This is a genomic window from Streptomyces sp. yr375, from assembly GCF_900110755.1.
Lineage (GTDB): Bacteria > Actinomycetota > Actinomycetes > Streptomycetales > Streptomycetaceae > Streptomyces.
In genome coordinates this window covers 229811-286716 of sequence record NZ_FOFF01000001.1, presented here as the reverse complement: position 1 = coordinate 286716, position 56906 = coordinate 229811, and the positions used below count along the sequence as shown (strand labels likewise).

Annotated in this window: 48 protein-coding genes and 1 pseudogene (2 of these 49 running past the window's edge); 21 read left to right on the top strand and 28 right to left on the bottom strand. The window is 73.0% G+C overall.

All coding sequences use genetic code 11. From position 1 onward, the window contains the following. Positions 1-19 carry the 5' end (the start) of a polysaccharide deacetylase family protein gene (locus BMZ82_RS01060; RefSeq protein WP_093770601.1) on the bottom strand. 821 nt of this gene lie to the left of the window's left edge, so 19 of the gene's 840 nt are visible here — the first part of the coding sequence; the start codon lies at positions 17-19; the stop codon falls past the left edge of the window. Positions 20-148: 129 nt separating this feature from the next. Next, positions 149-3439 carry a bifunctional lysylphosphatidylglycerol synthetase/lysine--tRNA ligase LysX gene (lysX, locus tag BMZ82_RS01055; protein ID WP_093770599.1) on the bottom strand — a complete coding sequence of 1097 codons (3291 nt, stop codon included), beginning with the start codon at positions 3437-3439 and terminating at the stop codon, positions 149-151. A gap of 314 nt (positions 3440-3753) precedes the next feature. Between lysX and BMZ82_RS01050 the strand changes: the two genes are divergently transcribed. Then, positions 3754-4236, top strand: coding sequence for a universal stress protein (locus BMZ82_RS01050; protein ID WP_093770597.1), 483 nt, complete (start codon positions 3754-3756; stop codon positions 4234-4236). A 49-nt stretch (positions 4237-4285) separates the two neighbouring features. Here BMZ82_RS01050 and BMZ82_RS01045 read toward each other — a convergent pair whose 3' ends face one another. After that, complete coding sequence (locus BMZ82_RS01045; protein WP_093771091.1) at positions 4286-5491, bottom strand: CapA family protein; 1206 nt, start codon at positions 5489-5491, stop codon at positions 4286-4288. A gap of 222 nt (positions 5492-5713) precedes the next feature. Here BMZ82_RS01045 and BMZ82_RS01040 point away from each other — a divergent pair, with 222 nt between their 5' ends. From BMZ82_RS01040 to BMZ82_RS01030, 3 genes are all read left to right on the top strand, one after another. Beyond that, on the top strand, positions 5714-6289 hold the full coding sequence (locus BMZ82_RS01040) for a sigma-70 family RNA polymerase sigma factor (protein WP_093770595.1): 576 nt from the start codon (positions 5714-5716) through the stop codon (positions 6287-6289). A 148-nt stretch (positions 6290-6437) separates the two neighbouring features. Next, positions 6438-6953, top strand: coding sequence for a hypothetical protein (locus BMZ82_RS01035; RefSeq protein WP_093770593.1), 516 nt, complete (start codon positions 6438-6440; stop codon positions 6951-6953). Between the two features lie 141 nt (positions 6954-7094). Continuing rightward, entirely contained in the window at positions 7095-7760 is a 666-nt protein-coding gene (locus BMZ82_RS01030) for a zf-HC2 domain-containing protein (RefSeq protein ID WP_093770591.1), read from the top strand. A gap of 82 nt (positions 7761-7842) precedes the next feature. Here the strand turns inward: BMZ82_RS01030 and BMZ82_RS01025 are convergent, their stop codons facing one another. Both BMZ82_RS01025 and BMZ82_RS01020 read right to left on the bottom strand, forming a co-directional pair. Then, positions 7843-8706: an Fpg/Nei family DNA glycosylase gene (locus BMZ82_RS01025; RefSeq protein ID WP_093770589.1), complete on the bottom strand. Its 864-nt coding sequence runs from the start codon at positions 8704-8706 to the stop codon at positions 7843-7845. A gap of 67 nt (positions 8707-8773) precedes the next feature. Beyond that, positions 8774-10888 carry a SpoIIE family protein phosphatase gene (locus BMZ82_RS01020; RefSeq protein WP_093770587.1) on the bottom strand — a complete coding sequence of 705 codons (2115 nt, stop codon included), beginning with the start codon at positions 10886-10888 and terminating at the stop codon, positions 8774-8776. A 135-nt stretch (positions 10889-11023) separates the two neighbouring features. On the opposite strand from BMZ82_RS01020, the gene BMZ82_RS01015 reads away from it, so the two are divergent. After that, entirely contained in the window at positions 11024-12448 is a 1425-nt protein-coding gene (locus BMZ82_RS01015) for a lipase maturation factor family protein (RefSeq protein WP_093770585.1), read from the top strand. Here BMZ82_RS01015 and BMZ82_RS01010 read toward each other — a convergent pair. The 5 genes and pseudogenes from BMZ82_RS01010 to BMZ82_RS00990 all read right to left on the bottom strand — a co-directional run. Then, the gene (locus BMZ82_RS01010) at positions 12436-13263 is read right to left on the bottom strand and encodes an amidohydrolase family protein (protein WP_093770583.1); all 828 of its coding nucleotides are present in this window, start codon (positions 13261-13263) and stop codon (positions 12436-12438) included. The genes BMZ82_RS01015 and BMZ82_RS01010 overlap by 13 nt on opposite strands. Further along, positions 13260-13574: an L-rhamnose mutarotase gene (locus tag BMZ82_RS01005; protein ID WP_093770581.1), complete on the bottom strand. Its 315-nt coding sequence runs from the start codon at positions 13572-13574 to the stop codon at positions 13260-13262. Before BMZ82_RS01005 ends, BMZ82_RS01010 begins: the two co-directional genes overlap by 4 nt. Beyond that, the gene (locus BMZ82_RS01000) at positions 13571-14542 is read right to left on the bottom strand and encodes an aldo/keto reductase (protein ID WP_093770579.1); all 972 of its coding nucleotides are present in this window, start codon (positions 14540-14542) and stop codon (positions 13571-13573) included. Before BMZ82_RS01000 ends, BMZ82_RS01005 begins: the two co-directional genes overlap by 4 nt. After that, on the bottom strand, positions 14539-15297 hold the full coding sequence (locus tag BMZ82_RS00995; RefSeq protein WP_093770577.1) for an SDR family NAD(P)-dependent oxidoreductase: 759 nt from the start codon (positions 15295-15297) through the stop codon (positions 14539-14541). The genes BMZ82_RS01000 and BMZ82_RS00995 overlap by 4 nt, the downstream gene beginning before the upstream one ends. Then, positions 15294-15494: pseudogene (locus BMZ82_RS00990) on the bottom strand (fuconate dehydratase); the annotation flags it as partial. The pseudogene BMZ82_RS00990 and the gene BMZ82_RS00995, both read right to left, overlap by 4 nt. Before the next feature lie 189 nt (positions 15495-15683). On the opposite strand from BMZ82_RS00990, the gene BMZ82_RS00985 reads away from it, so the two are divergent. Both BMZ82_RS00985 and BMZ82_RS00980 read left to right on the top strand, forming a co-directional pair. Continuing rightward, the gene (locus BMZ82_RS00985; protein ID WP_177244322.1) at positions 15684-16403 is read left to right on the top strand and encodes a FadR/GntR family transcriptional regulator; all 720 of its coding nucleotides are present in this window, start codon (positions 15684-15686) and stop codon (positions 16401-16403) included. A gap of 126 nt (positions 16404-16529) precedes the next feature. After that, complete coding sequence (locus BMZ82_RS00980) at positions 16530-17897, top strand: amidase (protein ID WP_093770575.1); 1368 nt, start codon at positions 16530-16532, stop codon at positions 17895-17897. 62 nt (positions 17898-17959) lie between these two features. Here the strand turns inward: BMZ82_RS00980 and BMZ82_RS39150 are convergent, their stop codons facing one another. Then, positions 17960-18133 (bottom strand): hypothetical protein, encoded by a 174-nt coding sequence (locus BMZ82_RS39150; protein ID WP_107487626.1) that lies wholly within the window; start codon positions 18131-18133, stop codon positions 17960-17962. A 365-nt stretch (positions 18134-18498) separates the two neighbouring features. On the opposite strand from BMZ82_RS39150, the gene BMZ82_RS00975 reads away from it, so the two are divergent. Both BMZ82_RS00975 and BMZ82_RS00970 read left to right on the top strand, forming a co-directional pair. Next, positions 18499-18951: an inositol oxygenase family protein gene (locus BMZ82_RS00975; protein ID WP_093770573.1), complete on the top strand. Its 453-nt coding sequence runs from the start codon at positions 18499-18501 to the stop codon at positions 18949-18951. Between the two features lie 25 nt (positions 18952-18976). After that, a complete protein-coding gene (locus BMZ82_RS00970; RefSeq protein WP_093770571.1) occupies positions 18977-19735 on the top strand; it encodes an SDR family oxidoreductase in 759 nt (252 codons plus the stop codon). A 31-nt stretch (positions 19736-19766) separates the two neighbouring features. Here BMZ82_RS00970 and BMZ82_RS00965 read toward each other — a convergent pair whose 3' ends face one another. From BMZ82_RS00965 to BMZ82_RS00945, 5 genes are all read right to left on the bottom strand, one after another. After that, the gene (locus BMZ82_RS00965) at positions 19767-21299 is read right to left on the bottom strand and encodes an SDR family NAD(P)-dependent oxidoreductase (protein ID WP_093770569.1); all 1533 of its coding nucleotides are present in this window, start codon (positions 21297-21299) and stop codon (positions 19767-19769) included. Between the two features lie 102 nt (positions 21300-21401). Next, positions 21402-22760, bottom strand: coding sequence for a wax ester/triacylglycerol synthase family O-acyltransferase (locus BMZ82_RS00960; protein ID WP_093770567.1), 1359 nt, complete (start codon positions 22758-22760; stop codon positions 21402-21404). Between the two features lie 115 nt (positions 22761-22875). Further along, positions 22876-24096 carry a glucose-1-phosphate adenylyltransferase gene (gene glgC, locus BMZ82_RS00955; RefSeq protein WP_093770565.1) on the bottom strand — a complete coding sequence of 407 codons (1221 nt, stop codon included), beginning with the start codon at positions 24094-24096 and terminating at the stop codon, positions 22876-22878. A gap of 53 nt (positions 24097-24149) precedes the next feature. Continuing rightward, positions 24150-25301, bottom strand: coding sequence for a glycogen synthase (glgA, locus tag BMZ82_RS00950; protein ID WP_093771087.1), 1152 nt, complete (start codon positions 25299-25301; stop codon positions 24150-24152). A 47-nt stretch (positions 25302-25348) separates the two neighbouring features. Further along, the gene (locus BMZ82_RS00945; protein ID WP_256251700.1) at positions 25349-26164 is read right to left on the bottom strand and encodes a (2Fe-2S)-binding protein; all 816 of its coding nucleotides are present in this window, start codon (positions 26162-26164) and stop codon (positions 25349-25351) included. 208 nt (positions 26165-26372) lie between these two features. Between BMZ82_RS00945 and BMZ82_RS00940 the strand changes: the two genes are divergently transcribed. Next, positions 26373-27479 (top strand): DMT family transporter, encoded by a 1107-nt coding sequence (locus BMZ82_RS00940; RefSeq protein WP_177244321.1) that lies wholly within the window; start codon positions 26373-26375, stop codon positions 27477-27479. On the opposite strand, the gene BMZ82_RS00935 is transcribed toward BMZ82_RS00940, so the two are convergent. From BMZ82_RS00935 to BMZ82_RS00910, 5 genes are all read right to left on the bottom strand, one after another. Then, positions 27469-28653: a transglycosylase family protein gene (locus tag BMZ82_RS00935; RefSeq protein ID WP_093770559.1), complete on the bottom strand. Its 1185-nt coding sequence runs from the start codon at positions 28651-28653 to the stop codon at positions 27469-27471. The genes BMZ82_RS00940 and BMZ82_RS00935 overlap by 11 nt on opposite strands. Before the next feature lie 448 nt (positions 28654-29101). After that, complete coding sequence (locus BMZ82_RS00925) at positions 29102-29761, bottom strand: aspartate/glutamate racemase family protein (protein ID WP_093770555.1); 660 nt, start codon at positions 29759-29761, stop codon at positions 29102-29104. A 3-nt stretch (positions 29762-29764) separates the two neighbouring features. Beyond that, entirely contained in the window at positions 29765-30112 is a 348-nt protein-coding gene (locus BMZ82_RS00920; RefSeq protein ID WP_093770553.1) for a GNAT family N-acetyltransferase, read from the bottom strand. A gap of 15 nt (positions 30113-30127) precedes the next feature. Further along, complete coding sequence (gene panD, locus BMZ82_RS00915; protein ID WP_093770551.1) at positions 30128-30547, bottom strand: aspartate 1-decarboxylase; 420 nt, start codon at positions 30545-30547, stop codon at positions 30128-30130. Positions 30548-30629: 82 nt separating this feature from the next. Then, entirely contained in the window at positions 30630-32624 is a 1995-nt protein-coding gene (locus BMZ82_RS00910; protein WP_143098809.1) for a WD40 repeat domain-containing protein, read from the bottom strand. On the opposite strand from BMZ82_RS00910, the gene BMZ82_RS00905 reads away from it, so the two are divergent. Then, positions 32623-33516: a DUF6585 family protein gene (locus BMZ82_RS00905; RefSeq protein WP_093770547.1), complete on the top strand. Its 894-nt coding sequence runs from the start codon at positions 32623-32625 to the stop codon at positions 33514-33516. The two genes, BMZ82_RS00910 and BMZ82_RS00905, sit on opposite strands and share 2 nt — an antisense overlap. A 143-nt stretch (positions 33517-33659) precedes the next feature. Beyond that, the gene (locus tag BMZ82_RS00900) at positions 33660-34409 is read left to right on the top strand and encodes an SDR family NAD(P)-dependent oxidoreductase (RefSeq protein WP_093770545.1); all 750 of its coding nucleotides are present in this window, start codon (positions 33660-33662) and stop codon (positions 34407-34409) included. Positions 34410-34459: 50 nt separating this feature from the next. On the opposite strand, the gene BMZ82_RS00895 is transcribed toward BMZ82_RS00900, so the two are convergent. Both BMZ82_RS00895 and BMZ82_RS00890 read right to left on the bottom strand, forming a co-directional pair. After that, positions 34460-35260, bottom strand: coding sequence for a LysR family transcriptional regulator (locus BMZ82_RS00895; protein WP_093771085.1), 801 nt, complete (start codon positions 35258-35260; stop codon positions 34460-34462). Positions 35261-35303: 43 nt separating this feature from the next. Further along, on the bottom strand, positions 35304-37232 hold the full coding sequence (locus BMZ82_RS00890) for an ABC transporter ATP-binding protein (protein ID WP_093771083.1): 1929 nt from the start codon (positions 37230-37232) through the stop codon (positions 35304-35306). A 140-nt stretch (positions 37233-37372) separates the two neighbouring features. On the opposite strand from BMZ82_RS00890, the gene BMZ82_RS00885 reads away from it, so the two are divergent. Beyond that, a complete protein-coding gene (locus tag BMZ82_RS00885) occupies positions 37373-38338 on the top strand; it encodes a lysylphosphatidylglycerol synthase transmembrane domain-containing protein (protein WP_177244320.1) in 966 nt (321 codons plus the stop codon). A 237-nt stretch (positions 38339-38575) separates the two neighbouring features. Further along, positions 38576-39679 (top strand): mechanosensitive ion channel family protein, encoded by a 1104-nt coding sequence (locus BMZ82_RS00880; RefSeq protein WP_093770541.1) that lies wholly within the window; start codon positions 38576-38578, stop codon positions 39677-39679. Positions 39680-39687: 8 nt separating this feature from the next. Here the strand turns inward: BMZ82_RS00880 and BMZ82_RS00875 are convergent, their stop codons facing one another. After that, a complete protein-coding gene (locus tag BMZ82_RS00875) occupies positions 39688-41274 on the bottom strand; it encodes a M1 family metallopeptidase (protein WP_093770539.1) in 1587 nt (528 codons plus the stop codon). A 222-nt stretch (positions 41275-41496) separates the two neighbouring features. Here BMZ82_RS00875 and BMZ82_RS00870 point away from each other — a divergent pair, with 222 nt between their 5' ends. From BMZ82_RS00870 to BMZ82_RS00850, 5 genes are all read left to right on the top strand, one after another. Continuing rightward, the gene (locus BMZ82_RS00870) at positions 41497-43716 is read left to right on the top strand and encodes an NADP-dependent isocitrate dehydrogenase (RefSeq protein ID WP_093770537.1); all 2220 of its coding nucleotides are present in this window, start codon (positions 41497-41499) and stop codon (positions 43714-43716) included. A gap of 381 nt (positions 43717-44097) precedes the next feature. Next, positions 44098-44901: an N-formylglutamate amidohydrolase gene (locus BMZ82_RS00865; RefSeq protein WP_093770535.1), complete on the top strand. Its 804-nt coding sequence runs from the start codon at positions 44098-44100 to the stop codon at positions 44899-44901. A gap of 147 nt (positions 44902-45048) precedes the next feature. Next, positions 45049-47544, top strand: a complete 2496-nt coding sequence (locus tag BMZ82_RS00860) for a SpoIIE family protein phosphatase (RefSeq protein WP_093770533.1) — start codon at positions 45049-45051, stop codon at positions 47542-47544. Between the two features lie 145 nt (positions 47545-47689). Then, positions 47690-48706 (top strand): zinc-dependent alcohol dehydrogenase, encoded by a 1017-nt coding sequence (locus BMZ82_RS00855; protein WP_093770531.1) that lies wholly within the window; start codon positions 47690-47692, stop codon positions 48704-48706. Positions 48707-48742: 36 nt separating this feature from the next. Next, positions 48743-49114: an antibiotic biosynthesis monooxygenase family protein gene (locus BMZ82_RS00850; protein ID WP_093770529.1), complete on the top strand. Its 372-nt coding sequence runs from the start codon at positions 48743-48745 to the stop codon at positions 49112-49114. Between the two features lie 6 nt (positions 49115-49120). Here BMZ82_RS00850 and BMZ82_RS00845 read toward each other — a convergent pair whose 3' ends face one another. The 3 genes from BMZ82_RS00845 to BMZ82_RS00835 form a co-directional block, all read right to left on the bottom strand. Next, the gene (locus tag BMZ82_RS00845; protein WP_093771081.1) at positions 49121-49609 is read right to left on the bottom strand and encodes a hypothetical protein; all 489 of its coding nucleotides are present in this window, start codon (positions 49607-49609) and stop codon (positions 49121-49123) included. Positions 49610-49650: 41 nt separating this feature from the next. Continuing rightward, positions 49651-50226, bottom strand: coding sequence for an RNA polymerase sigma factor (locus tag BMZ82_RS00840; protein WP_093771079.1), 576 nt, complete (start codon positions 50224-50226; stop codon positions 49651-49653). 70 nt (positions 50227-50296) lie between these two features. Beyond that, on the bottom strand, positions 50297-51724 hold the full coding sequence (locus BMZ82_RS00835) for a S8/S53 family peptidase (RefSeq protein ID WP_093770527.1): 1428 nt from the start codon (positions 51722-51724) through the stop codon (positions 50297-50299). Positions 51725-52002: 278 nt separating this feature from the next. Between BMZ82_RS00835 and BMZ82_RS00830 the strand changes: the two genes are divergently transcribed. Next, positions 52003-54627, top strand: coding sequence for a CHAT domain-containing protein (locus BMZ82_RS00830; protein ID WP_177244318.1), 2625 nt, complete (start codon positions 52003-52005; stop codon positions 54625-54627). A 22-nt stretch (positions 54628-54649) separates the two neighbouring features. Here the strand turns inward: BMZ82_RS00830 and BMZ82_RS00825 are convergent, their stop codons facing one another. Further along, entirely contained in the window at positions 54650-56524 is a 1875-nt protein-coding gene (locus BMZ82_RS00825; RefSeq protein ID WP_093770525.1) for a LuxR family transcriptional regulator AbsR2, read from the bottom strand. Between the two features lie 78 nt (positions 56525-56602). Between BMZ82_RS00825 and BMZ82_RS00820 the strand changes: the two genes are divergently transcribed. After that, positions 56603-56906, top strand: partial view of a beta-glucuronidase AbsR1 gene (locus tag BMZ82_RS00820; RefSeq protein WP_093770523.1) — the 5' portion only. Its footprint extends 782 nt past the window's final position; only the first 304 of its 1086 coding nucleotides appear in the window; the start codon lies at positions 56603-56605; its stop codon lies off the right edge, out of view.

Sequence of the window (56906 nt, the reverse complement as noted above, 5' to 3'; positions counted from 1 at the left end):
ACAACTGATCCTTCTTCATGCAGTCATGAGTCGCCCGGCAGAGCCCCGACGCACCACACCGGCACCGTTGTGGCGGCACGTTTCCACCCGGGCGGCGCAACTACGGCCCCGGACGGGCGACCGGGGCGCGTCGGGGGTGTCGTACCGGTCAGCGGTGTCGGACCAGGGGGAAGGGGAGGGTCTCGCGGATGGTGAGGCCGGTGAGGAACATGACGAGGCGGTCGACGCCGAGGCCGAGGCCTCCGGTCGGGGGCATCGCGTATTCGAGGGCGTCGAGGAAGTCCTCGTCGAGTTCCATCGCCTCGGGGTCGCCGCCGGCGGCCCGCATGGACTGCTCGGTGAGACGGCGGCGTTGTTCGACGGGGTCGGTCAACTCCGAGTAGGCGGTGCCCAGTTCGGTGCCGAAGGCGACGAGGTCCCAGCGTTCGGCCAGCCGGGGGTCGGTGCGGTGCTGTCGGGTCAGCGGTGAGACGTCCGTGGGGAAGTCCTTGTAGAAAGTGGGGAGTTGGGTCTTCTCCTCGACGAGGCGTTCGTACATCTCCAGGATGACGTCGCCGCGCCCGTCGTCGGCTGTGTAGGGGATTTTGGCGCGGTCGCAGTGCCGGTGCAGGACCGTCAGGTGGGTGTCGGCGTCGATCTCCTCGCCGAGGGCCGCCGAGATCGCGCCGTGGACCGTACGGACCGGCCACGGCCCGGAGATGTCGTACTCCCGCCCGTCCCTGCGGGCGAGCGGCGCGCCGAAGGCGGCCGTGGCCGCGCCCTGGATCAGTTCGCGGGCCAGGTCGAGCATCACGTCGTAGTCGGCGTACGCCTGGTAGGCCTCCAGCATCGTGAACTCGGGGTTGTGCTTGTGGGAGACGCCTTCGTTGCGGAAGGTGCGGCCCATCTCGAAGACCTTCTCCAGGCCGCCGACGCACAGCCGTTTCAGGTACAGCTCGGGGGCGATGCGCAGGTGGAGGTCGAGGTCGTAGGCGTTGATGTGGGTGGTGAAGGGGCGGGCGTTGGCGCCGCCGTGGATCTGCTGGAGGATCGGCGTCTCGACCTCGAGGTAGCCGCGCGCCAACAGGCCCTGGCGCAGGGCCTGTACGGCGGTGGAGCGGGCCCGGACGACGTCGCGGGCGGCGGGGCTCGCGACCAGGTCGAGGGAGCGCAGCCGGACCTTGGCCTCCGGGTCGGTGAGGCCGCGGCGTTTGTCGGGCAGGGGGCGCAGGCACTTGCCGGTGAGCTGCCAGGACGTCACGAAGACGGTCGGTTCGCCCCGGTCGCTGACGCCCGTCCGGCCGGTCGCGCAGAGGTGGTCGCCGAGGTCGGTGTCGGTCCGGAAGGAGCCGAGGGCCTCGCGGGTGAAAGCCTCGCGAGTGAGGGCGAGTTGGTGGTCGCCGGACCAGTCGCGCAGGGTCACGAAGACGATGCCGCCGAAGTCGCGGACGCGCATGATCCGGCCGGCGACGGTGACCGGCTCGCCGGTGGGGAGCCCGGCGAGGGCGGCGAGGGTGTGGGTTCGGGGCGGGACGCCGACCGGGTAGGGGTCGGTGCCCGCGGCGCGCAGCCGGTCGAGTGTGCGGTGCCGGACACGGACCTGTTCGGGCGGGCCCGCGCCCGGCCCGCCGGCCCCGGCCTCGTCCTCTCCGTCGGGGCCGAGCGCCGCGGGGGACGGCAGGGCTTCGGTGGCGGCGGGGCGCGGCCCGCTCTTCGCCAGCCGCTTGCCCCACAGTTTGCGCAGGGAGGGTACGGAGACGAAGCCTTCGGCGATGCCGGAGGCGAGGCCGACCCGGGCGAGGGAGCCGGCGTCGCCGTAGCAGAGGAAGCGGGGGTACCACGCGGGGCGGTACTTGGCGTTGGAGCGGTAGAGGGCCTCCAGTTGCCACCACCGCGAGAAGAACAGCAGCAGGCGGCGCCAGAGCCGCAGGACCGGTCCGGCGCCGATGCGGGCGCCCTCCTCGAAGGCCGAGCGGAAGACGGCGAAGTTCAGGGAGATCCGGTGGACGCCGAGCTTGGGGGCGGCGGCGCACAGGTCGGCGACCATGAACTCCATGACGCCGTTGGGGGCGGAGCGGTCGCGGCGCATCAGGTCCAGGGAGATGCCGTCCGTGCCCCAGGGGACGAAGGAGAGCAGGGCGAGCAGGCGGCCGTCCTCGTCCAGGGCCTCGACGAGGAGGCAGTCGCCGTCGGCGGGGTCGCCGAGGCGGTCCAGGGCCATGGAGAAGCCGCGTTCGGTCTCGGTGTCGCGCCAGGCGTCGGCGCGGTCGACGATCTCCTCCATCTCCTGGTCGGTGAGGGTGGAGTGGCGGCGGACCCGGCAGGTGGCGCCGGTGCGGCGGACCCGGTTCACGGCCTGCCGGGTGACCCGCATCTCGCGTCCGGCGAGCTCGAAGGCGGCGACGTGCAGGATGGCCTCGTCGCCGAGTTGCAGTGCGCCGAGGCCGGCCCGGGCGAAGGCCTTCGCGCCGTCCTCCGAGGCGCCCATGACGGCGGGCGCCCAGGCGTGCCGGCGGGCCGTGTCCAGCCAGGCGGCGATGGCGTGCGGCCAGGCCTCGCGGTCGCCGACGGGGTCGCCGCTGGCGAGGCAGACACCGGCCTCGACGCGGTAGGTGACGGCGGCTTTGGCGCTGGGCGAGAAGACGACGGCCTTGTCGCGCCGGGTGGCGAAGTAGCCGAGGGAGTCCTGGTCGCCGTAGGCCTTCAGCAGGGCGCGGATACGGGACTCCTCGTCGCCGTGCAGGGCGGCTTCCAGGCGCTGGGAGCGGAAGAGGGTGGCGGCGGCGTTGAGCAGGGCGAGCGCGCCGAACAGGCCGAGCAGGAAGAACAGGGCGTGCGGGGGGCGGCCGTCGAAGGAGCGGGACGAGACCAGGCCGCCGAGGACACGGCTCGCGGCCCAGCCGAAGCGTTGGCCTCGCGGCAGGGTGCCGGGGAACAGTTCCACCAGGCCCCAGCCCGCGAGGATCGCCAGGACGAGCCCGGCGCACAGCACGGCGAGCGCCCGCCGCAGGGCCGCGCGGCGGGAGGCGGCGTAGAACTCCGCGCGGGCGACGACCAGAAGAACCAGCGCGAGCGCGCACACCACGAGGGACGGCACGGACTCCGCGTACAGCCCGAGGGCCACGCCGAGGACGTCGGTAAGCACGAGCAGGCCCAAATAGACGACGACCAACCACCATGCGACCTTCTTACGGGCGGCGGTGGCGGCGGCGAGCAGAAAGAGAAAGACGGCGTAGGCGAGGTTGGCACTGACCGGCACGACGGTGAGATCCAGAACCCGGACGACCGGCCGCAGCAGCCGACGCAACGGCGGCACGAGCGCAAGCAGCACACAGAGCAGACCGAGCGCCCCGAAAAACCCGGCAAACCCTTCGGGCACCCGACCGACATGACGCCCCGCGCGCCGCGGTGGCGACCCCGGGGTGTCCTTGGCCGCGGCTCTCTCCACGGTGGCACTCATGCTCCGACTGTAGGAACACGGACGCCGGGCCGCCCGTCGAGCGGGCTGCGCAGGGGGACCGCTCAACGGGCGGCCGATCGGGTCGATTGGCTTTGAGCAGCTCGGTCACGTCGGTCACGTCGGTCACGTCGGTCACCTCGATCGGAGCGATCAGGTCCATCGGGGCGCAGGACGGCGACGGCACCGGGTCACCCCGCGTTTGTGCCGTGAACCCCCGGGTCGGGCCAGGGCGGTGCTGGCCGATGCTCGCCGGTGCTGGCCAGTGCTGGTCGGCTCTGGTCGGACCTGGGGGTTCCGATAGCCTCTGGGCCGTGATGGAACAGGATGCGCAGCAGCCCTCGCGGGAGCCCTCGGGTCGGTTCGAGCGGGGGACGGACGGGCCCAAGGTCATCCTTGTCGGTGTGGACGGCTCCGACTCCTCGCTGCGGGCCGCGGCCTACGCGGGCGGGCTGGCCCGGCGTCAGCACGCGCTGCTCGCCGTGGTGTACGTGCAGCCGGTGCCGGCGGCGGGCGCGGCGCTCGGGGTGCCGGTCGCGGAGGCGACCGACGCGGTCGCCGAGGACCTGATCGCGCAGATCCGGGAGGCCACCGAGCGGACCCGGGGGATATTCGACGTGCGCTGGGAGTTCCACACCCTCCGCGGCGACCCGTACCACGGCCTGGCGGACGCGGCGGACCAACTGAAGGCGGACGCGGTCGTCGTCGGCGCCTCCGAACAGGCCGGCCACCGCATCGTGGGCTCCGTCGCGGTACGGCTGGTGAAGGCGGGGCGCTGGCCGGTGACGGTGGTGCCGTAGCCACCTGCCGTAGCCCCCCGCACCGGCCGCCCCCGCACTCCTCGGTGACCTACTCCCCCATCACCAGCCCGTCCTTCGCCGCGCCCCGGCTCAGGACCACGTCCCGGATGCGGTCGCGGACGCCCTCGACGCCGGCGCCCTGGGTCAGGGCCTGGTTGAGGTTGATGACGCGGCCGGCGTCGATGTCGAACATCTGGGGGACGAACTCGGCCTTGCGGACCTCCCAGCGGGCGCCGTGGCGGGTGGGCGGGGCGAAGGTGAAGCGGGCGATGGTGGACTGGTTGCCGCGGGGGTCCTGGACGCCCTGGTAGTTGGACATCTCGCCGGCGATCTGGTCGCCCATGCCGTAGACGACCCAGGTGCCGTTGACCTTCTCGTAGGCCTGCGGGACGTGTGCGTGGGTGCCCAGGATCAGGTCGATGTCGGGGCGGCCGTCGGTGCGGGAGGCGGTGAGCGTGCGGGCCAGGGTGAGCTGGCGGTCGTCCGGGGCGTCCTGCCATTCGGTGCCCCAGTGCAGGGAGACGACGACCACGTCGGCGCCCGCTTTCCGGGCCGCCCTGGCGTCGGCGACGATCCGGTTCTCGTCGATGAGGTTGACGGTCCAGGGCTGGCCCGGCGGGAACGGGTAGCCGTTGGTGTCGTAGGTGTAGGCGAGGTGGGCGACCCTCGCCGGGCCCGCGCGCAGGAGCGTGACCGCGGTGGCCTCGGCCTGGGTGCGCGCCGTGCCCGCGTGCCGCACGCCGGCGCCGTCGAGCGCGTCGAGGGTGCGCTGTACGCCGGCGGCGCCGTCGTCGAGGCTGTGGTTGGAGGCGGTGGAGCAGCCGTCGTAGCCGGTGGCGGCGAGGGCCTGGGCGATCTCGGGCGGGGACTTGAAGGCGGGGTAGCCGGTGTAGTCGCCGTTCGCGCCGTAGACGGTCTCCATGTGGCACAGGGCCAGATCGGCGCGGGAGACGACGGGTTCGATGCCCGAGAGCATCGGGCGGAAGTCGTAGCCGGTGCTGCCCGTACTGCCCATACCTCCGGTACTGCCGGTACTGGCGATACCGGTTGTGTCGGCCGCGTCGAAGCGGGCGCGGTCGATGACGCTGGTGTGCGGGAGGATGTCGCCGGAGGCCACGAGGGTGAACCCGCGGGCGGCGGACGGCGCCGGGCGGCCGGGCCGCTCGGCCGACTGATGCTCTCGGGCCTGGCAGGCGGCGGCCGACGTGAGGACGACCGTCAGGGCCAGGGCCACTTGGTGTCTGCGTGCGATCACCTGGTCACCCCACTTCACAATAATTGTCATATTTACGCACGTATCACTACTAATCCATGAGCGGCGGCGGACCGCTCCGCCGCTCCCTTCGGCCGGCCCCGATGCCCGCGATCGGCGTAGCCCGGACCGTTCGTCGAACCGTTCGCCGACGCGATCGACCGTCCGCCGCAGATCCCGGTGCGCACCCTGTCCCGAACCGGCGCACTGCGGTGCCATACGCCCATGACCGCCGGAACCACCCTCGCCGCGACCGAGCCGACCACCAGGTCGACGACCGGTTCGACCACCGCCGAGCATGAGCTCGCCGCGCTTCAGCGCGAGCACGGCCGGTCGCTCTTCGCGCTGCTGCTGAGGCTGTCCGACGGCGACCGCCAGCGCGCCGAGGACCTCGTCCAGGAGACCCTGGTGCGTGCCTGGCAGCACCCCGAGGCGCTGCGCGCCGGTGCCTTCGACTCCGTACGGCCCTGGCTGCTCACCGTGGGCCGGCGGCTCGCCATCGACGCGCGGCGGGCCCGGCAGGCGCGTCCGGCCGAGGTCGGGGACGCGGTGCTGGAGAACGCGCCGGTGTACGCCGACCACGCCGAGCGGGCGGCCGCCGCCCTCGACGTGCGCGAGGCTGTGAAGACACTCACTCCGCAGCACCGTGAAGTCCTGGTGCTGGTGTATTTCCGAGGGGCGAGTGTGGCGGAGGCCGCCGAGGCCCTCGGGATTCCGCCGGGTACCGTGAAGTCCCGCGCGTATTACGGGCTGCGCGCCCTGCGCCGGGTGCTTCCGGGCTATGCGGCCGACCTGCGCTGAAACCCACGGCTGAGTAAAGCCTCCGTAAAGCGCCTTGCCGAGGACCCCCTTTGAGTAATCGGGTGTCCTTATCCGTGTTCCGGTTGGGGTCCCGGCCAGGGATCCCGGCATCGGGCGACGCGCACGCACCGGAGGAAGGCAGGAAGGGATGCTGCACAGAGGTCACCAGGACACGGACGGCACCGGCGGCGGGGAACTCACCGTCCCCATGGCCTGGTTGTACGCCGAGTACATCGCCGACGAACTGCTGCGGACCGGCGATCTCATGCCGCCGACGTCTTTCGAGTTCCGCGCCGGGCGCGACGCCCTGGCGCTGACGATCTTCCTGTCCGACACCGACGGCGAACTGCCCGGCATCCGGGTCGTGACCCAGTTGGAGACCTGGCTTTCGCTCACGGCGTACGACCAGCCGTGGCAGGACTGGGTCGGTGAACGTATGTCCCAACTGACGGCTGAAGCCGCCGAGTCCGACGGTCCGGTTCCGGATCTCGAACTGGCGGCCGCGGCCTGGCGCTGGCTGGAGGAGACGGAGCTGCTGGCTCCCGACCTCAACGCCGTGCCGGGCGGTGCGCCGGTGGTCGGCGAGGACGACGGACCGAAGGTCTGGACACCCGCCTGGCAGCTCGGACTGCCCCTCGGCCACCTCGCGATCCATCTTTTTTAGATTCGCACCAATCCGCGGGCCGGTCCGCTCCGAACATCTGGGTCACGATTCGGTACGTGGCTTGAGTGATTCGCCGTCCGAGTGCGTACCGATGGGAGCAAGGAGTAACCCCACTGGCACTCAACGGCACGAGGTTTCGGCATGAGGTCCCTGGAAAGGCATCGCGACGTCGGCGCGTACGCGCTCGGCGTGCTGGACGAGACGGAAGCCTTCCGCTTCGAGGATCACCTCATGGAGTGTCCTCAATGCGCGGTGCAGGTCACCGAGTTCGGCCCCACCGCCCGGCAGATGATGCTCTACCGGCGCGCCACCCCGCGCGCCGTGCACCCCTTCGCCGGGCCCGGCCCGCAACTGCTGGACCGGCTGCTCGGCGAGGTGGCGGCCCGTCACCGGGCCGTGCGCCGACGGGTGTTGTACGCGGTTGCCGCCTCGGTGGTGGTCGCCCTGGCCGGTCCGGTGCTCGCGATGACGATGGGCGCCGGCGGCGGCGACGGCGGCGAGGACCCCGTACGGGTCACCGCGACGGACGAGAAGTCCGGGGTGTGGGCGCAGGTCACCACCGAGAACGAGACGTGGGGCAGCCACGTGGAGCTGAAGGTCAAGGACGGGGCCGGCCCCCGCTCCTGCCGCCTGATCGCCATCGGCGTCGACGGCTCCGAGCAGACGGTCACCAGTTGGACCGTCCCCGAGCACGACGCCCGCCCCAACACCGTGCAGGGCGCCGCGGCCTGGAACACCGACGAGATCGACCACTACGAGCTGCGCACGGCGGCCGGCGAGCACCTGGTGACCCTCCCGGCCCACTGACGTCGGCCCGAAGTGAGTTCAGGTCACTTCGTGCCTACCTCAGCAGTCGGATACGTCAGCAGTCGCGTACATCGACAGTCGGTTATTTCAGCAGTCTGGACAGTCGGCGGTCCGCCAGCGGCTTGCCGCCCGTCTGGCAGGTGGGGCAGTACTGGAGCGAGGAATCGCTGAAGGAGACCTCGCGGACGGTGTCGCCGCAGACCGGGCAGGGTTCGCCGGTGCGGCCGTGGACCCGCAGGCCGCTCTTCTTCTCGGCCTTGAGCCGCCCCGCCGCCAGACCCCGTGAGCGCTCGACCGCCTCCGTGAGCGTCGTGCGCAGGGCCTCGTACAGGGTGTGGGTCTCCTCGGGTGTCAGGGACGCGGCGAGCTTGAAGGGGGACATGCGCGCCGCGTGCAGGATCTCGTCGCTGTACGCGTTGCCGACGCCCGCGATCAGGCTCTGGTCGCGCAGGGCGCCCTTGAGCTGACGCCGCTCCTCGGCGAGGAGCGCGGCGAAGCGGGCCTCGTCGAAGTCGGCGGCGAGCGGGTCGGGGCCGAGCCGGGCGACGCCGGGGACCTGCCGCGGGTCGTGGACGACGTACACGGCGAGCCGCTTCTGGGTGCCGGCCTCCGTGAGGTCGAAGCCCTCGCCCGTCTCCAGGGCGACCCGCAGGGCGAGGGGGCCCTTGCCGGGGCGGGGCGGGCCGTCGGGGAGGCGGTCCTTCCAGTGCAGCCAGCCCGCGCGGGCCAGGTGCGTCACGAGGTGCGGGCCGTCGCCGGTCGCCAGGTCGAGGAACTTGCCGTGCCGGTGCACGGCGGTGACCTCGCGGCCCTCCACGGCGGTCACGGGCGGGTCGTACGTCTTCAGCACGCTGATCGCGACGGGCAGCACGCGCACGATCTCGTGGCCGACGACATGCTCGGCCAGGAAGTCCTTCAGCGCTTCGACCTCGGGAAGCTCGGGCATACGTCCAGAGTGCCACGAGGGGTCACCGGCCTCCCGTCCACACATCCACACGTCACCGGTCCCCGCGTCACGAGCCCTCGCGTCGTCGGGTGTCGCGTACGACGAACTCGCACCACACGCACTTGCCGCCGCCGCGCGCCTCCACGCCCCACGCGTCCGCGAGCAGGTCGACCAGGAGCAGGCCCCGCCCGGAGACGCCCGACTCGCCCGCCTCGCGGCGGCGCGGCAGGGCGCTGGAAGAGTCCTCGACCTCGACGCGCAGCCGGCGGTCGCCGCCGGTGAGCGCCCGCAGGGTGACGATCGCGGCGCCCTCGGTGTGCATGAGGGCGTTGGTGATCAGTTCGTCGGCGACCAGCTCGATCTCGTCGGAGCGGTCCCGGGCGCCCCAGGCGCGGACGGCGGCGAGGATCATGTGCCGGGCCACGGCGAGGGCCTCCGGGTCGCCGGGCGCCACATGCTGCTGGAGCCGGTTGCCGGCCTGCGGGGCGTCCGGGCTGCGGCGGCGCAGCAGGAGCAGGGCCACGTCGTCGTCGCCGCCGCGTTCCTCGGCGACCTCGATCAGCAGGTCGGCGAGCTTGCGGACGTCCGCGGGGCCGGCGGCGATCATGGCGGCGAGGGCCCGCATGCCGTCGTCGAGGTCGGCGCCGGGCTGCTCGACCAGGCCGTCGGTGCACAGCAGCAGGGTGTGGCCGGGGTCGAGTTCGACGGTGCCGACCGGGTAGTCGAGGCTGCCGAACTCGGCGGACAGGCCGAGCGGCAGCCCGCCGGCCACGGAGACGCGCCGGCAGGTGCCGTCGGGGGCGCGCAGCAGGGGGTCGATGTGCCCGGCGCGGACCACCTGGACGACGCCGGTGGAGAGGTCGGCCTCCGCGTACAGGCAGGTCGCGAAGCGGTCGGTGTCGAGTTCGTGCAGGAAGACGGAGGCGCGGGCCATCACGGTGGCCGGGGGGTGCCCCTCGGCGGCGTAGGCCCGCAGGACGATCCGCAACTGGCCCATGACGGCGGCGGCATGCGTGTCGTGGCCCTGGACGTCGCCGATGACGGCGCCGACCCGGCCGCCGGGCAGCGGGATCAGGTCGTACCAGTCGCCGCCGATGTCGCGGCCGAGGGAGCCGCCGATGGTGGCGGCGCGGTAGCGGACGGCGACGTCGGCGCCGGGCACGCTGGGGATGGTGCGCGGCAGCATGGCCTGCTGGAGGCCCTGGGCGATGTCCTTCTCCTGCTCGTAGAACATGGCCCGCTGCAGGCTCTGCGCGATGCTGCTGCCGAGCGCGACGAGGATGTTGCGCTCCTCCGGGGTGAAGCCGCGGCGGTCGCTGTAGAGCAGGCCCATCGCGCCGATCGGGTGGGCCTGCACGATGAGCGGCAGATAGGCGGCCGAGGTGATCCGCAGGTCGGTGAGGTGCGGCCACAGCATGGGATAGCCGCCGGCGAACTCCTCCGGCGACTCGATGAAGCGGGGGGTGAGGGTGCGCACGACCTCGCTCATCGGGTACGGCTCGTCGATCCCGGTGACGAGCGTGCCGGGTACGAAGCTGCCCTCCGGTCCCTCGGCGATCAGCCGGATCCGGCCGGCCTCGACCAGGCCCATGACGAGGCTGGTCGCGCCCAGGTGGGTGAGGCCGTGGGTGTCCTTGAGGACGTCGATGACGTCCTGCACGGTCCGGGCGTGGGCCAGGGCGGCGGTGGTGAGCTGGACGACGTTGGTCTGTTCGTTGGTCTGGGCGCGGCGGGCGTCGTCGAGGGCGGCCTCGTCGTCGCGGGCGGCGAGGTCGCTGAGCTCGTCGGTGGCGTCGCGGATGATGCCGACGATGCGGCGCGGGCGGCCGGTGTCGTCGCGCCGGATGTAGCCCTGGGTGTGCGTCCAGCGGGGCGTGCCGTCGCGCAGCCGCAGGCGGAAGTAGGCGCCGTAGTTCTCGCTGCCGTCCTTGATGGCCTGGGCGACCAGCTCGTCCAGCCGGATGCCCTCGACCGGCGGGACCCGGACGGCGAGGGAGGCGGGGTTGCCGTCGTACTCGTCGGGCCGCAGGTCGAAGATCTCGTGCGCGCGGGCGTCCATGTGGAACTGCCCGGTGTCGAGGTCCCAGTCGAAGCTGCCCATGCGGTTGAGCGCCAGGATCGGATCCGGGTGGGCGGGCCGGTCGTCCGGGAGTGACAGGGCGCTCGCTCCCCGATCAACCATGGGGCCACTTTGTCAGGGTTTGGCCGATTATTCGACCGGGGGCGGCTCAGGGTCGGCGCCCGGTCGCCGCACGTGACCGGGGCCAGAATGGAGAACCGGAGAACCGGAGAAGCAGGAGAACAGGAGCGCACGGCCGTGGACTGGTTCACCGCACCCGGGTACGAGCTGAGCCGGCTGGTCTTCCAGCGGGCCCTGGCCGGCGTGTACCTGGTCGCGTTCCTCACGGCGGCCCTTCAGTTCCGGGCGCTGCTGGGTGAGCGCGGGATGCTGCCCATCCCCCGGTTCGTCGAGCGGGTGCCGCTGCGGACCGCCCCGAGCCTGTTCCACCTGCGCTACTCCGACCGTCTCTTCGCCGCCGTCGCCTGGACCGGCTGCGCGGTGTCGGCGGCGCTGCTGGCGGGGCTGGACGGCCTGCTGCCGCTGGGGGCGGGGATGGCGCTGTGGCTGGTGCCGTGGGCGCTGTATCTGTCGATCGTCAACGTCGGCCAGACGTGGTACGCGTTCGGCTGGGAGTCCCTGCTGCTGGAGACCGGCTTCCTCGCCGTGTTCCTCGGCAACGACGAGGTGGCCCCGCCGGTCCTCGTGCTCTTCCTGCTGCGCTGGATCCTGTTCCGGGTCGAGTTCGGCGCGGGTCTGATCAAGCTGCGCGGCGACCCCTGCTGGCGGAAACTGACCTGCCTCTACCACCACCACGAGACGCAGCCCATGCCCGGCCCGCTGAGCTGGTACTTCCACCATCTGCCGAGGCCGCTGCACCGCGTGGAGGTCGCCGCCAACCATGTCACCCAACTCGTCGTGCCGTTCCTGCTGTTCACCCCGCAGCCGGTCGCGACGGCGGCCGCGGCGCTGATGATCCTGACCCAGTTGTGGCTGGTGCTGTCGGGCAACTTCGCCTGGCTGAACTGGATCACCGTCGTCCTGGCCGTGCCCGCGCTCGAACTCCCCTCCGACCACCGCCCGTCGGCCCCCGCCACGCCGCTCTGGTTCGAGGTCGTGGTCCTCGCCGTGGCCGCGCTCCTGCTGTTCCTCAGCCACCGCCCGGTGGTCAACATGCTCTCCCGCCGCCAGGTGATGAACCGCTCCTTCGATCCGCTGCACCTGGTCAACACCTACGGCGCGTTCGGCACCGTGAGCCGGATCCGCTACGAGGTGGTGGTCGAGGGCACGCTCGACGACGTGCCGCGCGAGCAGTCCGACTGGCGGGAGTACGAGTTCAAGGGCAAGCCGGGCGATCCCCTGCGCCGGCCACGCCAGTTCGCCCCGTACCATCTGCGCCTGGACTGGCTGATGTGGTTCGCCGCGCTCTCCCCCGACTACGCCGGGCCCTGGTTCGGCGCCCTGGTGGAACGGCTGCTGGAGAACGACCGCGACACCCTCAGACTGCTGCGCCGCTCCCCGTTCCCGCCCGACGAGCCGCCGCGCCACATCCGCGCCCGCCTCTTCCGCTACCGCTACACGACGTGGCGTGAGCTGCGGGAGACGGGCGCGTACTGGCAGCGGACGTACGTGCGGGAGTACCTGCCGCCGACCCGGCTGGGGCAGGTGTCTCAGAGGCCGTAGACGCGGACGGCGGTGGCCTCGAAGAGCTGGGCGTGGTCGCCCGGGTCGGTCAACTGCCGTGCCATGTCGAGGACTTCGCCGTAGGAGGCGGCGAGCGTGCACACCGGCCAGTCCGAGCCGAACATCAGCCGGGCCGGCCCGAAGGCCTCCAGGACGGTGTCCGCGTACGGGCGCAGGTCGTCGACCGTGCCGGACGCGGGGTCGGCCTCGGTGACCATCCCGGAGAGCTTGCACACCGTGTTGGGCAGCGCGGCCAGCTCCCTGACGTCGGACGCCCAGGGCTCCAGCGCCCCGGAGGCGATCGGCGGCTTTCCCAAGTGGTCGAGCACGAAGGTGAGTTCGGGCAGCGAGGCAGCCGCCTTGGCGCAGGCCGGGAGCTGGTGTGGCACGACCACCAGGTCGTAGACCAGGCCCGCGGCGGCGACTGCGGCCAGCCCTCGCCGTACGTCCGCGCGCAGCAGCCACTCCGGGTCCGGCTCGCTCTGGACCTGGTGCCTGACCCCCTTGAGGTACCGGCCGCCGGGGAGTTCCCGCAGCCGGGCCAGTTCGTCGGCGACGTCCGGGCGGGTGAGGTCGGTCCAGCCGACGACGCCCGCGATCAGCTCGTGCTCGGCCGCGAGGGCGAGGAACTCGGGGGTCTCCTCGGCCACGGTGACCGTTTGGACGAGGACGGTCCGGTCGACCCCGGCCGCGCGGGCTTCCGGCAGCAGGTCCCCGGCGGTGAAGTCCCGCCGGAGCGGGCTGCCTCGGCCGATCCAGTCCTGGTCCCGTACGGACAGGTCCCAGAGGTGGTGGTGGGCGTCGACGACGGTCATGGCAGCTCCCAGACGACCGGCAGACCGGCGCCCGCGCCCGCGTCGGAGTAGTCGTGCGCCACGTCGAGCAGCTCGGCCATCCGGGTCTGCCAGGCCACGTTGACCGGCAGCTTCTCCAACTCGGCGAGAAGCCGGGCGTAGTCCTCGCACTCCAGGACGTGGAAGAGGTCGACGCCGCTGCGCCAGATGGTCCACGAGGTCGCCCCGGCGGCGGTGATGGCGTCGGTCAGCTCCCCGGGGACCTCGCGGTGGGCGGCCTCGTAGGCGTCGATCCGGTCGGCGCGGACCTTGGTGTGCAGGGCGACTTTCATGACGGCTCCCGCGCCGGCAGCAGCCCGGCCCGCGTCAGCTCTTCCCAGAGGGCGGCGGGGACGGGGGTGGCGAACTGCTCGGCGCAGTCGGTGACTTCGGCCGCCGAACGGGCCCCGACCAGGACGCCGGCGACCGCCGGATGCGCGGCGCAGAAGGCCAGCGCGGCGGCGCGCAGGGTGACACCGTGCCGGTCGGCGACCGCCTTCATCCGCAGCGCCTTGTCCACCAACTCGGCAGGTGCCAGGCCGTAGTTGTACGTCGCTGCGGGCTTCGGGTCGGCCAGCAGACCGGAGTTGAAGGCACCGCCGATGACCACCGACACGCCCCGTTCGACGGCGGCGGGCAGCAACTCGGCGGCGGCGCGCTGGTCGAGGAGGGTGTAGCGGCCCGCGCAGAGCACCACGTCCACGTCGGTGTCGCGGACGAACCGGGTGAGCATCTCGGCCTGGTTCATACCGGCGCCGATCGCGCCCACCACCCCCTCCGAGCGCAGCTTCTCCAGGGCCGGATAGCCCTCGCGGAAGGCCTGTTCGGCGTGGTCGTCGGGGTCGTGCAGGTACACGACGTCGACGTGGTCGAGGCCGAGCCGTTCGAGGGATGCCTCCAGGGAGCGGCGTACGCCGTCGGCGCTGAAGTCCCACACCCGCCGGTGTGTGGCGGGCACCGCGAAGCCGTCGGCCAGGTCGTCGCCGCCCGGCGGGTCCGCGGGGTCGAGGAGCCGGCCCACCTTGGTGGACACCGTGTACTGGTCGCGCGGGTGCTCGCGCAGGGCCGCGCCGAGGCGTCGTTCGGACAGGCCGAGCCCGTAGTGCGGCGCGGTGTCGAAGTAGCGCACCCCGCGCTCCCAGGCGGCCGTCACGGTGGCGTGCGCCTGCTCGTCGGTGACCTCGGTGAAGAGGTTGCCGAGCGGGGCCGCGCCGAGGCCGAGACCGGTGACCTGGACGCCGGTGCGGCCGAGGCCGGTCATCGGGTGCCCGCCGGACGCAGCCGCAGGCCCTGCATGCCGCCGTCCACGGCGAGGGCGGTGCCGGTGGTCGCGCCGGACAGCGGGCTCGCCAAGTAGGCGACGGCGCCCGCGACTTCGGCCGCGCTGACCAGGCGGCCGGAGGGCTGGCGGGCCTCCAGGGCGGCGCGCTCGGCGGCCGGATCGTCGGCCTTGTCGAGCAGCCGGCCGACCCAGGGGGTGTCGGCGGTGCCGGGGTTGACGCAGTTGACGCGGATGCCCTCGCGGAGGTGGTCGGCGGCCATGGCGAGGGTCAGCGAGTAGACCGCGCCCTTGGTCGCGCTGTACAGGGCCCGCTGCGGCAGGCCGGCGGTGGCGGCGATGGAGCAGGTGTTGACGATCGCCGCGTGCGAGGAGCTCCGCAGGTGGGGCAGGGCGGCGCGGGCGACGCGGACCATGCCGACGACGTTGACGTCCAGGACGCGGTGCCATTCGGCGTCGTCGTTGTCCTCGACGGTGCCCTGGGCGCCGATGCCCGCGTTGTTGACGAGGATGTCCAGCCCCCCGAGGTCGGCGACGGCGGCGGCGACCGCCACCCGCACCGAGGCGTCGTCGCCGACGTCGGCCCGATAGCCGAGGAGGGGCTCGGCCACGCCGGACGGGTCCAGGTCGAGGACGGCGACCCGTGCGCCGCGCTCGGCCAGGAGTTCCGCGGTGGCCCGGCCGATGCCGGACGCACCCCCCGTCACCAGGGCCGTCAGCCCTTCGAAGTCGCTCACGTTGCCTTCTCCTTCCGGCTGTTGAGGTCGGCGGCCCAGAAGTCGCCGCCCGGATACGTGTACCGCACGATCGACTCTGGCCGCAGGGCCGCCGGGAAACCGGGCGCGGTGGGTGCCGTGCGGTGCCCCTCGCGGATCACCACCGGGTCGAGGAAGTGGTCGTGGAGATGATCGACGTACTCGATGACACGGTCCTCGGCTCTCCTCGTCCGGCGTGCACTGTCGTGTGGGTGATGCCTGGCGTGCGATCAAGCGGTTGACGCATATTTATCAGACCACTTCGGTGCGACAACACCCTTCGGGCGGAGATTCGGCGCGCTTTCGCCGCAAGTGGTCCTACCACCTCGGTGGCTAGACTGCGGCGCACCGGTGACAGGAGAGGCCCCGTGGAAGACACCCCGCCCAGCGTGCCCGCCCCCAAGGGCACGGTGACGCAGCGCGCCATCGAGCGGATCAAGGCGCTGATCGCCGACGGTCTGCTGGAGCCGGGCCAGCGGCTGCCGACCGAGCGGGAGCTCGCGGCGCAGCTCGGCATCTCCCGCAGTTCGATGCGGGAGGCGATCCGCGCCCTCACGGTCCTGGGCGTGCTGGAGGCCCGGCACGGTTCCGGCATCTACGTCACCGCGCTGGAGGCCGGCGACCTGCTGGAGACGTTCGGGGTGGTGGCCGACCTCTCGCGCGGGCCGCGTCTGGTCGAGTTGCTGGAGGTGCGGCGGGTCCTGGAGTCGACGGCGACGGCGCTGGCCGCCGCCCGCATCACCGAGGAGCAACTGGCCGTGGTGGAAGGCCACTTGGCGGCGATGAACGCCACCGACGACCCGGAGGAGATCCTCGCCCACGATCTCGCCTTCCACCGCGCGATCGCGACGGCCGCCGGCAACGAGACGATGGCGGCGATCCTGGAGGGCCTGTCCTCGCGCACGTTCCGCGCCCGCGTCTGGCGCGGCTACCAGGAGGAGGGCGCGTTCGCCCGCACCCGCCGCGAGCACGCGGCGATCCACCGCGCCCTGGCCGCCCGCGACCCGGAGGCCGCCCGGGCGGCGGCGGCCGCTCATGTGGGCGAGGTGGAGGAGTGGCTGAGGGCGCGGGCGCGGGTGGGGCCCTGACCGGATGCCACGGGTCCGGGCCCGGCGTGGCGTACGGCCGCCCCTCGACTCGGTGCTCCGGGCGGGGCACAGTTCTCCGTACGCGACGTACTCGCGAGTAGTGGACGCACACCGAGGGAGCTTCCTGTGACCAACTGGGTCGGCCGGACCGCCGTCGAGATCGCCGCCGCCGTGCGGGAGAAGCAGGTCACGCCGCGTGCGGTGGTGGCGGAGCATCTCGCGCGGATCGAGCGGCTGGACGGCCGGATCGGGGCGTTCCGCGTGGTGCGGGCGCAGGCGGCGCTCGCCGAGGCCGACGAGGTGGCCGCCCGCGCCGATCTGGCCGAACTGCCGCTGGCCGGAGTGCCGGTGGCGGTCAAGGACAACCTGGCCGTACGGGGCGAGTCCACCCGCGTCGGTTCGGCCGCGACGCCGGACACCCCGGCGGGCGCCGACCATGTCACGGTGGCCCGGCTGCGGGCGGCCGGCGCGGTGGTCGTGGGCCTGACGAACGTGCCCGAGCTGTGTGTCTTCGGTACGACCGAGGGCGTCCTCGGCACCGCCCGCAACCCGTGGGACACCTCGCGCACCGCGGGCGGCTCGTCCGGCGGCAGCGCCGCCGCGGTCGCCGCCGGGATGGTGCCGATCGCGCTGGGCAACGACGGGATGGGCTCGCTGCGCATCCCGGCGGCCAACTGCGGCCTGGTGACCATCAAGCCGGGCCACGGCGTCGTCCCGGCCGGGATCGGGGACGGCGACTGGTTCGGGATGTCGGAGAACGGTCCGCTGGCGACGACGGTCGAGGACGCGCGGCTGATGCTGGCGGTCCTCGCCGACACCGGCACCGACGCCGACGTCGGTACAGGCACCGTGGGGTCCGCGGAGCGCGGCGCGCTGAAGATCGCCGTATCGGTGCGCAGCCCGCTGCCCGGGGTCACGGTGAGCGGGCCGTACGCGGGCGCGGCGCGGGAGGCGGCCGGGGTGCTGGTCCGGGCCGGGCACCATGTGGAGCGGGCCGAACCGCCGTATCCGCTGTCGCTGAGCCTCACCTCGCTCGCGCACTGGACGGCGGGCACGGCCGTGGACGCCGCGCCGCTCGATCCGCGGCTGCTGACCCGGCGCACCCGGGTGCACGCGGCCGTCGGCCGGCGGTTCCTGAACGGGGTGCGCGGCGGCTCGGCGCGGGAGGAACTGCGCCGACGCCTGGAGCCGTTCTTCGCGGAGTACGACGTGCTGCTCACCCCGGCGCTCGCGCGCCGCTCGCCGAAGTCGGTGGCGTGGCACGAGCGGGGCTGGCTGCGCAATGTCGTGGCGAACACGAACTACTCGCCGCTGACCCCGCCGTGGAACCTGACCGGCTGGCCCGCGATGGCGGTCCCCTTCGGCACGCTGCCGTCGGGCGCCCCCACGGCGGTGCAGTTGGTGGGCCGGCCGGGGTCGGAGGGCGAACTGCTGCGGCTGGCCGGGCAGTTGGAGGAGCTGCGGCCGTGGCGGCGGACGGCACCGCTCGACTGACGGCGGGGCTCGGCATGGGCGTGCGGGGTGGCACGCCCATGCGGTGAGCGCTCGCGTGCGGGTCAGTCGACGCTGGGCAGGATGTGGGGCTCGGCGAGGTCTTCCTCGTACCCTGCGAGGCGGATCGGGGCGGAGCGGGCCCACACGTCCAGGCTGCCGATCTCGCCCGGCCGACGGTTCGCCCGCTCCGGGCGTTCCTTGGGACGTTGCTCGCGATTCGTGTTCTCCGGTGTCACCGCGCACTCCTTATGTGTCGGGTCACCCTCGGGGCGATCCGACCAGTCTGCGGTCCGGCACCTGACGATCCCTCGGATCTGGCTCAAGCCGGTCAAGTCGGCCGAGGAAGCGGTGGTGCCGGAAACTCCGCTACAGGGTAACCAAATGAGCGGGGGTCCGCTCGATAGGGCTCAAGATTTGGGGTAACCATGGCAAGTCACCCGTGGATCCCGATAGGTGAAGTGAACGCCTATGCATCCTTATACACCTTTTATACTCACCCGTTCGGGCGACGACAGTGCAGTTCAAGTGCCGTTCGTCCGGTCGCAAGCCGGCCATGGTCTGCTGACGTCCGGCAACGGCTGTCTCGCGGAAGGACAGACGCATGGAGCTGCGCAGCGTCGAGGAGCTGATGGACCTGCTGTACGCCTGCCGGGGCGTGCGGGGCGCCCCGGAGCGCGGTGGGCCCGGCGTCGACCTGCACGATCACGCGCTGCAGACGGCCGCGCTGCTGCGCCGCGGTCGCCCCGCCGACAAGGAACTCCAGCTCACCGGGCTGGTGCACGCCATCGGCCACCTGCTGTGCCCGACCGACCCCACCGGCCGCGCCGAGCGCGCCGCCGACGCCGTACGCCCCCTGCTCGGCGCCCGTGTCGCCCGCCTCCTGGCCCTGCACCCCTGGCTGGACGCGCCGGCCGCCGACGAAGACCTGCTCAGCCTGCGCCAGGCCGACGAGGACGGCCGCGTCGTCGGCGTCGACGCCGGGGTGCTGGAGGACTGGCGCACGGTGCTGGAACTGGTCGCGGCACGCAACTCCCGTCTCGGGGCTGTCGACTGACGATCCATCATGAGACCGTACGCCGATGACGTCGTCGTACGCGTTACGAGGCAGGGCCGCCGTCGTCACAGGGGCCACCCGGGGTATCGGCCGGGCGGTGGCGCAGGCGCTGACCGACGCCGGGGCGCGGGTGTGCGTCAGCGCCCGGGACCCGGCGGAGGTGCGGCGGACCGCCGCTGACCTGGGCGGGGTGGGCCTGGCCGGTGACGTCGGGGAGCCCGGGCATCCCGAGGAGCTGACCGCCCTGTGCCTGCGCGAGTTCGGCCGCCTGGACGTCCTGGTGAACAACGCGGCGACCAACCAGCCCTACGGCCCGCTCATGGACGCCGACCCGGCCCTGTGGCGCGAGGCGTTCACCGTGAACGTCGAGGCTCCGCTGCGGCTGGCGCAGTGCGCGTGGCGGGGCTGGATGCGCGAGCACGGCGGAGCGGTCGTCAACGTCTGCACGGAGGGCGCGACCCATGTCGGCCCCCACGTCGGCGCCTACGGCACCAGCAAGGCGGCCCTGCTCCACCTCACCCGGCAACTGGCGGGCGAACTGGGGCCGGGGGTCCGGGTCAACTCCGTCTCCCCCGGCCTGGTCCGCACCGAGCTGGCCCGCTTCATGTGGGAGCCGAGGGAGACGGAGATAGCCGCTGGACTGCCACTGGGGCGGATCGGCGAGCCGCAGGACGTGGCGGGAGCGGTGCTGTGGCTGTGCTCCGACGAGGCTCGGTGGATAACGGGCGCGGACCTGGTGGTGGACGGCGGCACGGGGGTGCGGGCGGCACGCGTCGCACCCTGACAAACCGTCCACTGAGAACCACCCCGAGAACTCACCACTTGCCGGGCGCGTAGTCCTTCAGGAAGACCCCGTACACGTCCTCGCCGGCCTCGCCCCGCACCACCGGGTCGTACACCCGGGCCGCCCCGTCGACAAGATCGAGCGGTGCGTGGAACCCCTCCTCCGCGAGCCGCAGCTTGTCGTAGTGGGGGCGCTCGTCGGTGATCCATCCGGTGTCGACGGAGGTCATGAGGATCCCGTCGGTCTGGAGCATCTCCTGCGCGCTGGTCCGCGTGACCATGTTCATCGCGGCCTTCGCGGCGTTCGTGTTGGGGTGACCTGCGCCCTTGTAGCCGCGTCCGAAGACGCCCTCCATCGCGGAGACGTTCACGACGTACGCGCGTCCGCTCGTGGCCTTCCCGGCGGCCGCGGCCATGGCCGGGCGGAGCTTGCTGATGAGGATGAACGGCGCGGTGTAGTTGCACAGTTGGGTCTCGAGGAGCTCCACCGGGGAGATCTGCTCGATGGTCTGCACCCAGGTGTTGGTGTCGACGACGTCGGGGACGAGACCGCCCGCGTCGATGGCGGTGCCGTCGAGGTGCCGGGCGACGCTGGCGTTGCCCGCGACCAGCGCGAGGTCGGCGACCTGCTGGGCGTCGAGGCCGCTGATGCCGACGGGCAGGGCCGCCAGACCGTCCACCGCGCCGGAGCCGAACGCGCCGATGACGTGGTGGGCGGGCAGCTCACCGGCCGGCAGCGGGGCGCTCTCGCCGTCGACCAGGGCGGCGTAGGCGGAGGGCAGGCGGCGTACGGTCTGTGTGGCGTTGTTGATGAGGATGTCCAGCGGGCCCGCCTCGGCGACCTGGTCGGCGAGGGCCACGGCCTGCGCCGGGTCGCGCAGGTCGACGCCGACGACCTCCAGCCGGTGCAGCCAGTCGGCCGCGTCGTCCATGGCCGTGAAGCGGCGGATGGCGTCCTTCGGGAAGCGCGTGGTGATGGTGGTGTGCGCGCCGTCGCGCAGCAGCCGCAGCGCGATGTACATGCCGATCTTGGCGCGGCCGCCAGTGAGCAGGGCGCGCTTGCCGGTGAGGTCGGTGCGGGCGTCGCGCTTGGCGCGGTTCAGGGCGGCGCAGTCCGGACAGAGCTGGTGGTAGAAGTAGTCGACCGCGACGTACCGGGTCTTGCAGGTGTAGCAGGAGCGCGGGCGCTGGAGTATCCCCGCGACCCGGCCCTCCTCGGTGACGGAGGACGGCAGGAGGCCCTCGGTCTCGTCGTCGATGCGCTGGGCGGAGCCGGTCGCGGTGGCCTCGGTGACCGCTTTGTCGTGGGCGGTCTTGGCGGCCCGGCGGTCCTGACGGCGGCGCTGCTTCACGGTGCGGTAGACGCCGGCGGTGGCCCGGCGCACGGTGATCGCGTCGGGGTGGTCGACGTCCAGCTTGTCGAGTTCCTCCAGGACGGCGAGGCAGAGGGCGAGCCGCTCCGGGTCGATGCCGGGCCCGTGGACGATCCCGTCCGCGGTCTCGCCCGCGGTCTCGTCCACGACCTCCTCCGTGACCGCCGTCGAGCCGTCCTCTGTCACCGTCATCGCGCTGCCGCTTCCCTGATCACCCGTGCGGCGCTCCGACCGCGCCCGCCTCGAACCGGGAATTTTACGGAGCGCCGGGCCCGTCCTCCAAACCCGTTGGCGTCAAGAGCCGCAGGCCGTGATGAGCGTCTCCACCTCGGCGGTCAGGGCGTGGGCGAACCGGTCGAGGTCGGGGACGGCCTCGGCGTCGGCGACGAGCCCGTAGTGGACGCTGCCGCGGTAGGTGGAGACGGCGACCGCGAGGGCCTGGCCGCGGGCCAGCGGGGCGTACGGGAAGACCTCGGTGACCGGGTGCCCGCCGAGCTTCAGGCCGAGGCTGGGCAGGGGCACGCTGGTGACGAGGATGTCGAACCAGAGCCGGGCGGCCTGGCCGACCAGCGGGCCGCCGAGGCGGTGCCCGAGAGCCGGGACGTGGTCGGCGAGCAGGGCGACCGCGCCGGCGCCCCGGCCGGGTCCGGCGTCCTTGTTGCGGTCCATGGCAGCGCGGACCGTGCCGAGGCGGCGCAGCGGGTCCGGGTCGTCGACGGGAAGCCTCATCAGGTACCCGGAGAGCCGGTTGCCCTGCGGGTGGGCGGTGCGCGGGCGGCGCTTGGAGACCGGGATGAGGGCGCGCGGCACGACGCCGGCGCTGCCGTCGCCGCGTTCGTCGAGCCAGCGGCGCAGCGCCCCGGCGACGACGGCGATCAACACGTCGTTGACGGTGCCGCCCTCGGTCTTGCGGATCCGGTGCACGTCGTCGAGGTCGATGACGACGCCGGCGGTGCGGCGGGTGCCGGTGGGCCGGGCGGTGAGGGCGGGGGTGGGGCGCATGCCCAGGGTGTGGACGGCGACGGACGCGCCGATGTCGAGGGCGCGGCCCACGTCGGAGACGGCCCCGCGCAGCAGGCCGGGCAGCCGGCGCACGTCGGGCAGGAGCCCGCGGGGCGGCTCGGCGGGGCGGGGCCGGGGCGCGGGCAGGTCCAGCGGGTCGAGGACGGCGGCGGCCAGCGTCAGGGCGCGCAGGCCGTCGGCGAGGGCGTGGTGGAACTTGAAGAGCACGGCGAAGGACACACCATCCGCCCCCGGCAGCACATGGGCCTCCCAGGGCGGGCGGCCGCGCACCAGGGGGCGTTCCATGAGGCGGCCCGCCGCGGTCTGGAAGTCGGCGGCGGGCGCGTGCAGCGTGACGTGGTGGAGGGGGTCGAAGTCGGGGTCCGGCTCCCGGGTCGCGCCGCCGAAGGCGAGCGAGCGGCGCAGGTCGAACGGCTGGGAGGCGTCGAACGGCCGCCACAGGTCGCGGATGCGCATGCGCAGCCCGGGGACGGCGGCGGCGCGGGCGGCGAGCAGGTCGGCCGCGTGGGCGCCCGCGGTGGGCGAGGGGGCCTCGAAGACGCCGAGGGCGCCGAGGTGCATGGGGTGCTCGGCCGACTCGAGGTTCCAGAAGGCCAGGTCGAGGGGCGCCAGCAGATCATCAGCAGTCAAGGGCTTGCCTCGCGTCGACGGAGGGTGACGATACGGGTGAGGCAAGCAGTCAACCGCGCCCAGGCGATTACGGTCAAGTACGATCAAGCTACGTACAGTTAACAGTTCATTAAGTTCAGGACACTCGCTGGCCCTTTCCCAGGGCGATCACACCGTTTTCGGACACCGTGTACAGCTCGGCGTCACGCTCCGGGTTCACGCCGATGGTCGCACCCGGAGGGACCTCGACGTTCTTGTCCAGCACCGCCCCGCGCACCACCGCGCCCCGCCCGATGTGGACGTTGTCGTGCAGGATCGAGCCCTGGACGACCGCTCCCGGGTCGACCACGACGCCCGGCGACAGGACCGACCGGGTCACCTGCCCGCGGATCAGACAGCCCGCGCTGATGATCGACTCGCTGGCCATGCCGCCCGCGCCGAAGCGGGCCGGGGAGAGCTGGTTGGCGTGGGTGTAGATCGGCCAGCTCCGGTTGTACAGGTTGAAGGCGGGGCGCTCGGCGATCAGGTCCATATGGGCGTCGTAGTACGCGTCGAGCGTGCCGACGTCGCGCCAGTAGCCCTGGTCGCGGGTGGTCTCGCCGGGGACGTGGCTGCCGCTGAAGTCGTACAGGTGGGCCTCGCCGCGCCGGGTGAGCTGGGGCAGGATCGAGCCGCCCATGTCGTGCACGGAGTCCTCGTCCTCGGCGTCGCGCTGGAGGGCCTCGATGAGGGCCTTGGTGGTGAAGAGGTAGTTGCCCATCGAGGCGAACACGTGCTCCGGGTCGTCGGCGAGCCCGGGCGGGTCGGCGGGCTTCTCCAGGAACCCCTCGACCGTCTGGCCGTCCGAGCCCGGGGTGATCACCCCGAAGGACGAGGACTCGCCGCGCGGCACCCGGATCCCGGCGACGGTGACGCCCGCGCCGCTGTCGATGTGCTGGGCGAGCATCTGGCGCGGGTCCATCCGGTACACGTGGTCGGCGCCGAACACGGCCACGTACTCGGGCCGCTCGTCGTAGACCAGGTTCAGCGACTGGAGGATGGCGTCGGCGCTGCCCAGGTACCAGCGCTTGCCCAGCCGCTGCTGGGCCGGGACCGGGGTGACGTAGTTGCCGAGCAGGCTCGACATCCGCCAGGTGGTGGTGATGTGCCGGTCCAGCGAGTGCGACTTGTACTGGGTCAGCACGCAGATGCGCAGGACGTCGGCGTTGACCAGGTTGGACAGGACGAAGTCGACGAGCCGGTACGTGCCGCCGAAGGTGACCGCTGGTTTGGCGCGGTCGGTGGTCAGCGGCATCAGACGCTTGCCCTCGCCGCCCGCCAGCACGATTCCGAGCACCGAAGGCCCACCTCGACGCATGGCCGCTCCCCTCACCGTGTCGATCACCCATGGCTGCCCCGCCACGGGACTCGCTACGCCTGTTCGAGGATCTCCTCGTACAAACCGACCGTACGCCGGGCGACGGCGTCCCAGCCGAACTCGCGCACCGCCCGGACCCGCCCGGCCTCGCCCATCCGGCGTCCGGCAGCCGGGTCGCCGAGGATCGCGTCCAGCGCCCGCGCGAGGCCCGCCTCGAAATCCTCGTCCACCGGTACGAGGGTCCCGCTCACCCCGTCCTCGACGACCTCCGGTATCCCGCCGACCCGGGAGGCCACCACCGGGGTGCCGCAGGCCATCGCCTCCAGGTTGACGATGCCGAGCGGCTCGTAGACCGAGGGGCAGACGAACACGGCCGCGTGCGTGAGGAGTTGGATCACCTCGGGGCGCGGCAGCATCTTCGGGATCCAGTGCACGCCGTCCCGGGCACGGCTCAGCTCGGCGAACAGGTCGCGGAACTCCCGGTCGATCTCCGGGGTGTCGGGCGCTCCCGCGCACAGCACGACCTGCGCCGCGGGGTCGATGTCCCGTACGGCGCGCAGCAGATGGGGCACGCCCTTCTGCCGGGTGATGCGGCCGACGAACAGGACGAACGGGCGATCCGGATCGAGGCCGATCCGGGTGAGGGCGTCGGTGCCGTGGTCGGGGCGGTAGAGGGCGGTGTCGATGCCGTTGTGGACGACGTGGACCCGGTCCGGGGGCAGCGCCGGATAGCAGGTGAGGATGTCCTCGCGCATGGCTCCGGAGACGGCGATCACCGCGTCGGCCGACTCCACCGCGCCGCGTTCGGCCCAGCTCGACAGGGCGTAGCCGCCGCCGAGTTGCTCGGCCTTCCAGGGGCGCAGGGGCTCCAGCGAGTGCGCGGTGACGACGTGCGGGACGCCGTACAGCTCCTTGGCGAGGTGGCCGGCGAGGTTGGCGTACCAGGTGTGGGAGTGGACGAGTTCGCGGCCTTCGAGGGCGGCGGCCATGGCGAGGTCCACGGAGAACGTGCGCAGCGCGTCGTTGGCGCCGTCGAGCGCGGGCCAGGGGCGGTGGCGCAGCACGCCGTCGGTGCGGCCCTCGCCCCAGCAGTGCACGTCGACGTCGACCAGCCGCCTCAACTCGCGGGCCAGGAACTCGACATGGACGCCCGCGCCGCCGTACACGTCCGGGGGATACTCCCGGGTCAGCAGTCCCACTCGCACCCGCAACCCCCCAAGTCCCCGCCGTCCGCGGCCGGCTCCCCTCATGGTCACCCAGACGGGGCGCGCGGGGAAGAGCGCGGGGGCCGTGTGAAGCAGCAGTCGCCGCACAGGCCGCCGCCCGGTACCCGGTAGTAGAGGCAGCAACTGCGGCGGCGGAAGGCGGTTCCGGTGAGGGTGCCGGTGTCGGCGAGGAGGGGGTGGGTGAACAGTTCGGCGGTGAGGGCACGCGCGCGTACGGCGACGTCGGGGCGGCCGTGCGCGCGGGCCCACTGGTCGAGTTGGCGGGCGGTGCCGGCCAGCGCCGAGCCGGCGTTGCCGCGCAGCAGGCCCGGCGCGACCGGGTGGCGGGCGCGCAGGGCCGCGGCGAGGGGTTCGAGGTGGCCGTCGAGGACGGTCGCGGCCACCGTCGCCGCGTCCCCGGGCCTGGCCCGTACCTCCGTCAGCCACAGGTCGTCCGGGGCGGCGGCGTCCGGGTCCCAGCGCAGCAGCCCCGGGTCGAGGTCGGGGACGGACCCGTAGAGGACGGCGCAGCCCAGCGCCACCGACCACAGCCGGGCCGCCAGCCCCTGCTGCGCCACGGAGGCCCCGATCCGGCCCTCCGGGGCACGCAGCGCCAGAGTCACTTTCCGGACCCGGAAAGTCAGCGGGTCGCCGTAACCATGAGGATTTTCCGGGGTTTCCGAGGTTTCCGGGGTCCGGGCGTAGGCCTGCGCGAGGGTCGGCAGCGGCCCGGCCGGTTCTACTGAGCCGCCTACCGGGCCGCCTACTGAGCCGCTTAGTGGGGTGTGCAGGGCGAAGAAGCCGCCGAGCGGGCGGAGTGCGGCGAGAGCCGGGTCGAGGTCCACGAGGTGCAGTAGTACCAAGGAAGGCAGGAGTCATGATCAGGGGGATCCCTGGTCGTCACCCACCTGAGGGAGGACGGCGGGCCTCTCGTACTCCATCGGCAGTAGGACCCATTGGGTGCTCAGGGACGACGACGGGAACAGATCCACACGGCATCGTGTTGGTCATGAGAGCAGACCGTTCGCCGCGCCGGGCCCGGCGCCCCCGCCTCACGCAGAGGAGCAGCTCATGAGCGCCCTCGCGTTGTCCGTCGTCCTGTCGCTCGTCTCCGCTGTCGCGTACGCGGGCGGGGCGATCGTGCAGGAGCGGGTCGCGGTGTCCTCGCCCGCCGAGGAGTACGCCCCGCTGAGCAGGCCGGGCTGGTGGGCCGCGGTGGCGTTGAACGGTCTCGGCGGACTCCTGCACGTGGTGGCGCTCGCCTACGGTCCCCTCAGCCTGGTCCAGCCGCTCGGCGCGCTGACCATCGTGTTCGCGCTGCCCATGGCGGCGCTGTTCGTCGGCCGCCGGGCCGGGGCGACGGCCTGGCGCGGCGCGATCATGGCGACGGTCGGTCTGGCCGGTCTGCTGTCCCTGGTCGGGACGGTCGACGCGCAGTCGCTGAGCACCCCGCAGCGGGTGGCGGTGGCCGTGGTCACGGCCGGCGCGGTGGTGTCGCTGATGGTCGCCGCGCGGGCCGCGCACCGGCACCCGGCGATCCGCAGCATGCTGCTGGCGACCGCGTCGGGCATCGCGTTCGGCATGTCGTCGGTGTTCACCAAGACCGTCGCCGTGGACTGGACCGACGGCGTCTCGGCGGCCGACCTGCCGTCGCTGGCCGTGATCGGTGTGCTGGCCACGGCCGGCATGCTGCTGTCGCAGGCGTCCTACCGGGGCGCGGGCCTCGCGGCCCCGCTGGCCACGCTCACGGTCGTCAACCCGGTGGTGGCGGCCGCGGTCGGCATCACGATGTTCGGCGAGACCTTCCGCTACGGCACGACGGGCACCGCGCTCGCCCTGAGCTGCGGTGTGGTGGCGGCGGGCGGCCTGATCCTGCTCACGACGGAACGCCTCCACCTCCAGGGGCCACACCCGACCCCGCCGACCGAGACGACCCCGCAGACGGAGACGCCGGAGCCGGTGGTGGCGAGCGAGGCGCTCGCCACCGTCCGTGTGCCGCAGCAGCCGGTCGCCCCGCCGCTGGAGGACGTACGGGACCCCGAGGAGGCCCCGTCCGACGTGTCCGCATCCGTGTCCGCATCCGATGACCAAGGTCCGTGGTTCTACGCCCCGGTGTACGGAGGGCTGTACGTCCCGATGCCGACCGTCGACCGGCATCGGGTCCGCATCAGATCCTGACGCCCCCGGCCCGCAGATAGGCCAACGGATCGACGTCCGACCCGAAACCGGGCCCGGTCCGCACCTCGAAGTGCAGGTGCGGTCCCGTGCTGTTGCCGGTGGAGCCGGACCGGCCGATGCGCTGGCCGCCGCTCACCGGCTGTCCGTCCCGTACGGAGATCGCCGACAGGTGGGCGTACTGCGTGTAGCGGCCGTCGGCGTGCCGGATGACCACCTGGTAGCCGAAGGAACCGCCCCAGCCGGCGCTCACCACGCTGCCCGCCATGACCGCCTTCACGGAGGTGCCGGTGGGCACGGGGAAGTCGACGCCGGTGTGGTAGCCCTTCGACCAGGAGGAGCCGGTCGCGTGGTACGGCGTTCCGGTGCCGGCGTCGACGGGTGCGACGAGGGAATGGCCGGTGGACGTCTTGCCGTCGCCGCCGTCGCCGCCCTTGGTCTTCGTGCTCTTGGCCGGCTTGCTCTCCTTGGCGCCCGCCGCCTTGCGCGGGGACTTGGCCGCGCCGGTCGTCCGGTCGCGCAGGCTGAGCCGCTGGCCCGGCAGGATCAGGTCCGGGTCGTTGCCGATGGCCGTCCGGTTGGCGGCGTACAGCCCCTGCCAGCCGCCCTTGACGTCCTCGGTGTCGGCGATGCCGGAGAGGGTGTCGCCGCGGACGACGGTGTACATCTCCGCGGTTCCCGCCCGCGACTGAGGCGTGCTCTGGGGCCGCACGTCGTCGAGGGACGTCTTCGCCGCCTTGGTCCCGGTGGACGCGGGCTTCGCGGACGTGCCGCTCGGGTGGACGTCGGGGGCGTCGCCGCCCCTGCTCAGTCCGGCGCGCACCGAGCACACCGGCCAGGCGCCGGGCCCCTGCCCGTCGAGAACCTTCTCGGCGACGGCGATCTGCTGGTCCCGGGTGGCCAGATCCGCACGGGGCGCGTACCGCGTGCCGCCGTACGCCTCCCAGGTGGACTGGGTGAACTGAAGGCCGCCGTAGAAGCCGTTGCCGGTGTTGATGTCCCAGTCGTTGGTCGACTCGCACGCGGCGACCTTGTTCCAGGTGTCCACGTCGGCCGCCTGGGCGACTCCGGTGCCGATGAGCGGTATCGCCATGCCGGCGCCGCCCGCCGTGACGGTGAGTGAGGCGCGGTTGATCCTGTTCGGCTGATACCGGCGGTGCCGGCCGCGTACGGCCATGGAGATCCCCCTCGACATATGTCAGGAGGGGCAAAAGTATGGGCTGCGAACAGGCCATGACAAGGCGACAATCAGCCGCGGGCGGGCAGCACTGCGCGCCGCACGGCCCGGGCATCCTGCCGGGCGGCACGGCGGTCCCCCTCGCCTCGTCGGCCGAGACCGATCCCGGTCGGTTCAGCTAAGCGGCGGTCCCGGTTCCGGGCTCGGGACGGGCTCCGGGCCCGGCGGGATCGGCGACGGGGACGGGGGCGGGCCGGGGAGCGGGGACGGGGGCTCCGGGGAGGGCGAGGGTTCCGGGGGCGGTACCGGGCTCGGGTAGGGGTCCGGTGGGCCGGGGGTGGGTCCGGGGTGGACCGGGTCGGGCCGTGGGGTCGTCATGGTGTCCTCCGGGCAGCAGTCGGGCGGCGCGCCGCTGGACTACTCCCCCGCGTACCCGGCCCGCGCGCGGTCAGTCACCCGGTACGCCCGCCCGGACCCGTGCGGCGGCGGCCGCCAGGCCCGGTCCGGGGCTGGACAGCACCGGGACCGCCGTCCGGACGAGGTGCCGGGCCGGGGCCATGGAGGCCTGGGCCAGGACGATCACGTCCGCGTCGGCGCCGGTGACGGTGTCGGCCGTGGCCGCGACCAGGCGGACGTACTCCTGTGTGTCACCGGCCTCGAAGTGCGGCCAGGCGGCCTCGACCAGCAGCGTGCGTACGGTGACCGGGCGGCCCGCGCGGTGGGCCTCCTCCTCGACGAGGGCGACGGTCGGGGCGAGGGTGCTCGCCACGGTCGCCAGGACGACGACCCGGCCCCCGGCGGCCACCGCGGCGGCGGCCATCGGGCGGTCGCCGCGTACGACGGGGACCCCGGTCGCGGAGCCGGCCGCCTCGGCGACCGCGCCGATGGTCGAGCAGGTGCACAGCACGGCCGTGGCCCCGGCCGCGACGGCCCGGGCCACGGCATCCCGTACGTCGTCGGCGACCGCCTCGGGGCCCAGCTCGCGGGCCCGCGACAGCAGCGACTCGTCGACGAGATGCCGCAGCTCGAGCCCGGCGTGGGCCTCGTCGCGCAGGGCGTCGAAGACCGGGACGTGGAGCGGTGAGGTGTGCAGCAGGGCCAGCGTCACCGGTCAGAACCGCCCGGGGTGAGCGCGCAGCCAGTCCTTGGCGGCGGCGATCAGCTCGGGATCGGCCGCCGGGGCCGCCTCGGGGTGCCGGGCGGCCCACTTGACGACGTACGGGCAGAGCGGGGCGACCGGGACGCCCTCGCGCGCGGCGATGGCGTACAGCTCGCGCGCGAGCGAGCCCGCGATGCCCTGGCCCTCGTGGGCCGGCTCGACGATGGTGTGCACCGGGACCAGGGCGGGTGCGGGCGACTCCAGCACGAAGTACGCGATGTGGCCCACGACTTCGCCGTCGTCGCCGAGGGCCTCCAGGCGGCCGACCGCCCGGTCGTCGCGGATCTCGATGTCGCTCATGGGCACTCCCTCGGGTCAGGCCGAGACGGCCTGCGGGCTGCGCTCCTGGTCGGAGCCCGGCACCGGCTCCGAGGGGTCGGTGCCCAGGGCCACGATGCGGTTGTCGCGGTCCACGTGCACGATCCGTGGCTCCAGGGCCCGCGCCTCGGCGTCGGTCACCTGAGCGTAACTGATGATGATCACCAGATCGCCGGGGTGCACGAGGTGGGCGGCGGCCCCGTTGATGCCGACGACGCCCGAGCCGCGCTCCCCCTCGATGACGTACGTCTCCAACCGGGCCCCGTTGGCGATGTCGACGATGTGGACGAGCTCGCCGGGCAGCAGATCGGCGGCGTCCAGCAGGTCGGCGTCGATGGTCACCGATCCCACGTAGTGCAGGTCGGCCTGGGTGACGGTGGCACGGTGGATCTTGGACTTGAACATCGTACGAAACATGAGGAAGCTCCCGCTCTGTCTGCTCCCTGCCTGCCCGTGCAGGTCAAGGGCGTTGTCCGGAGAATATCTCGCCATGACCGCGTCACCCGCGGACGAGGTCGAGGACGTGCAGGCCGTCGGCGCAGCCGACGACCAGATGCGACCCGGCGCCGGCCAGCGCCCTGATCGGTCGTTCCAGGAGGCGGGAGCCCACCCCGCGGCAGGTCAGGGGATCCCACAGCTCGATCGCGCCCCGCCGGGCGACGGCCAGCAGGGGGTGTCCGCCGGGCGGGGCGAGCGCGGCCATCGGCCCGCCGGTGAGTTCGGCCACGAGTCGGCGGCTGTCGGCGTCCCAGACGCGGATCGCGTCGTCGAAGTCGCGGACCGCGAGGAGGGTGCGGCCGTCCGGCAAGGGCAGGGCCGCGAAGTGCTCCACGTGCCGGTGGTGCTCGAAGGGGCCGCCGACCGGCAGACCCGTGGCCGGGTCCCACAGCCGGACCCCTTTCCCGCCGCCCCGGGCGGGGGTCGCTTCGCTGCCGGCCAGGAGCGTGCGGCCGTCCGGCATCGGGACGCGGGCCAGTACCAGCGGTGGCCGCTCGGGCCGGTTGAACACGTCGCTCGCGGTGTCGCAGGTCTCGGGGTCGCGCAGCCGGATGATGCCCGAGTGGCTGCCGGTGGCGATGAGGGTCCGACCGTCGGGGGACGGGATCGGCACCATGGTGCGGATCTCGCTGGTGCGGCCGGGCGGCAGCGAGCCGACCAGCCCGCCCGTCGCCAGGTCCCAGGATCGCAGGGCACCGCTCCGGTGGCCGGTGACGAGGACCGTACGGCCGTCCGGCAGGGGCGCGGCGGCCATCGCCGTGAGGACGTCCGTGTCGCCGGTGTGCAGTCGCCCGGCGGCTTCGCCGGTGCGCAGGTCCCACCACCAGACGGTGGTGTCGCCGCGGGTGGCGAGCAGCGTTCGCCCGCCGGGGACCGTCACCGGTGCCAGCAGGCCGCCCCAGCCGACGCCCGCCGGCTCGGTCGACGGCCGCACCGCCGTGGGGTCCCACAACCAGACCGCGCCACTGGGCACTTCCCCCGCGAGCAGGGTGGGGCCGCCGTCCCGCGACGGAACCGCTGCCGCCGCGGCGGGGACGCCGTTCGTCCCCAGGTCGCCGACTCGACGCCCGGACGCCGGGTCCCACAGCCCCGACCCGATCGCCAGCAGGGTCGTCCCGTCGGCCAGGGGGACCGGGCGCAGCCCGGGACCGGTGACGGGCCCGCCGACCGGAGCACCGGTTTCCGCGTCCCACAGCCGCACCGTCTCGTGGTCGTCGTCGTTGCGGGACAGGGCCAGCAGGCGGCCTCCGTCGGGCAGCGGCACCGCCGCCAGTGCGCTCGGCCGGCCCTCGTCGTCGTGCGGGCAGCGCAGGGTCCGCACCGGCTCGCCCGTCACCGGGTCCCACAGGCACACCAGGGCGCCGTCCGCGTGACCATGGGCGGTGGCCAGCAGGGTGCGGCCGTCGGCGAGCGGCAGCGCCGTCAGCGCGCTCGGGGCGTCCACACCGTCGGGGGCGTTCAGCGGACCGCCGGCCCGTTCGGCCGTGGCCGCGTCCCACAGCCACACCGCTTCCTCGTCGTACGGGGTGACGGCCAGCAGGCTCCGCCCGTCCGGCGTGGATACGGCGGCCAGGTCCGACGCGGCTCCCGGACCCGGCAGCGGCCCGCCGACCTGCTCGCCGGTGACCGGGTCCCACAGGTACAGCACGTGCCCGTCGTCGTCCTCGTCGTAGTGCGCGGTGGCGAGCCGGGTGTGCCCGCCGGCGACCGGCAGGGCGGCCATCGCGATGACCCGCCCGCCCGGCTTCCCGTTCTCCCGTAGCGGGCCACCGACCTGCTCGCCGGTCAGCACGTCCCACAGCCGCACCACGTCGGCTTCCTCGTCATCGCCCGACGCGGCCAGCAGGACGCGATCCGCCCCGACGGGCACGGCGACGGCGACGCCCAGACCGTCCCTGAACCCGCGCAACGTCACCGAAGGCCGCAGCCGGCCCGCCGGTCTCTCCCACACCAGGGCCAGTTCGCGTACGCCGCCGTCCCGAAGAGCATCAGACATGACCGGTACGGTAATCGGCCCCTCTGACACCGGCACCGACACCGACACCGCCGCCAACACCGCCGTCCGCAGGGCGGATTCGTCACCGATCTACGTAAATCCATGGTTGTCATGGGGGGACGCGGCTCGCAAGATCGTCCTCATGACTTCACTCACCTCTGCGTCGCCCGAGGCCGCGGGCCTGGCCACCCGGCATCGACTGGGGGCGCTCCAGGGCGTGTTCGCGCCGCAGCGCCTGCGTCGGACGGTGTTCGCCGCCCATGTCTTCAACTGCGTCATGCTCCTGCCGTTCTTCCTGGTCCCCGGGGTGCTGTACTACTGGTTCGCGATGCGCCGCTTCCCCGACTTCAACCGGAAGCGGGCCGCCCAGCGGCTGCACCTGTTCGAAGAGGGGCTGGTGGTGCACCCGCCGTCCGGCGGCGACCCGGTCGTCCTGCGCTGGGACTCCCTGCGCCTGCGGCAGGAGATCGTCCAGCGGGTCTTCAACGGCGTCCCGGCGCCCACCAGATACGTCTACTCGGCGAGCGCCCCGGGCTGGGGGGCGGTGCAGATCACCGAGTTCTACGAGCAACCCGAGACCTGGGGTCCCTGGATGCAGGACGCGGTGACGCGAGCGCAGGCAACGGCCGTACTGGAGACGCTCGGTGAGGGCGGCACAGTCGAGTTCGGCTCGCTGTCGCTGTCCCGCACGGCCGTGCACGCACCCAAGAAGGGCGCCCTGCCCTGGCCGCAGGTCCGGGAGGTCCGCGCCGCGGGCGGCCTGGTCCGCGTCATGGCCACCGGACCCTCGGGCGCCCCCGTCCTGTGGTCCAACAACCTGGCCAGGGACATGACGAACCTGTACCTGTTCCTGGCGATCGCCGACAACCTGCGCAAGGAGCACTCCGCCTGACACCCGACCAGGTGCGCCATCGATGACCGCCAGGCATCGGACCATGCCGGATCGATCATTGTTCGCCCAGCTCGCATGGGGTGAGCTGGAGGTGACGGCGGTCATCGGACCGCAGGTCGACGATGCGAACAACGGAGAGTGCAGTGGGACAACTCGAGGGCAGGGTCGCGGTCGTGACGGGTGGCAGCAAGGGCATCGGATTCGCCTCCGCCCTGCGTTTCGCGCAGGAGGGCGCCTACGTCTACCTCACCGGGCGCGGCAAGGAGGAACTGGACGAGGCGGTGGCGCGGATCGGTCCGCGGGCCACCGGGGTGCGGGGTGACGTCACGAACCTCGCCGATCTCGACCGGCTGTTCGCGACCGTCGACGCCGACGGACGCCGTATCGACGTCCTGTTCGCCAACGCGGGCGGCACGACCTTCGGGGCGCTGGCGGACGTGACCGAGGAGGACTACGCGTACGCCACCGGGCTCAACCTGCGCGGTTCGTTGTTCACCGTGCAGAAGGCGCTGCCCCTGCTCAACGACAACGCGTCCGTCGTCCTCGCCACGTCCACGACGGGTGCGCGGGGGTCGGCCGGGGTCGGGCTGTACGCCGCGTCGAAGGCCGCGGTCCGTTCCCTGGCCCGTACCTGGGCCAACGAACTGAAGCACCGCGGTATCCGGGTCAACGCCCTCGCCCCGGGCGCGACGCGGACACCGGCTCTGGCGGCCGCGACGCCTGAGGGCGCGACGCCGGAGGAATTCCGCGCGATGGTGGCCGCCCCCGTCCCACTCGGGCGGGTCGCCGAACCCGAGGAGCAGGCCGCCGCGGCCCTGTTCCTCGCCTCCGACCAGAGCAGCTACATCACCGGGATCGAGCTGCACGTGGACGGCGGGATCAACCAGATCTAAAGGTCAGACGGACGGACCGGGCGCGCGGAGGTCCGTGACCGGGGGCCGGTTCATCTCGCCGTCGCGAGCGCGGCGCGTACGAGCCCCTCGCGCGCCGCCGCGGGGGTGGCTCGCGGCCAGGCCAGGACGAGGCGGCTGCTCGGCGCGTCGAGCACCGGGACGGCGACCACGGCGGGTCCCAGCCGGGGGATCGCGCTCTCGCCGAGCACGACCACGAGTTCGCCGAGCGCGACCCGGTCGATCAGCTCGTCCAGGCCGACCGGCGGGAGGTGTGCGCGAAACCTCGGCTCGTCCCGCACCTCGCCCGCGGTCAGGGCGGCTCGGTCGGCGAGCCGGTGTCCCGCCGGGAGGAGGGCGACCGGAGCCTCGTCGAGCAGCTCGACCGTGTCCAGCCCGTCGAGGTCGTCGCTGCCGCACATCAGCGCCAGGTCGGCGGTGCCCTCGCGCAGTGCCCCGGCCAGGTCGGGGGTGAACCGCACCTCCACCGGCACCGGATCGGGGCCTCGCCGGTAGGTCTCCAGCACCCGGGCCAGCAGCCCCGCCCCGGCGCCGGCCGGGGCGGCGACGACCAGTCGCTCCGGCCGCGCCGCCTGCTGCGTCCGCCGTACCGCCCCGTCGATCGCGGCGAGGACGGTGCGGCTCTCGCGCAGGAACACCTCGCCGGCCCGGGTCAGCCGGACCTGCCGGCTGGTGCGCTCGAACAGCCGGACCCTCATCCGGCGCTCCAGCCTGCCGATGGCGCGCGACAGACCCGGCTGCGCGATGCCCAACCGCTCGGCGGCCCGCCCGAAGTGCAGGCTCTCCGCGACGGCGATGAAATAGCCGATCTCCCGCGTCTCCAGTCGGTCCACGCCCACCGACGCTACCAGCGCGGTCCGGGCTCGAGGTGTCCGGCTAGTGGTGCGGTGACAGCACGGCCGCAGCCGCCTCCGTCACCTCGGCGTCCGTCGCCTCCGCCTCCGTCGTCTCCGGGTCCTCGAACTGCGTGCGGTACAGCTCCGCGTACCGGCCGCCCGCCGCGAGCAGTTCGTCGTGCGTGCCGCGTTCCACGATCCGGCCGGACTCGACGACGAGGATCAGGTCGGCGGCGCGCACGGTGGACAGCCGGTGGGCGATGACGACGGCGGTGCGGTCCGCGAGCGCCTCGGCCAGGGCCTCCTGGACGGCCGCCTCCGAGGTGTTGTCGAGGTGGGCGGTGGCCTCGTCGAGGATGACGACGCGCTGGCGGGCCAGCAGCAGCCGGGCGATGGTCATGCGCTGGCGTTCGCCGCCGGAGAGCCGGTAGCCGCGTTCGCCGACGACCGTGTCGAGGCCGTCGGGCAGGGAGCGGACGAGGTCGTCGAGGCGGGAGCGGCGCAGGGCGTCCCAGAGCTCGTCCTCGGCGGCGGCCGGGCGGGCGAGCAGCAGGTTGGCGCGGACGGTGTCGTGGAAGAGGTGGCCGTCCTGGGTGACCATGCCGAGGGTGGCGCGCAGGGAGTCCGCGCTCAGGTCGCGGACGTCGACGCCGCCGATGCGGACGGCGCCCGCGTCGACGTCGTAGAGGCGCGGCAGGAGCTGGGCGATGGTGGACTTGCCGGCGCCGGAGGAGCCGACGAGGGCGACGGTGCGGCCGGGGTCGGCGCGGAAGGAGACGCCGTGCAGGACCTCGGCGCCGTCGCGGGTGTCGAGGGCGGCGACCTCCTCCAGGGAGGCGAGGGAGACCTTGTCGGCGGACGGGTAGCCGAAGTGGACGTCGTCGAACTCGACGCTGACCGGGCCCTCGGGGACCTCGCGGGCGTCCGGTTTGTCCTCGATGAGCGGCTTCAGGTCGAGCACCTCGAAGACCCGCTCGAAGCTGACCAGGGCGCTCATCACCTCCACGCGGGCGCCGGCGAGGGAGGTGAGCGGGGCGTAGAGGCGGGTCAGGAGCAGGGCGAGGGCGACGACGGCGCCCGGTTCGAGGGTGCCTTCGAGGGCGAGGCGGCCGCCGAGGCCGTAGACGAGGGCGAGGGCCAGGGCGGAGACGAGGGTGAGGGCGGTGATGAAGACGGACTGGGCGGTGGCCGTGCGGACGCCGATGTCGCGGACCCGGGCGGCGCGGGCCGTGAACTCCGCGGACTCCTGCCCGGGGCGGCCGAACAGTTTGATCAGGGTGGCGCCGGGCGCGGAGAACCGTTCGGTCATCCGGGTGCCCATCGCCGCGTTGAGCGCGGCGGCCTCCCGCTGCATGCCGGCCATCCGGCTGCCCATGCGGCGGGCCGGGATCACGAACACCGGCAGCAGGACGAGCGCGAGCAGTGTGACCTGCCAGGACAGGGTGAGCATGACGACGAGGGTGAGCACCAGGGTGACCAGGTTGGACACCACGCCGGAGAGGGTGTTGCTGAAGGCACGCTGGGCGCCGATCACGTCGTTGTTGAGTCGGGAGACGAGCGCTCCCGTACGGGTGCGTGTGAAGAACGCGACCGGCATCCGCTGCACATGATCGAACACGGCCGTGCGCAGATCGAGGATGAGTCCCTCCCCGAGCGTCGACGAGAGCCTCCTGCCCAGGATGCCGAGCGTCGCCTCCAGCACCGCGATGAGCGCGATGAGCAGGGCCAGCTCGACGACGGTGTTTTCGTCGCCGTGCGACACGATCGCGTCGACGACCCGCCCGGCGAGGACGGGGGTGGCGACGGCGAGCAGCGCGGTGGCCACCCCGAGCACGACGAACAGCGCGATACGGCGGCGGTGCGGGCGGGCGAACGCGCCGATGCGGCGCAGGGTCTCGCGGTCGAAGGGGCGGCGTTCCTGCTGGGCGTTCAGGACGCTGTGCAACTGCATCCAGGCGGTGGTCTCCATGCTCATGGGACCGACCGTAGAACCTCAAGCATCCTTGAGGTCAATATTCCCGTCAGTCGAAGGATCCGATGACCGTACGTAATGTTCCGGCCGCGCTTCCGCAACCCTCCGTTGGCACCGGGCGGAGAGCCTCTCCGAGTGTGACTGCGGTTTCCGTTCCCCCCGGCAGGACGGCCCGGCGTGTGCCGGTGCGCCAGGTCCTGTGTCTGCTTCCGCTCCTGCTCGTCACCGTGGTCGCGGTGCGGCACCGGTCCGTCCTCGCCGAGGGCTTCGTCCAGTTGCGCGGCGCCGAGTGGCCCTGGCTGCTGGCCGCGGTCGGGGCGACCTGTCTGACCTGGGTCGCGGCGGCCGTCACCCGGCAGGGCGCGCTCGTGGAGCGACTGCCCGCGCGGCGGCTGCTGGCCACCCAGTTCGCGGCGGGCGCGGCCAACCATCTGCTGCCGACGGGCCTCGGCGCGAGCGCGGTCAATCTGCGGTTCATGGCCGTGTGCGGGGTGCCGCTGGCCCGCTCGTCGGCGGCTCTCGCGCTGTATCTGCTGGCGGAGGGCGTGGCGCGGGTGGGTCTGCTGGCGGTGCTGCTGCTCGTGTTCCCGGACGCGCTGCGGCTCGGTTCCCTGCTGCCCGACGGGGTGCTCGGCCCGCTGCTCGGCGCGCTCGGGGTGGCCGCGCTCGTGGCGACGGGTGTGCTGGTCCTCGTACGGCGGCTGCGGTCGGCGGTGTGCTCGTTCCTGCGTACGGCGCTCGGCGAGGCGCGCTCGGTGCACACGCGTCCGGCCCGGGCGCTGGCCCTGTGGGGCGGTTCGCTGGCGTTCCCGGTGCTCCAGGCGGCCGGGCTCGCCGCGGTGGGTCGGGCGCTGGGGCTGCCGGTGCCGGTGGCGCATGTCGCGGTCGCGTATCTGGCGGCGACGGTGGCGGTCGCGCTGGTGCCGACGCCGGGCGGGATCGGCTCGGTGGAGGCGGCGCTGGTGGTGGCGCTCGTCGCGGCGGGCGGCCCGGTCGCGCTCGCCACGGCCGTCGTACTGGCCTTCCGGATCATCACCGTCTGGCTGCCGCTGCTGCCGGGGGCGCTGACGCTGGGCGCGCTGGTCCGGCTGAAGGTCATCTGAGCACGCACTCCGGTATCCGGTACGAAGTCCGGTACGAACTCCCGTATGGGATGCGGCAGGATGGACGGTCGGTCGTGCCGTGCGGTGTTCCCGCCCCGACCGTGCACATCCGGGACCCGGAGCCGTACAGGTGCCCGGACCGTACAGGTGACAACGAACAGGTGGCATTGTGACGAGACTTCACATCCGGCCGTCGGCGGCCCCGGGTGCCGCGCCGCGACTTCCCGGAGGTGACCGGTGAACCGCACACTGACCCTGGACGACGGCGTCCTCGCCGGAATCGCCCTGGCCACCGGCCTGTTGACGGCGTTCCTGTCGCGCACGCTGCTGCGCTGGCTGGCCAAGCACGCCAAGCGCACGAAGTGGAGCGGCGACGACGTCGTCGTGGACGCGCTGCGCACCGTGGTGCCGTGGGCGGCGATCGCGGGCGGCGCGGCTGCCGCCGCGGCGGTGCTGCCGCTGACGAAGGCCGTCCAGCACACCGTCAACCAGTCGCTGACCGTTCTGCTGATCTTCGTGGTGACGGTGTCGGCGGCGCGGGTGGTCGCCGGGTTGATGCAGTCGGTCACATCTTCGCGCCCCGGGGTCGCCGGGTCGGCCACGATCTTCGTGAACATCACCCGGGTGCTGGTCCTGGCCATCGGCTTCCTGGTGGCGCTGCAGAGTCTGGGCATCTCGATAGCCCCGATGCTCACCGCCCTGGGCGTCGGCGGTCTGGCGGTCGCGCTCGCGCTTCAGGACACCCTCGCGAACCTCTTCGCGGGCATCCACATCCTCGCCTCCAAGACCGTCCAGCCCGGCGACTACATCAAGCTGAGCAGCGGCGAGGAGGGCTACGTCGAGGACATCAACTGGCGTCAGACGACCGTGCGCGCGCTCTCCAACAACCTCGTCGTCATCCCCAACGGGCAGCTCGCGAAGACGAACATGACCAACTACATGCGTCCCGAGCAGCAGTTGACGATCCTGGTGCAGGTGGGCGTGGCCTACGACAGCGATCTGGAGCAGGTGGAGCAGGTGACGCTGGAGGTCGTCGAGGAGGTCATGAAGGGCGTCGAGGGCGCGCTCCCGGACCATGAACCGGCCATCCGCTTCCACACGTTCGGCGACTCGCGGATCGGTTTCACGGTGATCCTGGGCGTCGGCGAGTTCAGCGACCAGTACCGGATCAAGCACGAGTTCGTGAAGCGGCTGCACCGCCGCTACCGCGCGGAGGGCATCCGGATCCCGGCGCCGACGCGGACGGTGGCGTTGCAGCAGGGCGCGGTGGTCATCCCGCAGCAGCGCACGGGCGACGCCGCCGCCGTGCAGGGCGAGGCGTCGCCCGCCCTGCACGACTGACAACGCCCTTACAGGGTGGCCGAGTTCTCGTGCCAGCGCCCGGGCGTACGGCGGGGCGGTGCGGTGAGGGTCGGCGGCAGCGGGGTGACCGTCCAGTCCGGATGGCCGGGCATCCTCGGTGTCGTCGTGCCGTACAGCCAGTCCCGCAGGAAGCCGGACACGTCCGGGCGGCCGGAGACCCGGCAGGCGACGGCGATGTAGTCCTCGGTCGACGCCGAGGAGTTGCGGAAGCGGGCCAGGAAGGCGCGCTCGACCGCGTGGAAGGCGTCCTCGCCGATCAGTTGCCGCAGCGCGTACAGGACGAGGACGCCGCCCACGTACCGCTGGCTGTCGAAGAGGTTGACGGCGTTCGGCGCGGCGACCGGGCCGGAGGTCCTGCGCCACTGGTCGCCGCGCGCGTAGGTGTCCTTCATCCGGGCCTCGAAGGTGGTCAGGCCCAGGGAGTCCGGCCAGCCGCGCTCGTAGCGGTAGAGCAGCCCGTAGAAGTCGGCGTGACCCTCGTTGAGCCACAGGTCGGCCCAGGTGGCGGGGCTGACGCTGTTGCCGAAGTAGGAGTGGACCAGCTCGTGCATCATGTGCGAGCCGATCTTCGGCTCCGCCTGGAGGAGGAAGTTCGGCTTGTAGAGGGTGAGGGTCTGGGTCTCCAGGCCGGTGAAGTCGAAGGCGTTCGGGGCGTCGGAGTTGCAGGGCAGCAGTCCGTACGTCTCGAACGGGTAGGCCCCGAGCCGCTCCTCGATCCAGCCGACCAGGCCCGGGGTGAGGGCGAGCGCGGGCTCCAGCGCCTCGGCCCGCGCGGTCGGCACGACGTCGCGCAGGGCCAGTCCGTGCGGTCCCGGGCGCTGCTTCACGACGTAGTCGCCGACCGTTATCTGCACGAGTTCGGTGGCGATCGGCGAGCGGGAGCGGTAGGTGTACGCGGTCCGGTCGCCGGCCAGGCACTCGGTGCGCACGAGCGCGCCGCTCGCGACGCCGCGCAGGCCGGCCGGGACGGTGATGCGGCAGGTGAAGTGCGCCTTGTCCGACGGGTGGTCGTTGCACGGGAAGACGGTGTGCGCCGAGTCCGGCTGGGGGCAGACGGCGAAGCCGTCCGGCGTGGGCACCCACGCGGTGTGCGGGAGCGTACGGCGCGGGTCCGCCGTGTACGTCACGCACACGGTGACCTTGGACCGGGCGGGCAGCCGCCGGGCGGGGGTGATCCGCAGCTTCTCGTCCACCTGCTCGAAGTCGGCGGTGCGGCCGTCGACGCGGACCGTGTGGATGTCCAGGCCGAGGGAGTCGAGTGAGAGGCGGGTCAGGGTCTGGGTGGTGCGTAGTTCCAGGGTCGCCGTGGCGTCGACGAGGGTGGTCGTGGGGTCGTAGGAGAGGTCGAGGTGGTAGGCGCTGACGCGGTAGCCGTCGTTGCCGAGGGCCGGAAAGACGGGGTCGCCGAGGGTCTCGGGCGCCGGACCGCCACCACCGGACGTCACACCCGCACCCACCGGATCCGCGCCCTTCGCCCCCTGTGTGGCCGCGTGGGCCGTGTTTCCCCCGGTCAGTGCGGCTGCCGTGCCGATCAGGACGGCCGCCGGGGCCGTCACTCTGCTGCGATATCTCATGGTCCGCTTTCGCTCGGGCGGCCGGGTGGTCGGTCCGGCCGCCGGATCAGTGTTCGTTCATGGGTCAATCACCATCAATGACCACCGTCCGGGCCGTGGCGGTTGCACGAGAGCGGTACCGGTTCATACGGCCGGCGCCTGGGCACGGTCCGCTGTCGAGTCGACGCCGGGCACGAGATATCTTGATGTCGAGCAATGTTGCAGACGTGGAGCGGAGCACCGGTGACTGACTCGACCATCATCTATACGCACACTGACGAGGCCCCGGCCCTGGCGACGTATTCCTTCCTGCCGGTGGTCCAGGCGTACGCCGCGCAGGCCGGTGTCTCCGTGGAGACGCGGGACATCTCGCTGGCCGGGCGCATCATCGCCGTGTTCCCGGAGTACCTGACCGAGGACCAGCGCATCCCGGACGCGCTGAGCGAGCTCGGCGAGCTGGCCAAGACGCCCGAGGCCAACATCATCAAGCTGCCGAACGTCTCGGCGTCGATCCCCCAGCTCAAGGCCGCGGTCGCCGAGCTCCAGGGGCAGGGCTACGCGCTGCCGGCCTACCCGGACGACCCGAAGACCGACGAGGAGCGGGAGATCCAGGCCCGCTACGACAAGATCAAGGGCTCGGCCGTCAACCCGGTCCTGCGTGAGGGCAACTCCGACCGCCGCGCGCCCGCGTCGGTCAAGAACTACGCCAAGACCCACCCGCACCGCATGGGCGCGTGGTCCTCGGACTCCAAGACCAACGTGGCGACGATGGGCGAGAACGACTTCCGCTCCACCGAGAAGTCCGCGGTGATCTCCGAGGCCGGCTCGCTGAAGATCGAGCTGGTCGCCGAGGACGGTACGACCACCGTCCTGCGCGAGTCCGTACCGGTCCTCGAGGACGAGGTCGTCGACGCCTCGGTGCTGCACGTTGCGGAACTGCGTGAGTTCCTCACCGCGCAGATCGCCCGCGCGAAGGCCGAGGACGTCCTGTTCTCGGTGCACCTCAAGGCCACGATGATGAAGGTCTCCGACCCGATCATCTTCGGTCACGTGGTCCGCGCGTTCTTCCCCAAGACCTTCGCCGCGTACGGCGAGGCGCTCGCCGCGGCCGGTCTGACCCCGAACGACGGTCTGGGCGGCATCTACAAGGGCCTGGAGACCCTGCCCGAGGGCGCCGAGATCAAGGCCTCCTTCGACGCCGAACTCGCCGAGGGCCCGGCGCTGGCGATGGTCGACTCCGACAAGGGCATCACCAACCTGCACGTGCCGTCCGACGTCATCGTCGACGCCTCGATGCCGGCCATGATCCGCACCTCCGGCCACATGTGGGGCCCGGACGGCCAGGAGGCCGACACCCTCGCCGTCCTGCCCGACTCCTCCTACTCGGGCGTCTACCAGGCCGTGATCGAGGACTGCCGCGCGCACGGCGCCTACGACCCGTCGACCATGGGTTCCGTCCCGAACGTCGGTCTGATGGCGCAGAAGGCCGAGGAGTACGGCTCCCACGACAAGACCTTCGAGATCAAGGCGGCCGGCACGGTGCGTCTGGTCGACCAGGCCGGCAACGTGGTCATCGAGCAGGAGGTCGCCGCCGGCGACATCTTCCGCGCCTGCCAGACCAAGGACGCGCCGATCCGCGACTGGGTCAAGCTCGCCGTCACCCGCGCCCGTGCCAGCGGCGCGCCGGCCGTGTTCTGGCTGGACGAGACCCGCGCGCACGACGCCCAGTTGATCGCCAAGGTCAACGCGTACCTGCCGGAGCACGACACCGAGGGCCTGGACATCCGTATCCTCGCCCCGGTCGAGGCGACGAAGCTGTCGGTGGAGCGCATCCGCCGCGGCGAGAACACGATCTCCGTCACCGGCAACGTGCTGCGTGACTACCTGACCGACCTGTTCCCCATCCTGGAGCTGGGCACCAGCGCCAAGATGCTGTCGGTCGTCCCGCTGATGGCGGGCGGCGGCCTGTTCGAGACGGGCGCGGGCGGCTCCGCCCCGAAGCACGTCCAGCAGCTCGTCAAGGAGGACTACCTGCGCTGGGACTCGCTCGGTGAGTTCTTCGCGCTGGTCCCGTCCCTGGAGCAGTACGCGACGTTCACCGGCAACACCCGCGCGCAGGTCCTCGCCGACACCCTCGACCGCGCCACGGCGACCTTCCTCAACGAGGACAAGTCCCCGACCCGTCGCGTCGGCGGCATCGACAACCGCGGCAGCCACTTCTTCCTCTCCCTGTACTGGGCGCAGGAGCTGGCGGCGCAGACCGACGACGCGGACCTGGCCAAGGCCTTCGCCCCGCTCGCCGAGTCCCTCGCCGCGAACGAGGAGACCATCGTCGCCGAACTCCTCGCCGTCCAGGGCAAGCCGGCCGACATCGGCGGCTACTACCAGCCCGACCCGGCCAAGGCAGCGGCGGTCATGCGCCCGTCGACGACGTGGACCGAAACCCTGTCCACCCTCGCCTAACCCCACCTGAACCACCCTCTCCGCCCCGACCGCACACCACCCGGCCGGGGCGGAGGCATGTCCGGCATGCGGGGCCTTTGTCGACGCGGGTCCGTAGGGGGTGCCGGTCGGTGCAATTCAGCCGGTCCGGCGCTTGAGGACGAGGCCGACGCCATCCCGAACCCCCACCCACCCGCTGGGGGCGCCGGTCGGTGTATTTCAAGCCCGAGGGCGCCGATCCAGCACCGGTCAGTGCAATTCAGCCCGTCCGGCGTTTGAGGACGAGGCCGTTTAGGGCCGAAGCGGGGGTCTGGGGGCGGCAGCCCCCAGGACGGGGCGCACCCACCATCTGTGGCACCTTGATCATGCACCGCGCCACCGACAACGCCCCGGAGCAGCCACATGCCCCCTACCGGACCGCCGTCCTTCGAGCTCCTCCCCGGCGCCCCGAACTCACCGGTGATCCTCCACGTACCACACGCGGCACGTGAAATACCGGCCCAGGTCCGGCAGGGCATCGTGCTGGACGACACCGCGCTGGAGCGCGAGCTCGACCACATCACCGACTCACACACCGCACGGCTCGCCGAGGACGCGGCGCGCCGCACCGCCCTCACACCCTGGCGGTTCGTGAACCGGCTGTCACGCCTGGTCGTCGACCCGGAACGGTTCCCGGACGAGCGGGAGGAGATGCGGGCCGTCGGCATGGGCGCCGTATACACGCGGACCACGCACGGCGAGCCGCTGCGTCCCGTGCAGACCGACCCCGAGCCGCTGCTCGCCCGGTACTTCCGGCCGTACGCGCAGGCGATGACCGACGCCGTCGCCGACCGGCTGGCGGCCGTCGGCCGCGCCGTCGTCGTCGACGTGCACTCCTACCCCACCGAACCGCTCCCCTACGAGCTGCACGGCACGGGACCGCGACCCCCGGTCTGTCTGGGCACCGACCCCTTCCACACCCCGCCCGAGCTGCTCGCCGCCGCCCGGGAGGCATTCGGAGCGGTGGTGGAGGAGACCGGCCTCGACAGCCCGTTCTCCGGGACATACGTACCCCTGGAGTACTACGGGACGGACCCGCGGGTGAGCGCGCTGATGGTGGAGATCCGGCGGGACACGTACATGACGGAGCCGGGCGGTCCGGCCGGTCCGGGCCTCACGCGGCTCGCCTCGGCACTGGCCTCCCTCGTGACCGCCGTCACCGGCTGACCTCCGTCAGAGGGCAACGGCGGCATGGTCGGCTCTGTAGTAACGTGAAAGTGCCTTGTCATGAAATAGGGCATTTCCATTACTTTCCTCTGGAGCCTCCTACGATCACGGAGAGCGGGCGGGCGCCCGCGGCAGGGAGGGAGATGAATGCATGTGGACAAGAGCATCGCCACGTCGTTCACCCCACCCGGCAAGGTGCGCCCGGCGCCCGACGGGGCGGCCTCGATACTGGTGGGCGCCGAAGGCCTGGTGCTCGCGTGCAGCCCGGCCGCCGGACTGGTGGTCGGGTACGACCCGATGGAGCTGGTCGGCCGGGCGGCGACGGACCTGCTCGCCGCTCCCCTTCCGGCGGCCGCCCGCCTCCGCTGCGCCGGCCGATCGGACTGGAGCGGCCGGATCGCCGTACGCCACCGGGACGGTCACCGCGTAGAGCTGCGGCTCGTGGCAGGCCGACTGCTCGGCACCGCCGAAGATGCGCTCTGGGTACTCACGGCCACCCCAGTCACCCCGGCTGCCCCGGCCACCCCTGCGGCCTCTGCGACCCCTGACGAAGCGCTCGGCGAGCCGCCGCGTACGGACGTCGGCGACGTGCCGGACATCGCGATGCTCAAGCAGTGGGCCCTGGACCAGCTTCCGCTTCCGATAGCCCTCTTCGACCGCCAGGGGCGGGCGTCGGCCGTCAACGCGGCGATGGCGCACAGCGTGGGCGCGCCGCAGCAGGACCTGGTGGGCAGGACGGTCGCGGAGTCCCTCCCGGAGTACCTGGTCGCCGCGCTCGACGACATCGGCGAGCTCCAGCAGCAGGTGTCGCGCACCGGTGCGCCCGTGACCCGCGAAGTGCGCTTCCGCGCCCCGGGCGAAGCCCTCGAGCGCGCCTGGCTCACCTCTCTCTACCCGGTCAAGGACGAGGTGGACCGCACGTGGGGCATGTCCATGGCGATCATGGACATCACGGAGCAGCACCGAGCCCGTCGACGGCTGACCATTCTGAACGAGGCCGGACTGCGGATCGGCACCACCCTGGATCTGACCCGCACGGCCGATGAGCTGGCGGAAGTCGGGATGGACCATTTCGCCGACTTCGTGATCGTGGACCTGCTCGACAGCGTCCTGCGCGGCGAGGAGGCGGACACCCGGCTGCCCGGCGAGCCCCTGGTCTTCAGCCGAGCCGCCCAGCGGTCGGTGCTGCCCGGCTGCCCGGAGTCGGTGGTTCCGATCGGGGGGATCCACACCTACCACGCCGACTCGCCGCCGGGCCGCGCGCTGGCGGCCGGCCGGGCGATCAGCCATCGCGTCGACAACGCCGCCATCCGCGACTGGGCCGAGGGCCGTCCCGAACGGGCCCACAGCATCCGGACCCACGGCATCCACTCGTTGATGCTGGTGCCGCTGCGCGCCCGCGGGGTCACGCTCGGTCTTGCGGTCTTCTGCCGCCACCGCACACCCGACTACTTCGACAACGACGACCTGCTGCTGGCCGAGGAGCTCGCGGCCCGCGCGGCGGTCTGCGTCGACAACGCCCGCCGCTACGCCCGCGAGCGGGCGACCGCGCTCGTCCTGCAAGGCACCCTCCTGCCCAACCGGGTCCCCGGGCAGGCCGCCGTGGAGGTGGCCTCCCGGTACCTGCCGGCCGACGCGGGCAACGGCGTGGGCGGTGACTGGTTCGACGTCATCCCGCTGTCCGGGCAGCGGGTGGCGCTGGTGGTGGGAGACGTGGTCGGCCACGGCATCGAGGCCGCCGCCACCATGGGCCGGCTGTGCACGGCGGTGCGCACCCTGGCCGACGTCGACCTGGCCCCGGACGAACTGCTCACCCGGCTCGACGACCTCGTGCTGCGGCTGGATCGCGCGGAGGCGGAAGGGAGCAGCGGCGAGGTGGGCGCCACCTGCCTGTACGCGGTGTACGACCCCACGTCCTGCCGCTGCACCATGGCCAGGGCCGGTCACCCGCTGCCGGCGCTGGCCACCCCGGACGGCAAGGTCGAGTTCCTCGACCTGCCGGCCGGACCGCCCCTGGGTCTGGGCGGCCTGCCCTTCGAGGTCGCCGAGTTCGAGTTGCCGCAGGACAGCGTCCTGGCCCTGTACACGGACGGCCTCATCGAAGCCGCGGGCCGCGACATGGACGAGGGGTGCGACCTGCTGCACGACGCCCTCGCCGGACCGGGTCGTGATCTGGAGGAGACGTGCGACCGCGCGCTGCGCAGCCTGATGCGGGACGGCCGTACCGACGACGCCGCTCTCCTGCTGGCGCGGACCCATGCCCTGGACACCGAGCACGTGGCCTCCTGGCATCTCCCCGCCGAATCCTCGGTCGTGGTCCGGGCCCGTGCCCTGGCCAGCGACCAACTGGCGGCGTGGCACCTGGGCGGCGACGCCTTCACGACCGAGCTGGTCGTCAGCGAACTCGTCACGAACGCCATCCGCTACGGGAATCCCCCCATCCAGCTCCGGCTGATTCGCGACACCACGCTCATCTGCGAGGTCTCCGACGCCAGCATCGCCGCCCCGCACCTGCGCCAGGCCCGGGTGTCCGACGAAGGCGGCCGTGGCCTGCTCATCGTCGCCCAGCTCTCGGAGCGCTGGGGCAGTCGCCACACGCGCACGGGCAAGACGATCTGGGCGCAACTGCCGCTTCCCGCCTGACGGCCCGCATGAGATCAGGAAAGGAGTCGGGCATGCTCGAAAAGATCCGACGGTACGGATTCCCGCAGTCGCCGAGCAGACAGTCGCCGGGTGAATTCCCGTCGGCCGCGACAGGCCCCCTGTTCCTGAAGAGCGGGGTCGTCTGATGTCCGAGCCGAGCGTGCGGCCCGGCGGCACGGTCATGGAACTGGTCGCGCCCCACGTGTTCGCGCCCACCCTGCGCCCGGTGCCCGAGCCGGCGGCCGGTGAGGTGGTCGTGGCGATGCGCGCGCTGGGCCTGTGCGGTACGGACCTGCACATGTACGGGGGCCGGGCGGTCGAGTATCCCCATGTGGTCGGCCATGACGGGGCCGCCGTCGTGACGGCCCGGGGAGCAGGCGTGACCGGCGTGGCCGTCGGCGAGCGGGTGACCATCGACCCCGTCGCGCACTGCGGACAGTGCGCCGCCTGCACGCGCGGCGCGACACAACTGTGCCCCGACGGCGGCTACTTGGGCATGCTGGGGCCAGGTCTCCTGGCCGAGTACGTGTGCGTCCCGGCACGGCTCCTCGTGCCGTTGCCCGACGCGGTGTCCGATCTCGCGGCCACCGTGCTGGAACCGGTCGCGGTCGCGCTGCACCTGCTGGCGCGGGTGGCGCCGCTGCTGCCGAAGGAGCCGGTGCCCTGCGCGGTCGTCGGCGGTGGGCCGCTGGGCATCCTGCTCGGCGTGGTGCTACGCCACCACGGCTATGCGCCGCACCTCTTCGAGCCGCAGGAGACACGGCGCGACCTCGCCGCCGCAGTCGGCCTGGTGGCGCACCCGCCGGAGCCGATCGACCTCGGCGACGGCCCGCGGCTGGTCGTCGAGACCTCGGCCGCGCCGGCCGGCGTCGCGCTGGCGGACGAACTGGCGACACCCGGTTCCGTGGTGGCGGTGGTCGGCCGGGCGCCCCACTCCATCGCGCCGCCCAGCGTCCTGTTGAAGGAACTGTCCCTGATCGGTGTGAAAGGAGGGCCGGGACAGTACCCGGAAGCGGTGCGGCTGGTGGCGGACGGCGTGGTCGATCCGGAAACGGTCGTCACGCATCGCTTCGGATGGCACGAGGCGGCCGAGGCGTTCCGCATCAGCGTGGACCGCCCCGATCTGGTGGTCCGCACGGCGCTTGTCGGCGCGTGGCGATAACCGCTCGCGAGAAAGAGTTGCCGAAAGGGAGTTCCGATGTACGTCGCAATGTTCTGGGCGAAAGTCCGGCCGGAATGGCAGAACGAGGAATACGCGTCGATCGGTATGCGCATGTTCGAGCGTGCCTCCTCGATGCCCGGGTTCGTGGCCCTGCACAAGTTCGACGTGCCCGACGGGCGTGAACTGGCGATCGCCTACTTCGAGACGGCCGAGGCGATGGACGCCTGGTACCACGACCCCGAGCACCGCGCGGTGCAGGTGCTCGGGAGGCAGGAGATTCTGGAGGACTACACGATCGAGATCCTGGAGATGACCCGTTCGTACACGAAGAGTTCCTCCACGTTCACCCACACCGACGAGGAGCAGCGGGCCGCCGATCGGGTCGTCGGCGAAGCGCGGGCGTCGTGACGGCCCTCAGGTGCGCAGCCACTCCGTGACGACCACCTCCCCGCCCGTCCGCAGCCGCAGGGCGAACGGGCCGGCGGGTGGTGCGTCGCAGGCGAAGCGGCCCATGTCGTCGGCGGTGAGCGCGGCGCTCGCGCGCGGGCCGTGCAGGACCTCGATCGAGGCCGACTGGGGCGGCAGCAACTGCCCCATCAGCCCGTCCCCGGTCACCTCGACGTCGACCGTCAGCCCGCCGGTGTGGAAGGTCAGCATCCGGGGCACGTCCTCCGCGCCCCGCACCGGGATGGCGTCGACCAGCGAGTCGAACGTCAGCTCGGCGATCCGCGCGTCCAGGTCGTGCAGCGCGTAGGCCTCGATGGCGGCCCGCCGCAGTTCGGCCGGTACCGGGTCCAGGATGGCGGCGGCCTGGCGGAGTTCCTCCTCCAGCCGGTCGTGGTCGAACTCCTCGTCGACGAAGGGGACTTCGCCGAAGATGTCGTCGCGTTCGCCGTCGTCCATGTGGTGCGCGGCGCCCCTGCCGTTCGTGTTGTCCATGTCGGTCACCGTGCTCCCCGTGCGTCGAGTCGGGCGCGCAGCCGGCGCAGGCAGCGCTGGCGCATCGGTCCGATGCTGCCGACGGCGATGCCCAACGCCGCCGACACCTCCTGGTAGCTGGGCGGCGGCGAGGCGATCAGCACCCGCAGCAGTTGCCGGCAGCGCTCGCCGAGCGCCTCGAACTCCTGCCACAGGTGCCGGACGCGCTCGCTCTGCGCGGCCGCCTCCTCCGAGTCGAGCACCGACTGCTCCGGGGTGAGGTCCTCGCTGGCCCGGTCGAGCAGTTGGGGATCGTCGGTCGGCGTCAGTCGCCGCAAGCCCTTGATCACCTTCAGGCACTCGTTGCGCGCGGTGCTGGCGAGCCAGGCGCCCGCCTTGTGCGGCTCGCGGATCCGGCCGAGATGCTGGGCGAAGCGGAACCAGACGGTCTGGTAGACCTCGTGCCCGTCGGCGTCGGAGAGCCGGTGCGCGCGCACCACCGACCAGACCAACGGGCTCAACCCGTCCACCAGCGCTTTCCAGGCCGCCGCGTCCCCGTCGACGGCGGACTGGACGAGCGCCCCGACATCAGTACGGTCCACGGTGCCACCCCTCGTGTACGGCCTGTCATCGTACGCCGTGGCGGGGCTCGTCTCGGACCTCATGACACCCTCATGCCGGGCCGACCGGCACCGGCCGCCAGGTGGGCGGAACGAGGGCCGGGACATGCGCCCCGCGCACCTCCGCGAACTCGGTGTTCTCGGCGAGCAGTCGGCGGGCGGCGGCACGTGGATCGGTCTCCTGGTGTGTGGTCATGTAGGCGGCGACGAGCCCTGCCACCAAGGGGGTTGCGAAGGACGTCCCGCTCCAGGCGGCCAGCCCCTCGAACATCACCTGGTCCGGCTTGCCCGGTGTGACCTGCTGCGCCTCGCTCAACACACCGGTGTGGCGCGGGGATCGGCAGGTGCAGGCGTAGCCGAAGCCGTAGCGGCAGGCGTCGTAGGTGGAGTGCTGGTAGACGTACGGGACGGGGGTGTCGAAGCCGGTGAGGGCGCTGGTGAGGCGCTCGCCGGGGGCGTACGCCCGGACCCAGGGGCCGTGGTTGCTGAAGCAGGCGCCGAACGCGCCGTCGCCGCGCAGCGCGCCCACCGACAGCACCGCGTCGGCGTAGTCGGGCAGGGTGGCGTAGGCGGCCGGCCAGAAGGGCGCGGCGCTGGCGTTGTTGCCGGCGGCGGCGACCAACAGGGTGTCGTGCGTGCGCAGTTCCGCCATGAAGGCGGCGGCGCCGAGCAGGCCGTCGACGCGGCCGTTGGAGGTGCCGGCGGAGAGGCTGATGATGTCGGGCCAGCCGCCCTCGACGGCGTCGAAGAGCCGCTCGCCGAACTCGGACTCCAGGATCGCCCCGGCGTCGTCGAGGGTGTTGCGCACGGTGACGTCGGTGTGCGGGGCGACGGCCGCGACGAGTCCGGCGATGAACGTGCCGTGGCCGACGTACTGCTGGAGGATCCCGTCCGCGTCGGTCTCCCTGACCTGGGCGTCGCCCTCGGTGCGGGCCAGCGGCGGGTAGGAGCGGTAGTCGTGGGTCAGTCCGGTGTCGATGACGAGCACCCCGACGGCGTCGGCGCCGTCGGCCGCGGGGGGCGGCTGCGCGGCGGACGGGTTGGGCGGCTCGGTGCGCGGCGCGGGCACCGGCTCGTCGCCGGGGCAGGCGTTGACCGCGATCGACACCACGTGGTTGCGGCTGACCAGGCGGCGGCCCGCGCGCGCCTCCGCCTCCCGCAGCGCGCGCAGGGCCCCGGCGACGGTGCGGTCGGCGCTGCGGCCGCCCTCCGCCGGGTCGCCGACGTGGATGCGGGTGATCCCGGAGCGGTTGGTCTGCGGGCCCGCCCGGCGCACCTGGTCCGGGACCAGGCCCTCGGTCGCGGTGAAGTGGGAGCGGACGGCGTCCTCGACGATCCGGGCCTCCTCGCCGTCGCGGGCGAGGACGACGCCCCTCTCGTAGATGAACTCGGCGGAGTCGTCCGGTCCCATCGCCAACGGGACGTCGGGCAGGGCGCGTTGGATCTGGTCGAACTGCTCGTGGAATCGCTGTGGTGCCATGGCATGTCCTCCCCGTACAGCCGGTGTACACCCGGTGGTCGTCAGCAAGAGCCGCGAGGCGGCCGTCTGATACAGGTGGTGCGACGGCGGGTGGAGGTGGTGGGGGTGGTGCGGCTGCTACCGCGCGCCCCCTTAGTGCGCCGAGCGCGCTACCCGGTCCCCTGTCGAGTCCCCCGCCGAGTCCGCTGCCGAGTCCGTTGACGCGACGTCCAATTGTTACTGGTGGATACGTTGCCGAACCGGTGTGGCGGGCAGGCCTGAGCACTACCATCCGTGGGGTGACAGCGGGAAACGACTCGGTTCTCGAACTGCTGCCGATGGTCTTCGCCGCCCCCAACGAAGCGTTGGCGCGGGCGGAAGAAGTGCTCGGCACCGAGCCGACGCCGTTGCACGCCTCGGTCGCCCACCAGGTGATCGGCATCTGGCAGCGCGACTGGGGCGACATGCGGCTCGCCCTGGACCATCTGCGGCGCGCCCGGGATCTCGCGGCGCGCGCCGACTCGGCCGAGCGGGAGGCGGACGTCCTCGGCACGCTCGGGGTGGCCCTGGTGCACGCGGGCCGCACCCGGCAGGGCCTGGCGGCGTTCGAGCGGGGCGTCGAGCGCGGCACCGGCCACACCCGCGCGCGCGTGCTGTACCGGCGGGCCTACTCCTTCTGGGTGCTCGGCCATCACCGCGAGGCACTGGAGGACGTACGCCGGGCGATTCCCGTGCTGCGCGCGGCGGACGACGTCATCTGGACGGCGCGCGCCCTCACCCTGCGCGCCACCGTGCATCTGGCGCTCGGCGCGGTGGACCGTGCGGAGGCCGACTTCACGGCGGCGGAGGCGCTGTGGGACACCACCGGCCAGGAGCACGACAAGGCGGACGCGGTGGAGAGCCGGGGGCTGGCCGCGTTCCGGTCCGGGGACATTCCCGCCGCGCTGCGGCTCCTCGACGAGGCGGAGGAGCGGTACGCCAAGCTCGGCACCCCGACGTTCATGCTGAACATCCGGCGCTGCGAGGTCCTGATGGCGGCCGGTCTCGCGCCGGAGGCGCTGGCCGAGGCGGACGCGGCGACCGTGGTGCTGGACGGCATCGGCGGGCAGTCCACCCGCAAGGCGGAACTGCTGCTGGCGGCCGCGCGGGCGGCGCGCCTCGCGGGTGATCCGGGGACGGCGATCGCGCGCGCGGCGGTGGCCGAGCGGCTCTTCGCGGGACAGCGGCGCACCTGGTGGGAGGCGCACGCGCGGCTGGTGCTGATCGAGGCGCGGGTCGCGACCGGGCGGGCCTCGGGCCGGCTGGTCGCGGACGCGGCCCGGCTCGCCGAGCGGCTCGCCGCGTTCCAGTCGCCGGCCGCGCCGGAGGCCTGGCTGCTGGCGGGCCGGATCGCGCTGGACCTGAACTGGAAGACGGACGCCGAGCGGTATCTGCGGATCGCCGCCCGCAGCCGGCGCAGCGGCCCGCCGCTGGCCCGGATGACGGGCTGGGCGGCGCAGGCGCTGTGGGCGCGGGCGGCCGGTTCGGGCCGGGGCGTGCTGGAGGCCTGCCGGCGCGGCCTCGACGTCCTCGACGACCACCGTACGACGCTGGGGGCGTCGGAGTTGCGGGCGCGGGCGACCGCGCAGGGCACCGAACTCGCGGCGCTGGCCCAGGAGGTGAGCCTGGAGCGGGGCGGGCCCCGGCGGCTGCTGGTGTGGAGCGAGCGGTGGCGGGCCACGGCGCTGTCGACGCCGCCGACCCGGCCGCCGGCCGATCCGGCGCTGCTCAGCGGGCTGACCGCGTTCCGGGTGATCGCCGCCCGCGCGCAGGCCGCCCGGATGGACGGCAGGCCGATGCCGACGCTGGAGCGTGAACAGCGGCGTCTGGAGCGGGAGATCCGCTCCCGGACCCTGCACATCCGTGGGGTCACGCCGTGGGGCGGCGACCGGTTCGGCGGCGACCGCTTCGACGCGGGCCGGCTGCTGGAGCGGCTCGGCGACGGCGACGGGCGGTTGGTCGAACTCGCCGTGCTGGACGGGCGGGTTCAGGTGCTGCTGTGCGGGGGCGGGCGGGTGCGCCGGTTCGCGGGCGGGCTGCTGGCCGAGGCGGAGCGGGAGGCCGAGCACGTCCAGGCGGGGCTGCGGCGGCTGGCCCACCCCGGGGCGGAGGGCCGGCTGCCGGTGGTGGAGGCGGCCGGACGGCAACTGGAGGAGCTGCTGTTGGGCGAGGCGGCGGGGCAACTGGGGCCGGGGCCGCTCGTGGTGGTGCCGCCGGCCCGGCTGCACCGGGTGCCGTGGGCGCTGTTGCCGTCGCTGCGGGAGCGGGTGGTGAGTGTGTCGCCGTCGGCGAGCGGCTGGCTGCGGGCGCGGGAGACCCAGCCGCCGCCGGGCGGCCGGCAGGTCCTGGTACGGGGACCGGGGCTCGCGACCGGCGGGGCGGAGGTGCCGGAGGTCGCCGGGCGGTACGGCACGCCGGTCGTGCTGGAGCAGGCCGACGCCCATGTGCCGCGCGTGCTCAAGGAGTTGGACGGGGCGGCGCTGGCGCACATCGCCGCGCACGGCACCTTCCGCGCCGACAGTCCGATGTTCTCGTCGTTGCGGATGGCGGACGGTCCGCTGATCGTCCACGACTTCGAGCGGCTCGCCCGCAGCCCGTACCGGATCATCCTCTCCAGTTGCGACACGGCCCGGCTCGCCTCGGTCGGCGCGGACGAACTCCTGGGCCTGGTCACGGCGTTGCTGCCGCTGGGCACGGCGGGCGTGGTGGCGAGCAGCGCGCCGGTCAACGACGCGGCGGTCGTCCCGCTGATGCTGGCCCTGCACAAGGGCATCAGCGCCGGGCTGTCCCTGGCGGAGGCCCTGCGGGACGCGCGGGCCGCGCTGCCGGGGGACGCGCTGCACCAGGCGACGGGGTGGGCGTTCACGGCGTTCGGCGCGGCGTAAGACGCCCTGGGACCTGGCCTGTTCAGGCTGGCTGCTCCAGCAGCCACGGCAGGGCTTCGCGGTCGCCGGCGCCGAGGCGGGTGTAGGCGCCGTAGAGGTGGTTGCCGACGGTGCGGACGGACAGGGTGAGGCGTTCGGCGATCTGCCGGTTGCTGAGTCCGGCCGCGGCGAGGGTGACGATCTGCCGCTGGCGGGCGGTGAGTTCGCCGAGGACCAGACCGGACAGGGCCGGGGTACGGGCGCCCTGGCAGCGCCGGGCCAGGGCGACGGCACGGGTGCGGGCGGTGCGGGCCGCGCTGGAGTCGCGGTGCGCCGACGCGGCCTGCGCGTGCGCCTCGGCCGCGAAGAGCAGGAAACCGCGCTCCTCCAATTCGGCGGCCACCAGGTCCAGGGCGGGTCCGTCGCCCCGCGCGAGCGCCCGGGCGTGCCGGGCGAACACCCCGTCGGCCGGCAGCAGCCGCACGGCCCGCTCGGGAGCGCCGAGGCGTACGGCGTCGTAGGCGGCGCCGGTATCGCAGGCGTCGTAGGTGTCGATGGTGTCGGTGCTGTCGTCGGTGTCGAGTGTCTTCCGGGCGGTGTCGAGGTCGCCGCGGGCGGCGGGAAGCCAGGCGGCCGTGCCGGGGTGGTCGGCGAGGGGGTCGACCAGGGCGCCGGTCTCCCCCGACTGGGCGGCGGCCAGGGCCAGTTCGGTGCGGCAGGCGTGGTCGTGCGGGGCCCCGGCCAGGCCTTCGCGCGCCCAGGCCGCCGCCTCGCGCAGTTCTCCGCGCAGCCGGGAGAACCGTGCGCGGACGGCGGCGTACCACGGCGGTACCGGTTGCCCCTCCGCGACGAGCCACTCCCCCACGGGCGTGGGCGTCAGGCGGACGTCGGCCCGCTCGATGCGGTGGGTCAGCTCGGCCGCCTCGGCGTCGAGGGCGGGTGCGGTGGGCCGCCGTCGGCCGGTGAGCCGCCTCGCTCGCAGCCGGCCGGCGGCGGCGCGCAGCACCGGGCCGTGCAGCGGGTGGGCCAGCCGGACGGTCGTGCCGGTGTCGCCGTCGGTGACGTCGAGAAGGCCGTCCGCCTCCAGGTGTTCGAGGATCCGCAGGTCCAGGGTGTCCGCCGGCAGCGGCAGAGGTTCGGCGAAGGCGAGGCGGTCGAGGGTCTCGCGTTCGTCGGGGCAGGCGCGGGCGAGGACGGCGGCGGCGCGTTCCCGCAGGGCCGGGGTGACCGGGACCCGGCCGCGCCACGTCCACGCGTCGGTGTCCGCGCCCCGGGTGAGCAGGTCCTGTTCGCGCAGCGCGTCCAGCAGGTCGCGCAGGAGGCGCAGGTCGCCCCGGCACAGCCGCAGGACGCGGTTGGCGGTGATGGGCTCGACGGGGCCGTCGGCGCCGGCCGTGAGGAGGTGGCGGGTCTCCTCGTGGGGCAGGGGTGCCAGCATCAGGCGGGGCAGCAGCTCGCCGGTCCACAGGCGGGAGACGGCGCCGGGCGCGGGAGCGCCGTCCGTGACGAGGACGAGCAGCCGGGTGCGGCCCTGGACGGCCAGTTGGTGCAGCAGGGCGGCGGAGGCGTCGTCCAGCAGGTGCGCGTCGTCGACCAGCAACAGCCGTACGGAGGCGAGGAGTTGAACGGCGTAATGCAGGGTGACGTCCGCCGGGAGCAGGTGGGCGAAGGCGGCGAAGGGCATGCCGCTGGTCTCCGGGGTGCCGGCCACCCGTGCGCAGTCCGTGCCGCGCACCGCCTCCAGGGCGAGGCGGGTGCGGCCGCAGCCCGCCGGTCCGGTGAGCACGAGGCCCGGCCGGCTGGCCGCCAACGCGCGCCGGACCAGGTCCAGTTCCTCGTCGCGGCCGGTGAACGGCCACGGCGCTCGCAGGGTCGCGGCTCGGGGTTCGTAGGTCGTCACGTCTATGGGAGTCGGCATACTCACGCCTGATACAGGGCGAGTTGAGTAGCCCCCGACTCAGGCCCCGGGACGGTTCGGCGCGCCACCCTGGAGCCCATGACCGCCCGTTACTGCTCGCTCGCCCAGCAGTCGGCCCCCGTGTTCGCCCCGGGGCTGGCCGCCGAGCGGCTGGGCGCGCTGCTGGGCGGGCGGCGGATGTGGGTCAACGGCACCGTGCTGCACTACTGCTTCTTCGACGGCGAGGGCGCCGGATCGGTCATCGCGCTGCCGGGTTCCGGGGGCACCCGGCGGGTGTCGTGGGTGGGCGGCGAGGACCAGCGGGACGTCGTGCGGGACTGTTTCCGCGAGTGGCGGGAGCTGGGCATCGGGGTGTCCTTCGCCGAGGTCGCCGACCGTTCGG

What these genes read in the sequence shown, in the direction of transcription:
- lysX (WP_093770599.1), bottom strand. Translation starts at nt 3,439, where the DNA reads ATGAGTGCCACCGTGGAGAGAGCCGCGGCCAAGGACACCCCGGGGTCG.
- BMZ82_RS00825 (WP_093770525.1), bottom strand. Translation starts at nt 56,524, where the DNA reads ATGCCGACTCCCATAGACGTGACGACCTACGAACCCCGAGCCGCGACC.
- BMZ82_RS01000 (WP_093770579.1), bottom strand. Translation starts at nt 14,542, where the DNA reads ATGACCGGCCTCGGCCGCACCGGCGTCCAGGTCACCGGTCTCGGCCTC.
- BMZ82_RS01040 (WP_093770595.1), top strand. Translation starts at nt 5,714, where the DNA reads ATGACCGCCGGAACCACCCTCGCCGCGACCGAGCCGACCACCAGGTCG.
- BMZ82_RS00865 (WP_093770535.1), top strand. Translation starts at nt 44,098, where the DNA reads ATGCCCCCTACCGGACCGCCGTCCTTCGAGCTCCTCCCCGGCGCCCCG.
- glgC (WP_093770565.1), bottom strand. Translation starts at nt 24,096, where the DNA reads ATGCGTCGAGGTGGGCCTTCGGTGCTCGGAATCGTGCTGGCGGGCGGC.
- BMZ82_RS01010 (WP_093770583.1), bottom strand. Translation starts at nt 13,263, where the DNA reads ATGACCGTCGTCGACGCCCACCACCACCTCTGGGACCTGTCCGTACGG.
- BMZ82_RS00855 (WP_093770531.1), top strand. Translation starts at nt 47,690, where the DNA reads ATGTCCGAGCCGAGCGTGCGGCCCGGCGGCACGGTCATGGAACTGGTC.
- BMZ82_RS01025 (WP_093770589.1), bottom strand. Translation starts at nt 8,706, where the DNA reads ATGCCCGAGCTTCCCGAGGTCGAAGCGCTGAAGGACTTCCTGGCCGAG.
- BMZ82_RS00835 (WP_093770527.1), bottom strand. Translation starts at nt 51,724, where the DNA reads ATGGCACCACAGCGATTCCACGAGCAGTTCGACCAGATCCAACGCGCC.
- BMZ82_RS00890 (WP_093771083.1), bottom strand. Translation starts at nt 37,232, where the DNA reads ATGGAGACCACCGCCTGGATGCAGTTGCACAGCGTCCTGAACGCCCAG.
- BMZ82_RS00940 (WP_177244321.1), top strand. Translation starts at nt 26,373, where the DNA reads ATGAGCGCCCTCGCGTTGTCCGTCGTCCTGTCGCTCGTCTCCGCTGTC.
- BMZ82_RS01050 (WP_093770597.1), top strand. Translation starts at nt 3,754, where the DNA reads ATGGAACAGGATGCGCAGCAGCCCTCGCGGGAGCCCTCGGGTCGGTTC.
- BMZ82_RS01005 (WP_093770581.1), bottom strand. Translation starts at nt 13,574, where the DNA reads ATGAAAGTCGCCCTGCACACCAAGGTCCGCGCCGACCGGATCGACGCC.
- BMZ82_RS01035 (WP_093770593.1), top strand. Translation starts at nt 6,438, where the DNA reads ATGCTGCACAGAGGTCACCAGGACACGGACGGCACCGGCGGCGGGGAA.
- BMZ82_RS00935 (WP_093770559.1), bottom strand. Translation starts at nt 28,653, where the DNA reads ATGGCCGTACGCGGCCGGCACCGCCGGTATCAGCCGAACAGGATCAAC.
- panD (WP_093770551.1), bottom strand. Translation starts at nt 30,547, where the DNA reads ATGTTTCGTACGATGTTCAAGTCCAAGATCCACCGTGCCACCGTCACC.
- BMZ82_RS00920 (WP_093770553.1), bottom strand. Translation starts at nt 30,112, where the DNA reads ATGAGCGACATCGAGATCCGCGACGACCGGGCGGTCGGCCGCCTGGAG.
- BMZ82_RS00970 (WP_093770571.1), top strand. Translation starts at nt 18,977, where the DNA reads ATGACGTCGTCGTACGCGTTACGAGGCAGGGCCGCCGTCGTCACAGGG.
- BMZ82_RS00905 (WP_093770547.1), top strand. Translation starts at nt 32,623, where the DNA reads ATGACCGGTACGGTAATCGGCCCCTCTGACACCGGCACCGACACCGAC.
- BMZ82_RS00845 (WP_093771081.1), bottom strand. Translation starts at nt 49,609, where the DNA reads ATGGACGACGGCGAACGCGACGACATCTTCGGCGAAGTCCCCTTCGTC.
- BMZ82_RS00910 (WP_143098809.1), bottom strand. Translation starts at nt 32,624, where the DNA reads ATGTCTGATGCTCTTCGGGACGGCGGCGTACGCGAACTGGCCCTGGTG.
- BMZ82_RS00860 (WP_093770533.1), top strand. Translation starts at nt 45,049, where the DNA reads ATGCATGTGGACAAGAGCATCGCCACGTCGTTCACCCCACCCGGCAAG.
- BMZ82_RS01030 (WP_093770591.1), top strand. Translation starts at nt 7,095, where the DNA reads ATGAGGTCCCTGGAAAGGCATCGCGACGTCGGCGCGTACGCGCTCGGC.
- BMZ82_RS00850 (WP_093770529.1), top strand. Translation starts at nt 48,743, where the DNA reads ATGTACGTCGCAATGTTCTGGGCGAAAGTCCGGCCGGAATGGCAGAAC.
- BMZ82_RS01020 (WP_093770587.1), bottom strand. Translation starts at nt 10,888, where the DNA reads ATGGTTGATCGGGGAGCGAGCGCCCTGTCACTCCCGGACGACCGGCCC.
- BMZ82_RS00965 (WP_093770569.1), bottom strand. Translation starts at nt 21,299, where the DNA reads ATGACGGTGACAGAGGACGGCTCGACGGCGGTCACGGAGGAGGTCGTG.
- BMZ82_RS00975 (WP_093770573.1), top strand. Translation starts at nt 18,499, where the DNA reads ATGGAGCTGCGCAGCGTCGAGGAGCTGATGGACCTGCTGTACGCCTGC.
- BMZ82_RS00875 (WP_093770539.1), bottom strand. Translation starts at nt 41,274, where the DNA reads ATGAGATATCGCAGCAGAGTGACGGCCCCGGCGGCCGTCCTGATCGGC.